Source organism: Streptomyces sp. NPDC001770, from assembly GCF_053596135.1.
In genome coordinates, this window is the sequence record NZ_JBSFFN010000007.1 from 173,014 (window position 1) to 221,068 (window position 48,055).

The window sequence follows — 48,055 nt, forward strand, 5'->3', positions numbered from 1 at the left end:
CGCCGGTGACCGGCACCACCTGGTGGCTCTCGGCGGAACCCGCCGTCGAGTCCGAGGAGGTGCGGAAGTCGAGCCGGGCGCCCTTGAGTACCTGTCCGGCGGGGGCCGCCGGAAGGTCGTACCTGAGGTAGCCCACGTACGCGGTGGTGCCGCGCGAGGCGAGCTGGCTGTCGTTGTAGTTCGTGTTCGGGGCGACGCCGTTGACGTAGGCGTCCTCCACGGGGGTGAGCGTGAACGTGGTGTCCGCACCGCCCCCGCCGCCGCCGGGCACGGGCGGGGCGTCCGCGAGGTCGTGGTGGGCGGCGACCTGCGCCGCCGTCAGGGCGGTCGGGTAGACCGCGGTCTCGTCCACCTGCCCCGCGAGGTAGGTGCTGGTCGGACGGTTCGGCCAGGCGTTGTTCATCGCGTCCCCGCCGACCCGCCAGTACCCGTCGTACGAACGGTTCCCGGTTGCCGCGTTGGTGCCGGCCACCGCGCCGTCCACGTACAGCACCATGCCCGCCGGGCCCTGCGTGGCGACCACGTGGTGCCAGGCGCCGTCGTTGAAGCCGGTGGTGGTGGTGATGGTCGGCCGGGTGCTGCTGTTGCCGGTCTGGACCCCGAAGGTGAGCCGTCCGTCGTCCGTCAGGTAGACGATCTTGTCGGAGATGGTGCTGGTGTGGCCGGTGTCGACGCCGATGTTGTTGCCGAAGCCGACGATCCGGCCCCCGGTCGTCGACGTCGTACGGAACCACGTCTCCACCGAGTACGGCGACGGCGAGGTGAAGTGGTGCAGCCGGTCGCTGTAGACGTACTCGTCCGTGCCGTTCAGGCCCAGCGCGGTCGAACCCGCCACCGCCCCGGCCGCCCGGTACGTCGGCGCGTTGACGTACACCCCGCCGTCGCGCCCGTCCGAGGCGTCCGCGGCGAACGCGCCGCCCGCCTCGTCGTACCGCCAGTACAGCTCGGCGCCGTCGGCCAGCACCTCTTCCTGGTACGGGGACGCGGCGGAGGCCGCGGTGACGGAGGCGGCGGCTGACTGGGCGCTGGTGTTGGTGCCGTCGCTCGCGCTGACCCGGTAGGAGTACGTCTGCCCGGCCACCACGTCCGTGTCCGTGAAGGTCAGCTGCGGACGGCTGAAGAAGAGCGAGGAACCCGTCGTGGTGTACACCGGGGCCGACGCGCCGTTGCGGTAGACCCGGTAGGTCAGCGAGGAGTCGTCGAGGTCGAGCGAGGAACGCCAGTCCACCCTCACCTGTCCCGCCCTGGGTGAGGAGACGCTCACCACCGGTACGGCGGGCGCACCCGTGTCCGGAGAGTCGGCGAACCGGGTCAGCCCCTGCTGGGACGAGCCGTTGACGGTGGTGAACTCGCCGCCCACCCAGAGGAAGTCGCGTCCGTCCCGGCTCGATACGGTCAGCGCACGCGGTCCGACCGGCTCACCGATGCCGTCATTGGTGTCCGGCAGCCACCCCAGCATCGCCGGACCGTCCACCGACTGGGCGGTGAGATGCTTGCGCACCTGGTTCGGGAACTCACCCATGGTGGAGCAGTCGTGCACATGGCTGCCCGCGTACAGCACGCCCCGGTGGACCCGGAGCGCCTGGGTGGCGCCCTGGCAGGTATCGCGCCAGCGCTGCCCGAACCCGTCCAGCTCCATGGCGATGCGCCCGTCGAAGGAGTTGCCCCCCATTCCCTCGCCCGCGACGTACCAGCCACCGGAAGCCTGGTCCGTGACGATGTCCTTGATGACCGCGGACGCCGGGACGAAACCGTTCGGGTAGGTGTGGACGAGCGCGCCGGAGGCCGCGTCCGTCACCGCGAGCGCGTGCGTCGCGGTGCCGCCCACCGTGGTGAAGTCGCCCCCGATCAGCACCGAGGCGCCGTCCGGGGTGACCTTGAGGGCCCGCCCGGGATCGTCAGCGTCCGGATTCCACGCGGTCAGCGCGCCCGCCGGGGTCACCGCCCCGAAGAAGCGCCGGGTGCTCCCGTTGACCGTCTGGAAATCGCCGCCCGCGTACACCGTGCCGTCCGCCGCCACGTCCAGTGCCCGCACCGTCGCGCCGAAGTTCGGCGCGAAGCCCGAACGCACCGTGCAGGTGGCGGTGTTGATCGCAACCAGCCCATTGGCGGCGGTGCCGCTGACCGCATTGAAGTAACCGCCCGCGTACAGCGTCGACTTGTCCGGTGAGAGCGCCAACGCCCGCACCGTGGCCGTGCCGCTGCTACGGGTGAAGGAGAGCGAGCAGCCGGCCGGAGCCCCGGTCGCCGCGTTGAACGCCGCGAAGTTCACCGCCGCCGCCGAACCCGCGCCGCCCGCCGCCACCCCGGCGGGCCGGATCTGGGCGAAGGTACCGCCCGCGTAGACGGCCCCGTTCGCCTCCGCCAGCGCCCATACGATGCCGTTGGTCTGGTAGGTGGACAGATTGTCGGCGGTGAACCCGACCGGCGCGGTCAGCGCGGCGGCCGGAGGAGTGCCCGCCGCCGAGGCGGAGAGCACCCCCGCCGCCAGTGCCAGGACCGACGCACCCACCCCGCCCCGCCACCACCGGGCGGTGGGGCGGCGTGGCGCACTCACCGGTCCACCCGCACGGCCGCCCCGCTGAGCTGCGCCTCCAGCAGCCGGATGTCGGCGTCGACCATGATGCGCGCCAGCTCCATGGACCGCACCTCCGGCTTCCAGCCGAGCAGCTCCTCCGCCTTGGAGGCGTCACCGATCAACGCGTCCACCTCGCTGGGGCGTTCGTACTTCGGGTCGTACCGCACGTGCTCGCGCCAGTCCAGACCGGCGTGGTCGAAGGAGTGCTCCAGGAACTGCCGGACGCTGACCCCCTCGCCGGTCGCCACCACGTAGTCGTCCGGGGTGTCGCGCTGGAGCATTCGCCACATCGCGTCCACGTACTCGGGGGCGTACCCCCAGTCGCGTACCGCGTCCAGGTTCCCCAGGTGCAGCCGGTCCTGGAGTCCGGCCTTGATGCGGGCCACCCCCCGGGTGATCTTGCGGGTCACGAAGGTCTCGCCCCGGCGCGGGGACTCGTGGTTGAACAGGATGCCGTTCACCGCGAACATTCCGTACGCCTCACGGTAGTTGACCGTGGCCCAGTACGCGTACACCTTGGCCACGCTGTACGGGCTGCGCGGGTGGAACGGTGTCCCCTCGTTCTGCGGGGGAGGGGTGGAGCCGAACATCTCGGACGAGGACGCCTGGTAGACGCGGGTGTCGATGCCGCTGGCACGCACCGCTTCCAGCAGCCGGATCGCGCCGAGTCCGGTGACGTCCCCGGTGTAGAGAGGCGCGTCGAAGGAGACCCGGACGTGCGACTGGGCACCGAGGTTGTAGACCTCGTCCGGCTGGATCTCGCGCAGCAGGTTCACCAGCGCCACACCGTCGGCGAGGTCCGCGTGGTGCAGCACGAAGGAGCGGTCGGCCTCCTCGGGCCCTTGGTAAATGTGGTCTATGCGCTCGGTGTTGAAGCTCGACGAGCGACGTATGAGCCCGTGCACCGTGTAGCCCTTGTCGAGCAACAGCTCGGACAGGTACGAGCCGTCCTGTCCGGTCACACCGGTGATGAGTGCGGTCTTGGCCATGACTCCCCCCTTCTGTGGTCGCCTGAACGGCGGTTGGAACCCGGAATTTCATACAGTGAGTGGTTTGCGGTGAAAAGGGCGCAGTGCCGGGCTCCTGCTGGCACAATCCGAGCCATGACGACTGATCTCCCCGGCCTTCCCCAGGAATCCGATCGCCCTCTACTGCGCCCCGGCGCACGCATATTCGTGGCCGGTCACCGTGGACTGGTCGGTTCGGCGGTGGTCCGCCGCCTGACCGCGGACGGCCATGAGGTCCTCACCCGCGGCCGCGACCTCCTCGACCTGCGCGACAGTGCGCGGACCGAGGCGTACCTGAAGGACGTCCGGCCGGACGCCGTCGTCCTGGCCGCCGCCAAGGTGGGCGGGATCATGGCGAACAGCACCTGGCCGGTGCAGTTCCTGGAGGACAACCTCCGCATCCAGCTGAGCGTGATCGCCGGCGCCCACGCGGCGGGCACCGAACGGCTTCTGTTCCTCGGCTCCTCCTGCATCTACCCCAAGCACGCCCCCCAGCCGATCAGCGAGGACGCGCTGCTCACCGGCCCCCTGGAGCCGACCAACGAGGCGTACGCGCTGGCCAAGATCGCCGGAATCGTGCAGACCCAGTCGTACCGGAGGCAGTACGGCGCCTCGTACATCAGCGCCATGCCGACCAATCTCTACGGCCCCGGGGACAACTTCGACCTGGCCACCTCGCACGTCCTGCCCGCCCTGATCCGCCGCTTCCACGAGGCGAAGCGGGACGGGGCGCCCTCCGTCACCCTGTGGGGCTCCGGCACCCCCCGCCGCGAGTTCCTGCACGTCGACGACCTGGCCGCGGCCTGCGCCCTCCTGCTCGCCTCGTACGACGGCGACGAGCCGGTGAACGTCGGCTGCGGCGACGACCTCACCATCCGCGAACTCGCCGAGACAGTCAAAGACGTGACGGAGTACCAGGGCGAGATCGCCTGGGACACCTCGAAGCCCGACGGTACCCCCCGCAAGCTGCTGGACGTGGAGCGCCTGACGTCCCTCGGCTTCGCGCCGAAGATCTCGCTGCGGGACGGCATCGCCGGGACCTACGCCTGGTGGCGCGACCGGGAAGCCGCTCTCGGGTGAGCCGGACAGTCCGGTGCCCTGCCGTGCGCGGGGCACCCGGACTGCGCGCATGGTCTCCACTCAGGCCTCTCAGTAGGCCCCGCGGCCGTCGGTGACGGCGCGCACCGTACGGGCCAGCAGGTTCACGTCGGTGGAGACCGACCAGTTGTCGACGTACCAGAGATCCAGCGAGACCGACTCCTGCCAGGAGAGGTCCGACCGGCCGCTGACCTGCCACAGGCCGGTCAGCCCGGGCTTCACCGCGAGCCGTCTCCGCTCGCGGTCGTCGTAGCCGGCCGCCTCCTCGGGAAGCGGAGGACGCGGTCCTACCAGGGACATGTCACCCCGCAACACGTTGAAGAGCTGCGGGAGTTCGTCGATCGAGGTGCGCCGCAGAGCCCGGCCGATCGCGGTCACCCGCGGGTCGCGGCGCATCTTGAACAGCGGTCCGTCCACCTCGTTGGCCCCGGTCAGCTCAGCCTTGCGGGACTCGGCGTCGACCACCATCGTGCGGAACTTCCACATGGTGAACGGCCGGTCGTGCCGCCCGTGCCGGATCTGCCGGTGGAAGACGGGACCGCGCGAGGAGAGCCGCACGCCCAGCGCCACCGCCAGCAGCAGGGGTGCCAGCAGCACCAGTCCGAACACCGCGCCCGACCGGTCCAGCACCGTCTTCAGCGCCGGCTGCGGCCCCCGCCGCAGCGGCGGAGTGACGTGCAGCAAGGTCATCCCGGCCACCGAGGCGGGGCGGACCCGGGCGGTGGTGACACCCGTCAGCGCGGAGAGCACGCAGAGCGCGATACCACCGTCGTGCAGCCCCCAGCCGAGCCGGCGCAGCCGGTCGCCGCAGAGCAGCGGACCGGGCGCCACGAGGACGAGGTCCACGTCGTACGCGTACGCCCCGGCGAGCACGGTGGAGACGTCGTCGTCCGTCCCGTCGGCGCCGAGCCGTCCGGTCAGCGGCAGCTCGTGCTCGGGCTCCGCCGCCCCCACGGCCACGGCCGCCACGACGGCGTAACCCTCCTTCTGCGTACGGGGGTCGAGGGCGCCCGCCACCGTGTCCACGCCGGACGCGTCGCCGACGACGAGGACCCGCAGGGCCGGACGGCGGTGCGTGGCGCGGGCGCGGCGCCGGACGGCCGAGGTCACCACGACCGCCACCGCCGCGCCGGGCACGGCGGCCACCAGGGCGGAAGTCGGGTCGACGGCGTCGCCGGCCACGGCCCAGGCGATGGCGAGCAGGCCGACGAAGACCAGCCAGTCCCCGAGGACCCCGGCCGTTCCGGTCCCGCCCCGCGCCGGTCCGGCGGTGTGGCGCCCGCGCACGGCCCGCACCCCGGCCCAGGCGAGCGCCGCGACCGCGGCGGTGGGCAGGGCCACCGGCTGCCCCCGCGTGGACAGGACGGCCCAGGCGGGAACGGCCATCCCCATGGTCTCGGTCAGGACCGTGAGGGGCGTACCCCAGCGGCCGGCACGCCGGCCGGGACGCTCTGCGTGACCGGTGGTCAGGTCGCGCTGTGCTGTCGGGGCCCTCCAGAGCTGTTCCAGGGCCGTCGTGCGGTTCCCGGGCGCCGTGGAGCGGGGGCGTGGCAGACGCCGCACTCCCACGGGCCCGGATATATCGGATTCGGGTGTTTCGACATGCCCCATGAACCCCCCAGTCACAGTTGCATCCCTCAAACGCGGCGCACCCGCCGATCCAGGGGACCGACGGATGCGCCATCGCTTGGTGCACGATATCCACACACGTGCTATTTCGCTGGAGTTCCCGTGAAGTTCAGACACAACGGAGGCTTCCACCGCGATCCCGGCCCATTGGTGATCTCTGGTTCCACGAGGCGCTGTTGGGCTGGATGTGCAGGGGTGCGCGATCCGGCCTCCGGACCGACCGGGCGCAACATGGACGAAGTGAACTGCCCTGTCCCGCACAGTATGTGTGGAGCTGAGTGATTCAAGTCCGCCGGAAAGCACAAAAGTTAGCCACGCCACACGGGGGCGCAGCGTGGTGACCCGTCGTGGACGGGGCGGGGCGCGTGATGCCCTGCGGTGCCGGTGGCCGGGGCGGGCGGGCCGGGGTGGCCCCGAGTCGTTCGGACGGATCCGCCTCCGCGCGGCGCGGCGTGGCGGTGCCGGGGCGTGGCGGGGGTGTGGCGGGCGTGCCCGCCTGGGGGATGTCCGTGTCCGGATTCCGGGGTGCGGGGTCGTCGAATCGCCTTGTTCGACGAGGATATCTCGAACGAAAATGTTTCGTTTGTGACGCGCCATTGTTTCGGCGGCAATACATGCCCCAGGATCTGTTCCAGCGCCGACGAACGGCTCAGCACGCAACCCCGTCGGGGTTATTTGTGCCTGAATGGTCAGGTACGTCCAGGCTGTTGTTCTCTCTCCCGAACCGGCGAGAGGGGCGGAGCACCACCTGTCTCTTGTCGAGAGAGTTTCGGAAGATCAGGGAGTCGGACCAGGGTCCTGGTCGGCGCGACGCACCCCGGTCCCACCCTTATGAGGAGTTGCACCATGCTGTCCAGACGACTCGCCCTCGCCATCGCCACCGGTGCCGTGGCCGCACTGACCCTCGGTACGGCCGCCCAGGCGGCCCCCGCCCGTCACGGTGGGCACGGGGCGACGCTGCGTACCCTCGCAGAGCGTCCGGACCTGCTCGTCGGAACGGCGGTCGACACCAGCGCACTGGCCACCGACGCCCCCTACCGGGCCGACGTGGCATCCGAGTTCAGCTCGGTGACCGCGGAGAACGTCATGAAGTGGGAGGTCGTCGAGCCGGCCCGCGGCACCTACGACTGGTCGCAGGCCGACAAGCTGGTCACGTTCGCGAAGAAGAACGGCCAGGAGGTGCGCGGCCACACGCTCGTCTGGCACAACCAGCTGCCGGCCTGGCTCACTTCGGGCGTCTCGGACGGTTCGATCGACACGAACGAGCTCCGCGCCATCCTGAAGAAGCACATCACCGACGAGGTCCGTCACTTCAAGGGCGAGATCTACCAGTGGGACGTCGTCAACGAGGTCTTCGACGAGGACGGCACCTACCGGGACTCCCTGTGGCTGCAGAAGCTCGGCCCGTCCTACATCGCCGACGCCTTCAAGTGGGCCCACGCGGCCGACCCCAAGGCGAAGCTCTTCATGAACGACTACAACGTCGAGGGCGTGAACGCCAAGTCCACCGCCTACTACGACCTGGCCAAGAAGCTCCGCGCCCAGGGCATCCCGGTCCAGGGCCTGGGAATCCAGGGCCACTTGGACATCCAGTACGGCTTCCCGGGTGACGTCGGCGACAACCTGGCCCGGTTCGACGCCCTCGGCCTGCAGACCGCCTTCACCGAGATCGACGTGCGGATGACCTTGCCGGTGGACGACACCAAGCAGGCGCGCCAGGCCCAGGACTACCGCAGGCTGCTCGACGCCTGCATCGCCGTCCGGGGCTGCAAGTCCTTCACCGTCTGGGGCTTCAGCGACAAGTACTCGTGGGTTCCGGACACGTTCTCCGGCCAGGGCTCCGCGAACATCATGGACGAGAACTTCGTGCGCAAGCCCGCGTACACCGCGCTCGCCGACGGCCTCCGCGCCGCCGCGCACCGCACCGGCCGGCACTGACCCGACGTACTCGGGCCGGTGCCGCCATGCCGTCGCACCGGCCCGCCCGGCCCGCGGCCCGTCGCGCGGGATACGCGCCCGGCGCCCCGGCCCGCCCTATGTTTGGCATGCGCATGGCGTGAACGCGCGTGCCCCCTGATCGTGGCCGTCCCCCGGCGGTCAGTTCCTCCCTGTCCGACCACGGAAGAGAGAAGCAGTCATGACCATCAACGTGTCCGACGCGGGCGGGCGACACCGCTCCCCGCTCCGCACCTTCGCCCGCAGGGCCCTCGCCCTCGGCGGAGCGGGCCTCGTCTCCGTCACCGGAGTCGTCGCGCTCTCCGGCAGCGCCCAGGCCGCCGGGAGCACCCTCGGCGCCGCGGCCGCCGGCTCGGGGCGCTACTTCGGTACGGCCGTCGCCGCCAACCACCTCGGTGAGTCGGGCTACGCGACCACGCTCGACACCGAGTTCAACGCGGTGACGCCGGAGAACGAGATGAAGTGGGATGCCGTGGAAGGCACCCGCAACACCTTCAACTTCTCCAACGCCGACTCGATCGTCAGCCACGCACAGAGCAAGAACATGAAGGTGCGGGGCCACACGCTCGTCTGGCACTCCCAGCTGCCGAGCTGGGTGAGCGGCCTCGCCGCCGCCGACCTGCGCACCGCCATGAACAACCACATCACCCAGGTGATGACCCACTACAAGGGCAAGATCTACGCCTGGGACGTGGTCAACGAGGCGTTCCAGGACGGCAGCAGCGGCGCGCGGCGCTCCTCGCCCTTCCAGGACAAGCTGGGCGACGGCTTCATCGAGGAGGCGTTCAAGACGGCCCGGAGCGTCGATCCCGCCGCGAAGCTCTGCTACAACGACTACAACACCGACGGCGTGAACGCGAAGTCCACCGCCGTCTACAACATGGTGAAGGACTTCAAGGCGCGGGGCGTCCCGATCGACTGCGTGGGCTTCCAGAGCCACTTCAACAGCAACTCGCCCGTCCCGTCCGACTACCAGGCCAACCTCCAGCGCTTCGCCGACCTCGGCGTCGACGTGCAGATCACCGAGCTGGACATCGAGGGCTCCGGCACCGCCCAGGCCACCAACTACGGCAACGTCGTCAAGGCCTGCCTCGCCGTGACCCGCTGCACCGGGATCACCGTCTGGGGCATCCCGGACAAGTACTCGTGGCGGGCCAGCGGCACCCCGCTGCTCTTCGACGACAACTACGGCAAGAAGGCCGCCTACACCGCGGTCCTGACGGCCCTCGGCGGCACCTCCGGCGGCGGCACCACCGACCCCGGTACGGGTGGCGGCGGCACGGACCCCGGCACCGGCACGAAGACCTGCACCGCCACCTACACGGCGACGCAGACCTGGCAGGGCGGCTTCAACGGCCAGGTGACCATCAAGGCGGGCTCCGCCGCGATCACCGGCTGGAGCGTCAAGGTCACCCTCGGCGCCAGCCAGACGACCACCGGAGTCTGGAACGGCACGACCGCCTGGGACAGCACCGGCAAGGTCATGACGGTCACGCCCAGCTACAACGGCAGCCTGGCGGCCGGGGCTTCGACCAGCTTCGGGTTCACCGTGCAGGCGAACGGCAACACCGCCGCCCCCACCGTGAGCGTCTGCACCGCGTCCTGACCACCACCGCACGCGCACGCCGAAGACGGCCGCAAGGCCCACGCACGGATGCCCGGTCGCCCGTTCCAGAGGGGGCGGCCGGGCATCTTCGCGTGGGCGGCCGGGTGATGTCCGGCCGTTGCCGGCCGGATGCCGCCCGGGGCTACGGACCGGCCGTCAGGCGGCGGGGGACGCGGCGGGCGGCCGGGAACGCCGGCCCGGCGTCGTGCGCGGTGTCGTCGAGCGCCCCGCCCCGCGGAGGGCCGCCCGGCCCCGGCGCTTCGGTGCCGTCGCCGCCGCTCGTACCGCTCGTACCGCTCGTACCGCTCGTACCGCTCGTACCGCTCGTACCGCTCGTACCGCTCAAGGCGGCCCCGGTTCACCGCCCCACCGCGCCTGCCCCGGACATGCCGGTGCCCGGCCACCCGTCGTACGGGCGGCCGGGCACCGGCGCAGAGGTGTTCAGGTGTTCAGCCGCACAGGGCCCGCTCGGGGCCGTCAGCGCTCCTTGAGCGTCTCCACCTGGAACTCGGCGTGCAGCCGGCGGGTGTGGTCCACCTTCCGTGCGGGGCCCGTGAGCGTCACCTCGGCGGTGAGGCGCGGGTCTGTGGTGGAGGCGCTGAGCCGCAGCTCCAGCGCGCCCGGCTCCACAACGCGTGCGCCGTCGCGGCCGGTGAACGAGGCGAGGTCGGCGGGGACGCCCACGCGCACCCTGGCGGCCTCGCCCGCGGCGAGCTCGACCCGTACGTAACCGGCCAGACGCTGTACCGGCTGGACGACCGAGGCGACCGGGTCGTGCAGGTAGAGCTGGACGACCTCGACGCCGTCGCGGTCACCCGTGTTCCGTACCGTGCACTCCAGTTCGGCCAGGCCGTCCGTGGGAATCCCGGTCGCAGCGACGGCGAGGTCGGACCACTCGAACGTCGTGTACGTGAGTCCGTGGCCGAAACCGAACGCGGGCGTCGGGTCGATGTTGGAGACCTCGTTCGCGTGCCCCAGACGGGCCGCGAGATAGGTGGACGGCTGCGCGTCCGGCTTCTTCGGCACGCTGACGGGAAGCCGCCCGGACGGGGCGACCCGCCCGCTCAGCACGGAGGCGAGGGCACGGGTGCCCTCCTCGCCCGGGAAGAAGGTCTGCACGACGGCCGCGGCCTCGTCCACCGCGCGGCCGAGCGCGTACGGACGGCCCGCCAGCAGGGTGACGACCACGGGGGTGCCGGTGTCCAGGAGCGCGTCGAGCAGCTGTGCCTGCACGCCCGGCAGGGTGAGGGAGCCCGCGTCGCAGCCCTCGCCGCTGGTGCCCCGGCCGAAGAGGCCGGCCCGGTCGCCGAGTGCGGTGATGACGACGTCCGCGTCGCGCGCGGCCGCCAGTGCCTGGCGGAATCCGCCGGTGCTGTCGTCGTCGATGCCGCAGCCGGCCACGGTGACGATCTCGCTGCCGGGGAACTCCGCCACCAACGCCTGGCGCAGGGTCGGCAGTTCGACGCCGGCGGGCAGGTTCGGGTGCTGGCTGCCGACGTGCACGGGGAAGGAGTAGCAGCCGAGCACGGCGGTGGGCAGGTCGGCGTTGGGGCCGATCAGTGCGATGCGCGCGGGGGCGTTCTCGCCCTTCAGCGGCAGGATGCCGTCGTTGCGGAGCAGCACGATGGCCTGCTCGGCGATGCGGCGGGCCAGGGCGCGGTTGGCGTCGCTGTCCAGGACCACCGTGCCGCGCAGCGTCGCCGGGGTGAGTTCGGCCCCGGCGAGCGCGTCGGGCACCGGGTTCCAGCCGGCGTCCAGCAGACCGAGCTGCGCCTTCTGCACGAGGACCCGGCGGGCGGCGCGGTCGATGTCGGCCTCTTCGACGAGCCCCTCGGCGACGGCGGCGCGGAGCGGCTCACCGAACGTCTTGACGGTCGGCAGCTCCACGTCGACGCCGGCGAGGAGCGCGGCGACGGCCGCTTCCCCGAAGGTTCCGACCACACCGTGAAGGGTCTTGAGGAAGGCGATGCCGAAGTAGTCGGCGACCACGGTGCCGTCGAAGCCCCAGGTGTCCCTGAGGAGTCCGGTCAGCAGTTCCTTGTCCGCGGCGGACGGGACGCCGTCGGTGTCGGTGTAGGCGTGCATCACCGAGCGGACACCGCTCTCGCGCACGGCCATCTCGAACGGCGGCAGGATGACGTCGGCGCGCTCGCGCGAGCCCATGCCGACCGGCGCCAGGTTGCGGCCCGCGCGGGAGGCGGAGTACCCGGCGAAGTGCTTCAGGGTGGCGACGATGCCGGCCTGCTCCAGGCCCTTGATGTAGGCCGTGGCGATCGTGCCGACAAGGTACGGGTCCTCGCCGATGGTCTCCTCCACGCGCCCCCAACGGGCGTCGCGCACCACGTCGAGCACCGGGGCGAGCCCCTGATGTACACCGACCGAGCGCATGTCGCGGCCGATCGCCCCCGCCATCTCGCCGATGAGCGCCGGGTCGAAGGTCGCGCCCCAGGAGAGCGGCACGGGGTACGCGGTCGCACCGTAGGCGGCGAATCCCGCGAGGCACTCCTCGTGGGCCACGGCCGGGATGCCGAAGCGGTTGGCGGCGGTGATCGCGCTCTGGGTGCGCAGCAGGGAGAGCGCGCCGAGGGCGGGGTCGACCGGGACCGTACCGAACGGCCGGGTGAGCTGGCCCAGTCCCTCGGGCAGCAGGTCGGCCAGCGGCGGCGGCTCCTCCATGTCGTGCTGGTGCGGGGCGACTTCGGCCCCTTCGTCGGAGGCGCCCACCCAGACTCCGAAGAGCTGGGCGATCTTCTCCTCCAGCGTCATCTCCTGGAGCAGGGCATCGGCGCGCTCGGCCGGGGTACGGGACGCGTCCCGCCACAGCGGGAGCGTCACCTCTTCGGCCGGTTCGGTCTGTACGGACACGTGGTCGGTCACTTTCCTCCGACTCCCATCAGCCCCTGGACCAGGGCTCGCCGGGCGAACAGATATACGAGCAGGATGGGGATCATGGAGATCACGACAGCCGCGAGCATCCCCGGCATGTCGACCCCGTGTTCGGTCTGGAAGTCGTAGAGCCCCATGGTGACGACCTTGGACTCGGCGGACTGCGTCAGGACGAGCGGGAAGAGGAAGCCGTTCCACGCCTGGAGGGCGGAGAAGACGACGATCGTGGAGATCCCGCTCTTGGAGAGCGGCAGCACCAGCTGGAAGAAGACGCGCCGGTGGGTCGCGCCGTCCATCGTCATGGCCTCGTAGAGCTCCGGGGTGATGTCGCGCATCACGCCGGTGAGGATGAGGGCGCACACCGGCATCGCGAAGGCGGCCGTCGGCAGGATGACGCCGATGAGGTTGTCGTAGAGCCCCGCCTCGCTGATCGCGAAGAACATGGGCACGATCACGGCCTGCGAGGGAATGGCGAGCCCAAGCAGGAAGAGCCGGAACACCAGGCTGGTCATCCGGCTGCGGCTGCGGACGATCGCGTACGACAGAGGCGCGACCAGCAGCACCACGATCGCCACCACGGAGAGCGTGACGATCACGGTGTTCAGGAAGTACTGCCCGAACCCGCTGTTGAAGTCGTTGACGTAGTTGTCGAACGTGAAGTGCTTGGGCAGCGCGAACGGCCCGTTGGACCCGTAGTCGGCGCGGCTCTGGAAGGTCGCGACGAGCATCACGTAGAGCGGGAGCCCCACGACGAGGAGCCAGACGGTGGAGCCGAAGCCGGCGAGGAAATTGGGACGGCGCCTGCTCACATGCCCTCCATGGTGCTGTTCATCTTGTCGTAGCCCGTGAGGCGCACCATCACCAGCGAGATGACCGTGGCGACCAGGACCAGCATCACGCCGATGGCCGAGGCCGTTCCGTAGTCGAAGGTCTTGAACGCCTTCTGGTACATGTAATAGGCGCTGATCGTGGTGTCCGTGCCCGGCCCGCCCTGGGTGAGGATGAGGACGGTGTCGAACGTCGTCAGACCGCCGACCACCATGAGGATCATCGAGGTGACCACGCTGTTGCGCAGCTGCGGCAGGGTGATGTGGAAGAACTGCCGGTACCGGCCCGCCCCGTCGATCTCCGCGGCCTGGTAGAGCACCCGGGGCACCGAACGGGCCGCGCCCTGGTAGATCAGCGTGTGCAGCGGGGTGAACTGCCAGGTGCCGACGAAGATCAGGACCCCGATCGCGGTGCTCTGGTTGCCGAACAGGTTTCCGTCGCCGAACAGCCACTTCGCGTGCGCGGGCATACCGAAGTTGGGGTCGAGCACCGCGCGCCACAGCACGGAGACGGCCGTGGCGGAGAGCAGCAGCGGGACGAAGTAGATCGCGGACAGCACGGCCCGGTTGCGCTGGTGTCCGGCGGCCCACACCCCCAGCAGGATGGAGAGCGGGGTCTGCACGACGACGCCGAGGAAGGTGAGCAGCAGGCTGAGCCAGAGACTCTTGATCATGATCGGGTCGTCGAACAACTTCTTCCAGTTGTCGAGACCGGCGAACTCCGGGTCGGAGAGCCCGTCCCAGCTCGCGAAGGAGAGGACGACGACCAGGAGGAGCGGGACGAGGGCGAAGAGGCCGAAGAAGACGGCGGCCGGAGCCGCCCAGGCAAAGCCGGGGCGGCCGGCGCCTTCATGGGAGCGGCCGGGTCGACGGCCGCTCCGCTGGACCCCTTTGCTGGCCGCGGAGACCGCGGTGGCAGTTGTGGTCATGAGAGGTGTTCCCAGTCGGATGATGGAGCGCGGTCAGGAGGTGGGCAGGCCCTGCATCGCCTTGATGAAGCCGTCCACGTCGATCCCGCCGTTGAAGAACTGCTGCACCGCGGTCGACAGGGCCGTGCCGGCGGTCTGCGGGTACGCCTGGTCCCAGGAGAGCTGGAAGGACGGCGCGTTCTTGACGAGGTCGTACTGGAAGTGCACGTAGTCGGGGTTGGCGGCGGTGTCCAGCTGCGCTTCGGTGTTGGTTGTCGTCGGCAGGTTGCCGATCGAGAGCTGCGCCTTCACGAACTGGTCCGAGTACATGAGCTTCAGGAACTCGGCGACCTCCTCCGGGTGCTTGGTCTTCTTCAGCACGGAGTAGAAGTTGTTGGTGTTGCCGACGATGTCGGTCGGTGCGCCCTTGCCGCCGTCGATGCTGGGGAAGGCGCTGTAGTCGAGGTCCGACTTGGCGAAGTCCGGCTGGGAGTCCTGCAGGGTCGAGTACTCCCACGAACCCATCAGCTCGAAGGCCGCCTTGCCGGTGGCGAGCAGCGTGGGCGAGCCGCCGTCGGTGAACTTCACGGAGTCGAAGTTGGTGCCGAAGGCACCGGCGTCGATGAGTTCCTTGAGCTTGGTGAGCGCGGCCTTGCCGTCGGCGCTCGCCCAGACGTCCTTGTCGCCCTTGAGCGCGCTCTGGACGAGCTCCGGGCCGGCGACGCGGTCGAAGAGGTACTCGAACCACATCAGCGTCGGCCACTTGTCACCGCCGCCGAGGGCGATCGGGGTGACGCCCTTCGACTTGAGGACCTTCACGGCGTTCAGCAGCTCGTCCCAGGTCTTGGGGGCCGCGAGTCCGTTCTCCTTGAGCACCTTGCTGTTGTTGAACATCAGCACCGGCTGCGTACCGCGCATCGGGACGCCGTAGGACTTGCCGTCCACCACGGTGCTGTTGAACACGGACGGCAGGAAGTTGTCCTTGAGTCCCGGGTCCTTCGCGATGAAGTCGTCCAGCGGGAGGAGCAGTCCGGCGTCCACGAAGGGCTTGATGCTGCCGCCGCCCCAGTTGAAGAAGACGTCCGGCGCCTGCTTGCTGTTGATGATCGTCTGCAGCTTGGCCTGGTAGTCGGCCCCCGGGATGGTGTCCAGGACCACCTTGACCTTCGACGTCTTGTTGAAGGTGGCGACGAGCTGCTTCTCCACCTTGTTCGTGGCGTCCCCGTAGACCAGCACGTGGATCTTGTCGCCGCCGGATGCGGAGTCGTTGCCTCCACACGCGGAGAGGGACAGGGCCATGGTCAGCGCCAGCCCGCCGACGGCAGCGATCCGTGGGAGCCGGTTGCGTCGCGTCATGGTCTCGCCTTTCGAAAATGTTTCGGCTTCATTACCGAAACTTCATGCGTCGGGACGCTAGGGCTCGACGGCTGGAGGGGTCAACCCTCGGGCCTCAAGTTGCTGATTTGTTATCTCTGTTGGCCAATTGTTCGTGCCCTATGCTTCTCACCATGCGCGATGACGAGAACGTGGGCCGCATCACCCTTGCCCAGGTGGCCCAGCAGGCCGGCGTCTCCATTTCGACAGTTTCGAAGGTGCTCAACGGCAGACAGGACGTCGCGGCACCGACCCGCGTCAAGGTGGAACGCCTGTTGGAGACGCACTCCTACCGGCGGACGACCCGGTCCGCCCGTGAGGCTCCGCTGATCGAGCTGGTCTTCCACGAGCTCGACAGCATCTGGGCGATGGAGCTGATCAGAGGGGTGGAGAACGTCGCCAAGCTCCATGGGGCGGGCGTGGTGCTCACCGAGAGCGGCACCCGCCACTCACCCAGCCCCGAGTGGATCGAGGGGGTGCTCCAGCGGCGTCCGCTCGGCGTGGTGCTGGTCTTCTCCGCACTGCCGGTGGAGTTCAAGCAGCAGCTGCGGTCCCGGTCGATCCCCTTCGTGATCATCGACCCGGCCGGCGATCCCGAACCGGACGTGCCCTCGGTGGGCTCGGCGAACTGGAGCGGCGGCCTCGCCGCGACGCGCCACCTCATCGAACTGGGCCACCGCCGGATCGGCATCATCACCGGCCCCGAGGACATGATCTGCTCCCTCGCCCGGCTGGACGGCTACCGCTCCGCGATGAGCATGGCAGGCCTGGAAGCCTCCTCCGACCTGGTGCTCTACGGCGACTTCCACGTCGAGGGCGGCTACGACCGGACCATGGAACTGCTCGCCCTGCCCGAACCGCCCACCGCGATCTTCGCCGGCAGCGATCTTCAGGCCCTCGGCGTGCTCGAAGCGGCACGGGTCAGCGGACTGCGCGTCCCGCACGACCTCTCCGTGGTCGGGTACGACGACGTGCCGATCGCCCGCTGGTCCAGCCCTGCCCTCACCACCGTCCACCAGCCGCTGCGGCAGATGGCCGAGGAGGCGGTCCAGATGCTGCTGCGGATGCGCGACGAAGCCCCGATGACCACGCGGATGGAGCTCGCCACCAGCCTGGTCGTACGCAACAGTACGGCCGCCCCTCGCGCTTGAGGGACGGCCGTACGGGGGAGCGGGGTCGCGGTCAGCGGGCGTCGGTGTAGGCGCGGACGTCCGCCACGCTCCACCAGTTGGCCGCGGAGGCGGTGAGCGTCATCCGGACGTACCGGACCGGGCGGTGCGGGAGTTCGACGGTGGTGAACTGCCCGGTGCCCGGGGCGTCGGTGACCACGTCGGTCCAGTGCGTCCCGTCGGTGCTCACGGACGCGGTCCAGCCGCGCGGGTAGTCGCCGGTGGAGGAGCCGGTGTCGAAGACCACCCGGTCCGCCTGCCGCTTCCCGCCCAGGTCGACCTGGAGGTACTGGCCCGGGGCCTGCGCCGCGCCCGAGGAGAAGCGGGTGGCGGCGTCGTCGTCGACGGCGTCCGTCGCCGTGCCCGCCGTGGAAGTGGTGGCGGTCCAGCCGGCCGGGTCCACCGCCTTCCCGGCCGTGCCCGAGGAACGGCCCGGCTTCCACACGAAGTCGGCGAGCGCGCCACCGGGCAGCGTGTACGTCAGATAGCGGTCGCCCTCACGGATCGCGAAGGTCTGCGGGTCGTCGCTCTCGTTGTGCGCGACCAGCACCGTGCTGCCGTCCGGGTTCCGGAAGGCGACGTCCTCGACCTGGCCGTTCCAGCCGGTGGTGCCGAAGGAGGTGCTGGCGATGCGCACGGCACCCTGGCCGACGAAGCGGGAGAGGCTGCCGAGGGTGTAGTACTCGGCGTTGCGGGTGACCGTCCCGTCGTCCGCCACCGTCAGCACACCGGTGCACCCGGTGCAGCCGCCCGCGTGCGGGCCGCCCTCCGGATCGAGCGCGACGTTCCAGTTGATGACCGTCTTCGCCCAGTTGCGCGTCGCGCCGATGACCAGGTTGCGGGTGTGCCACTTGAGCGTGTCCGAGAAGGTGCTCTCCGGGACGGACGACTGACTGCCCGAGCATTCGGTGAAGTAGATGTCCTTCGCGGGGAACCGGTCGTGCAGCGCGGTCATCGCGCTCGGGTCGCCGTAGTAGCAGTGGTAGGCGGTGCCCGAGACGTACCGCGCCGCCGACGAGCCCAGCAACTGCTGCGGGTAGGCGTCCGTGTCGGCCGCCTCGTCCGCCGGTGCGCCCACGGTGTCGTCCGGGTGCTCCGACCAGTTGTGGTCGAACGCGAGGATCTCCGTCTTCAGCTTGGCCTTCTTGAGCAGCGGGCCGAGCTGCTCGATGACCTTCGCCTCCTGCCAGGACGGCATGTCCGTACCGGGGTAGCCCTTCGGGTTCCGGTTCTGCGGCTCGTTCTGGACCGTGAGGGTGTCGATGTCGACGCCCTCCGCGCGGTAGGCCTGGACGAACTTCACCAGGTAGGCCGCGTAGGCGCGGTAGACGCGGGCGTCGTCGGTCAGCCGCCCGCCCTCCAGGGAACCGCCCGACTTCATCCACGCCGGCGGGCTCCACGGAGTCGCCACGATCTTGATGCCGGGGTTGATCCGCTCGGCCTGGCGCAGCAGCGGAAGGATCTGCTTCTTGTCGTGGGCGACGGAGAAGTGCGCGAGGCCGTAGTCCGTCCGGCCCGCCGGCATGTCGTCGTACGTGTACGCGGGGCCGTCGGTGAAGTCGGAGGCGCCGACGGGCTGACGCAGGTAGTTCAGGCCGTCCCCGGTACGGGAGTCGAAGAGCGATCGCATGGCGGCGTCGCGTGCCTCCGGGGCCAGGCCGGAGAGCACGGACGCCGAGGAGTCGGTGATCGATGCGCCGAAGCCCGCCATCGTCTGGTACGTCCGGCTGGGGTCGACCACCACGGTCGGGGCGCTGCTCGGCGTGGTGGTGAAGGCGACCGTACCGGCGTCGGCCAGCCGCTGCCTGCCGTCCGGCGTGGTGATCCACACCTGCGCGCCCGTGCCGGCGGCTCCGGCGGTCGGGCTGTGGCCGCTGGTGCCGTGGCCGGTGGCGTGGCTCGGGGCAGCGGCCGCGCCGGGACCGGCGAGTGCGGTGGCGACCAGGACACCGGTCGCGGCGAGGACGGCCTTGGAGATTCTGGGCATGGGGAAGGAACTCCGTGCGGGTTTCGGAGGGCGCCCGGTGAGATTTTCCGACCGGACGGGACGGGACCTTAGCCCAGCCTCCCCCTCGCAGGGAACAGCCCGGACACCCCCACTTTCACGCCGAAAGCGGCGCTGACCTGCACGAATGTGTCCAGTCGGCGGTTCCGTCCAGGGTGCTTCGGGACGCGGGCCACGCGCTAGACGGTGGTCAGCGCGAACCCGTGCCCGGCCGGATCTGCGTAGTACCGCGTGTCGTGGACCCCGCCGTTGTTCCTGGCCTCAACCGGAGTGGCGCCGAGGCCGATCGCCTCCCGCTCGGCCTCGTCCATGTCCTCGCGCTCGACCCGGATCAGCACATGGGCCTGCTGGGAGTCGTCCGGGCGGGGCCAGCTCGGCGGCGCGTACCCGAGATCCCGCCGGATCGCCAGATGCACCCCCGCCTCCCCGACGACCTCCACGTAATCGTTGCCCTGGCCCGGCCTGGACTCGGCGCCCAGCAGGGCGGCGTAGAACTCGGCCAGTTCCATCGGGTCGGCGCTGTCGAGCACGAGGACCAGGGATTTGCGCACAGCCATGCGAGGAACCCTTCTGCGGCGAACGGACACGAACGGACATGCGGGCGCCGGGGGCCGGCGCACGCTCCTCGACGGCCCTGCCGGCGGATCGCGTACCGCGCGCCACCGGCGGCCCGCACACCGTGTGCCCCCGCCCGGACCGGCCAATCCGCTTGCCGGGACGCGAGTTCGTCCACACCCTGGCCGACCTCGACGCGACTCCGGACGGAGCGCGACCCCACGAGGCCCCCGGCGTCACGGTCCCTGCCACCTCGCCCTGCGGACCGGCTCGGCACCCCGTGACCCCCTGCGGGTCTTCCGGTCCAACACCGCGTCTGGGAGCCCACGTTCGGGGCAGGATCCGTCCATGGCATCGAAGAGGCATGTGGCTCTGGCCCCCCGCGCGCTGCGGCAGTTGCGGCGGGTGCGCTCCGTCTACCTGGTGGGCGCCCTGCTGTCCCTGCTCGGGCTGCTCACCCAGGAGGAGGGCCCCGCGGCGACGGGGGGCAGGCCGGTGGCGATCGCGGCCGTGCTCCTGGGGGTGTTCACCGTGCTGCTCGCCGTGACGCTCGTACAACTGTGGCGCCACGCGCGTACGGCACACTGCGGCACCGCCCGGAAGCTGACAGGGGCCGCCTGAGGCCCGCCGGGCCCACAGCGCCGTCGGCGGGGCCGGACCGGCCCGCCGGGGCGCGGCTCCGCGCGCGCTCGCGCCCACCGGGCGGACCCGTGCGCGGAGCCGGCGAGCGGACGGGGATGCTGGACGGATGACGACCTCCGCCGCCCCCGCGATCCGCTTCCGCTTCGGACTCACCCCGCTGGACGAGTTGGCGCCCTGGGGCGAGGAGCGCCCCGTACGGCACTGGTTCGGACTGACCGACGGCTGGTACTGCGTCGATCTCGACGGCCACGAGGTGCTGCGCTACTCCGCCCGCACCGTCGCGGAGTTGAGGAAGGACGGAGTTCCACCGCATCCGTACGTGGACTACTACGTCGCCCGGCTCTGGGAGGACCTGCTCGCGATCGTCTCCGACGCGATGGAACCGGTGCCCGGCGACCTGGCCGGCATCGCCGCCGACCCCTCACCGGGGTGGGAGTGGGTCGACACGCCGGAGGCGGAGGCCGCGGTCGGCTGGCACGGTGCGGGCTACCTGTACACCGGCTATCTGCGTGTCGCCCCGGCCCTGCGTTTCTGCCGCACCGTCGCGGGCGGGGACGACGTGGTGATCGCCGCCTGGGAGCAGCGGGCGGACCCCGAGGGCGTGATCGGATTCGCGGTTCCGCGGACGGGCCGGGTGACCATGCGCACGAGCGAGTTCCTCGCGGCGGTGACCGAACTGGACCGGGCGCTGTTCGCCGTGATGGAGCAACGTGTGCGCGCGATATCGGAGTTCGCGTCGGGGCCGGCTGCTTCCGGGGCCATGGAGCAGCTGCGCCGTGAGCACGCGGACCGGGCGACCTGGCTGCGGCGCGCACGGGACCGGGAACCCGGCACCGACTGGGAGGCCGTACGGAGGGGTGTGCGCGCACTCCTCACCTCGCACCCCCACCTCGATGTCAGTGCCCCCTCCTAGGGTTGGAACGTCACTCGGGGAGCCACTCGGGGGCCGTCGAAGGGGGAGTGGAAGCGTGTCCGGAAACAGGATCCAGCACAAGGTGAACCACGTCGCGCTGGTCGTGGACTGCTCGGGTTCGATGCGCCCGCACCAGGGGCAGCTCGTCCGTGTCGTGGACGAGTTCGTGGCGGGGCTGAAGGCCGAATCGGACAGCCTCGGCCACGAGACCCGGATCAGCCTCTACTCCTTCGACCACCAGGTGGAGAACCTGGTCTGGGACATGGACGTGAAACATCTGCCGTCCATGCGGGGCCTGTACAAGGTCAACAACGGCGCCACCGCGCTCATCGAGGCGTCGCTGAAGTCCCTGGACGACCTCGGCCACATCTGGGAGGAGTACGGCGAGCACAGCTTCCTCCAGATCGTGGTGACGGACGGCGAGGAGAACGCCTCCGGCGGCGACCGGCGGCACGACGGCGACATGACCGTCCTCGGCCCCTGGCTCGACAGGATCTCGGCGAAGATGGGCGGACTTCCGGGGCACTGGACCTCCGCGATTCTCGTACCGAACTCCCTCGCCAAGCGGACGGCCCAGAACTACGGCTTCCCGGCCGGGAACATCGCCATCTGGGACGCCGACTCCAAGGAGGGTGTCGAAGAGGCGATTGGCACCGTGCGCGCCGCCGCCACCAGCTTCCTCCGGGGCCGCGAACAGGGCGTGCGGGGCACGAAGAACCTGTTCGCCGTGGGCCAGGACATATCGGTGGACCAGGTGCGGGCGAGTCTGGAGCCGATCGCGGCGGACAAGTACCGCCTCCTCAAGGTCGACCAGGAGATCGAGATCCGGTCCTTCGTCGACTCGCACCCGGGCGTTTCGTACCAACGCGGCGCCTGCTACTACCAGTTGGGTGCCCGGGTGCAGGTCCAGCCGGACAAGGAGGTCATCGTGGTCGAGAAGGACACCGACCGCGCGTACACGGGCGACGCCGCGCGCAGCATGCTGTTCGGGACCGGCATCCGCGGGACCGTCTCCGTGAAGGCGGGCACCAACCCCAAGCTGGAGGTGTACGTGCAGAGCCGCTCGGTGAACCGCAAGCTCAAGGCGGACACCCGTCTCCTCATCATGCTCTGATCCACTCCGCTCCGAATCGAATGGACGTTCCGCTCAGCAGGGGCGTACGTTCCCTCTGCCCGCCCGATGCGGGCCACCTTCTCTTTCATCCGTCCGGGGGGACCCTGTCGTGTCCGAATTCGTCGCACCAGCTCAGCAGCCGGCCTGGCCGGGCGCCCTGCCGCCTCAGCCGCCGCCCGCCCCGGAGGGCCTGCTGAAGGCCGTCGTCGCACTGCTGGGCCTGGTGGCGCTCACCGACCTCTTCGCCGTGTTCGCCGACCTGAGGGTGGCGAGCCTGGTCGGCGGCGACAGGAACTTCGCCGTCACCCCTGCCGAGGATTTCGACGCGGCGGACAGTCTCTACGGAGTCGCCGGCCTGCTCCAGGCCGTCGCGTACCTCGCCTGCGTGGTCGTCTTCATCACCTGGTTCTTCCGGATGCGCCGGTACGTCGGAGCCCTGGCGCAGGACGCGTTCGAACGGGGCCCCGGCTGGGCGATCGGCTCGTGGTTCATTCCGGTCGGGGCGCTGTGGATGCCCTTCCGCATCGCGCTCCAGATGTGGGACGCCCCCACCCGGACCCTGGGTTCCGAACCGGCCCGGTACCCGTCCTCCTGGCCGGTGCGGCTGTGGTGGAGCCTCTTCGTCCTCTCGGGCGTCGCCGGGCGGTTCGCGAGCGGCTACGACATCGACGCACCGCTCGCGGAGATCAGGAGCGCCGCCCTGCGGACGGCGGTGTCCGACGGCCTGGACATCGTCGCGGCCGCGGCCGCGGTGTACTTCGCCGTGCGTCTGACGGCTCTCCACCGCCGGCCGTCCCCGGAGTCCGTCCACGCCGCCCCGGTCCGGCCGGGCTCCCCGGCACTCTGACCACGGGTTGGCCGAGGTGCCTGCTCACGGGTCCTGGCTTCGGGTCCTGGCCTCGGGTCCTGGCTTCGGGTCCTGGCCTCCCTCGGGTCCTGGCCAAGGTGCCTGTTCAAGGGTCTCGGCCAAGGCTCTCGGCCAGGGCTGCCGTCAGTGGCCGGCGGCGGCCTTGACCAGGGCGACGGCCAGCCCGATCGCGGCGTCGAGCGCACCGGCCAGCAGGGCGACCGCGGTGCCGTTGCCGAGCCGGACTCCGCCGTACCAGCCCCAGCCGAACAGACCGGCCACGCTGACCCCGGCCGCCGCGAACAACGCGGTCTCCAGGTACATCACATCCAGAGCGGCGGCGCCGATCAGGATCAGCGGGCCGACGGCGGAGAGCAGCAGCGGGCTGCTGACCCACAGCATCCGGCGCAGCTCGGCACGCGTGGCGATGCGGCCGTGCACCGTGCGGTGGGCCTGCTCGTCGGCGACGAGCGTCGCCAGCCAGAGGCCGATGGCGGCGGCCGCCACACTGGCCGCCGCCCCGGTCGGGGAGGGGTGCTCGGCGGCCGACAGGCCGATCACCACGGAGATCATGGTGATGGTCGCGTACAGCCGTTCCTTGAGCCAGGTGAGCCGGTCGGCGGGCTGCTCCGCGCCCTTGCCCGCCGCGCCCCCTGCGGTGTCGGCCGGGCGCGGTCGGCGTCCCCCGGTGCTGTCGTGGGCCATGCGGCCAGCGTAGGTTTCGGGGCGCCCGATCCGGCGGCCCTTCGGGGCCGTGTCTTCGGTGGCCGGGCGGGGCGGGGCGGGGGGAGGCGTACGCGGGCCGGGCGGGGCGCGCGCGTACGCGGGCCGTGCGGGGCGGCGCGTCGCGGACCGTGGCGGCGGCGCGCCCCGCTTGCCGCCGGAGGGGCGCGGAAGGCAGGGTTCGTGGCTGTGGCCACCCTGCTGATCGTTCATCACACGCCGTCGCCGAACTGCCAGGCGCTCTTCGAGGCCGTCGTCTCCGGGGCGTCGGCCGACGGCATCGAGGACGTCCGCGTCGTACGGCGCGCGGCCCTCTCCGCGACCGCGTCCGACGTCCTCGCCGCCGATGGTGTCCTGCTCGGCACCCCGGCGAACCTCGGGTACATGTCCGGCGCCCTCAAGCACTTCTTCGACCAGATCTACTACCCGTGCCTGGACGCCACGCGCGGCCGGCCCTTCGGCTACTGGGTGCACGGCGGGAACGACGTCACCGGCGCCGTGCGCGGGATCGAGGCGATCACCACGGGCCTGGGGTGGCGGCGAGCGGCGGACGCCGTGACGGTCACCGGGGAGCCGGCCAAGGCCGACGTGGAAGCCTGCTGGGAACTGGGAGCGACCGTCGCCGCGGGCCTGATGCCCTGACGCCCCGGCCCCGCTCGCGACAGGGCCGGCCCACCAGTGAGGTGTACGTTCGTACGCTTCGGCGCTAGGGTCGTCCCATGACTGTCGACGACATACCTGTCCGCCTCCCCGCCGCAGACCGGCGGGCACGTGCGGCCGTCGCCGTGCTGTTCCTGACCAACGGGGCCCTCTTCGCCAACCTCCTGCCGAGGTATCCGCAGATCAAGGCCGAACTCGGCATGACCAACGCCGTCTACGGCCTCGCCGTGGCGGCGTTCCCGACCGGGGCCCTGGTGGCCGGTCCGGCGGCCGGAGCGCTCGTCCGCAGGTTCGGCTCGGCCCGCGTCGCGGTCGCCGGCACGCTGCTGACCGGCGCGGGCGTTCTTGCCGCCGGCCTCGCGGGGGCCGTACCGCTGTTCGCGGCGGCGCTCTTCCTGGCCGGAGCGATGGACGCGATCACGGACGTCGCGCAGAACGCGCACGGCCTGCGCGTACAGCGCCGGTACGGGCGGTCCATCATCAACTCCTTCCACGCGATCTGGTCGGTCGGAGCCGTCGCGGGTGGCCTCATGGCCGCCGGGGCCATGGCACTGGACCTGACGCGCGGGCAGCACCTGACCGTGTCGGGCCTCGTCTTCGCCGCCGCCGCTCTCCTCGCACTGCGCTACTGCCTGCCCGGCCCGGACAACGAACCCGCACACGACGATCTTCCGTCCGAGCCCGCCCGCCCGTCGTTCACCGCCCGGCGCTGCACCGCGTACGTACTGGCCGCCCTCGTCCTCATCGCGACCGCCGGCACACTCGTGGAGGACGCGGGCAACTCCTGGGCCGCCCTCTACCTCTCCGATTCCCTGCGCGCCTCGGCGACGCTCGCCGCGACCGGCTACATCGCTCTGGTCGGCGCCCAGTTCGTCGGCCGCATCTTCGGAGACCGGCTCGTGGACCGCTTCGGCCAGCGGGCGGTGGCCCGAACCGGCGGCCTGATCGCCGCGCTCGGCATGGGCCTCGCACTGGCCGTACCCACGCTGCCCGGAACCGTTCTCGGCTTCGCCGCCGCGGGATTCGGGGTGGCGACCCTGGTCCCCGCCGCCATGCACGAGGCGGACAGCCTCCCCGGCCTCAAGCCGGGGTCCGGGCTGACGATCGTCTCCTGGCTCATGCGCCTGGGCTTCCTGGTCTCCCCGCCGGTCGTCGGCCTGGTCGCCGACGCCACGAGTCTCCGGATCGGCCTGCTGGTGGTCCCGCTGGCCGGGGTGGTCACCGTCCTCCTCTCCGGAGTGCTCCAGCCCCGTCGAGCCGCCGCGGCGGAGGCCGCCGTGTGAAGCCGGCGCGCCGCTCGTGGTCGAGAGCCGCGGTGCCGGTGATCCACGGGCGGCCCCGCGACCCGTTCCGGTGATCCACGGGCGGCCCCGCGACCCGTTCCGGTGATCCACGGGCGGCCCTGCGACCGGTTCCGGTGTTCCACGGGTGGCCCGTCCGCGAACAGGTGCGCGCTCGGGTCGTCCGGACTCCTTCAGGGGACGATGCCGAGCTCCGCGGCGACGAGTTCGGAGCGGGTGAGCTCCAGCAGCCGGCCCATCCAGTTCCGTCCTTCGAGCCCGCGTTCTCCCCAGAAGGGCGATCCGGCCTCGGTGTAGATCAACCGGGTGGCGCCCGTGGCCGTCAGCGTCCGCGCGAACTCCGGGTGTTGCTGGAACTTCGCGCGCAGCAGGCCCGCCATGACGGCGACCCGTACCAGGGGCCAGTCGTCCCGCAGGGTGGAATCCTCGGCGATCCTCTGCGCGTCGTACGGCCTTTCCGCGTCGAGGATCTCGGCCCGACGGCCTTCGTCGGCGACCGCCAGCGCCCAGTAGGCGTGCGCGACCGTGGGGTAGGTCAGGTCGCCCATGACGAGCGGTGCGGGGAACTCGTTGCGCAGCACGAGGTTGCCCGGGTTCTCGGGCCAACCGTGCGGGAAAACCGCCTGGTCGAGATGAACGCTGCTCCCGACCGGTTCGGCCGGGCCGTCGGCGGGTGACTTCGCCTCGTACTGCCTTCGCAGTTGCTCGCGTTCCGCGAAGTACTCCAGGGCGGAGGCGTGCATCTCCTCCGTGACGTCGACGGTGTCGCCGTTCCACAGATCGAAACCGTTCTCCGGGCCGGTCGCGATCACCCGGAGGGGGAAGTCCTTGCGGTCCATGTCGCCCAGGGCGTATCGCCGCAGGTGTTCCGGGATGGCTTCGTAGGCCTCGCGAACGGCGGCCCGGTTGGCCTCGGTCGGCTGCTCCCGGAAGAGCTCGACGGCGGCGAGGCAGCGGCCGGTGGAGTTCGGGCGGCCGTTGAGGCCGTCGATGTCGTCGCGGACCTCGCCGAGCAGCATCTCGGGGGTCAGCCAGGTCTTCGGCTCGGCGAACGTCCACGAGGCGAGGTGATGTGCCGATACCCGGGCGCCTTCGGGCAGTTCGGTGGCGATCCAGCCGGAGGCGAGCTTGCCGGCGAAGCCCTCCAGGGTCTCCAGGCCCCAGCAGTCGACCATTCCGTCGGCGTAGATCAGCAGGTCGGTAAGGAAGTAGGTGCGGCCGTTGCGGACGAAGGCGTGCCGCCAAGTGCCCTCGATGCGTTCGCCGTCCACGTTCCGCCACGTCCGCCGTCGTATCGCCATGCGCGACAGAGTAGCTCTCCGCGCGCCCACGGGATCGGGGGAGCAGACCGTACGAAGGGGCAGTGTCGCAGTACCGACGGACGTTTGCCCGGCGATCGGCTTGCGCTCTTCCACGTCGCTCGAACACCATCCACATCGGGAGTTTCAGGCGGCCTTCGCCTCTCGGGCAGATCGAGCGACGAAGCGCGGTTGCCCCCTGCGGAAGCAGACCTGGCGGCGAGTCCCGGAGTGATGTCCCGCCAGGAATCGCGGGACAACCCTCAGGGCACCCGCGCGGCCCGGAAGCCGAGTAATGAGCCACAGAGCCGGAGCCTTGCACTGAAGGAAGGCTTCTTGACTGTGAGTGCACACCCGCTCGAAAGGATCACCATGTCGGACAGGCGCGGTGGAATACTCCCCTTACTTGCGCACCGCAGGTAAATGAACAGCTTGCACCATCCCAACAACCTTGACAGTGGGCCTCCGAGCAGATTTCGGGACCGCGGATTCTCACGCCTCCGTCCGGAGTGCGTCATCCCGTATTGACGACAGAATGGCCATGCCATTCCGTGCGTCGACCGCGGTCTCGCAATTCCCGCGCAGGACTCATTGTTCAGCGGAGATGCAGTCACGCATGAAACCTTCTGGCTGGTCCCTTCGCGGCAAGATCACCGCACTGCTGCTCCTGCCGCTCTTGTCCCTCTCTGCCCTGTGGACCTACGCCGCGTATCTGTCACTGAACAACGCGCTCACGCTGGTTCATGTCGATACGGTCGGCGATCACTTGGCCCGGCCACTCGCCCAGGTTTTCATCGACGTCCAGACGGAGCGGCGCGCGAGCCTGGTCACGCTTGCCTCCCGGGAAAGCGCGAGCCGTACGGGAAAACAGGTCTCCCAGGACGACAGCGGCGATCCCGCGCTCACCGGCGCGCGTGCGAAGACCGACGACTCCGTGGCCGAGTTCCTGGCGCAGGCGGACACCGACGAGGTGCGCGACAGCGCGAGCGCCGAGGTGAACCGCAGAGTCGATGCCGCCCGAAAGGCGCTGGAGACGGTGGGTGACGTGCGCCACCGCGTCGACGACCGGCGTCTCGACACCCTGCGGGCTCTGGACGCGTACACCAACGTCAACACCACCATCTCGGACGCCTTCGAAGCCATGACCGTGCTGCCCGACGAGAAGGCGCAGCGCTTCGGGCACAGCCAGTACACCAACGCTCTCGGCAGCGACTTCCTGGCGCAGGAGGACGCGCTGATCTCGGCCGCCGGGGCGGCGAAGCGGCTGACGCCCGACGCCTACGGCCTGATCGTGCAGGACATCGGCTCCTCACGCCGTCTGACCGAACTCGCCCTGCGGGGTCTGCCCGAGGCCAAGCGCCGGCCCTTCGAGGAACTCGCCCGGGAGGGCGGCCCCATGGAGAAGGTCATGGTCATGGAGGAGCAGCTCCTCCAGGCCGGACCCGGTACGGGCCGACTGCCCTTCGCCGTGTCGGACTGGCGCAAGGCGTACGACGCCCAGTGGGTCGTGACGAACAAGCTGGCTCTCGACGACATCGACGGCGTGTTCGAGCTGACGGGGCCGCCGGCACAACGTGCCCTGTGGGCACTGGGAGTGGCCGGCGCGTTGGGGCTGGTCGCTCTGATTCTCTCGCTGGTCCTGTCCGTACGCATCGGGCGCTCCCTGGTCGGCGACGTCTCACGCCTTCGCGATTCGGCCCGCAACCTCACGGAGGACAGTCTCCGTGACGTCGTCGGCCGCCTCCGCCGGGGTGAGAAGGTCGATGTCGCGGCGGACATGACCAGGCCGCGCTTCGTCCACCGCGAGCTGGCCGCGCTCGGTGACGCCTTCTTCGCCCTGCAGACGACCGCCGTCGACCTGGCCGACGAAGACGTGCGGCTGCACCAGCGCGTCAGCGAGGTGTTCGTGAACCTCGCCCGCCGCAGTCAGGCCCTGGTGCACCGGCAGCTCGGGCTGCTGGAGTCGATGGAGCACCGGGAGGAGGATCCCCACCGGCTGGCGGAGTTGTACAACCTCGACCAGATGGCCATGCACCTCCGTCGGCACGCCGAGAGTCTGATCATCGTCGCGGGGGCCTCCACCGGCCGCCCCTGGCGGTACCCGGTTCCGATCATCGACGTACTCCGCGGCGCCACGGCCGAGACCGAAGGCTACGCCCGCGTGTCGGTCCTGCCGGTACCACCGTTCCGCATCGTCGGACGGGCCGTCACGGACGTGGTGCACCTCCTCGCCGAGCTCATCGAGAACGCCCAGCACTTCTCTCCGGCGGACACCCAGGTGCGGGTGGGCGTCAGCCGCAGCACCAACGGCCTCGTCGTGGAGATCGACGACCGCGGTCTCGGTATGAAGCCGGCGGACATCGACGCGGCGAACACGCGCATCAAGGAACAGGTCGACCTCAGTGATCTCGACAGCTCCCGCCTCGGCCTCATCACGGTCGGGCGCCTCGCCCAGCGTCACGGCATCGCCGTCTCCCTGCGCCAGTCGCCCTACGGGGGCGTGACCGCCGTCGTGCTCCTTCCGCTCACCTTGCTCGATCATTCGGACGCGGGGACCGAGAGCTCCGACGCCGACCGAGTCCTCGACCCGGCCGACAGCGCGTCCACCGCTCCGTGGCAGATCGCGCAGGCCCCGTACAGCCCGGGCGAACAGCCCGAGCTGTCCGAAGCGACCCTGTCGCGACGCGCCGGGCCGGACGAGCAGGCCCACCGTTCCACGGCGGGTCACGCCTCCTACCCGCCCGGAACCGGCCCCGAGCCGGTCGAACATCAGCGGCTCGGTTTTCAGAACTCCGTACCGGCGCCCCCGGACGACAGCCGGCCCGGGGCCCGGACCGCTGAGAGGGCCCCGGCTCAGGACGACTTCACGCCGGTGGAGGAGGGCGGCCATCAGCAGCACACCGAGTACATCGACGGACTGCCCCAGCGCGTCCGGCAGGCCAGCCTCGCGCCCCAGTTGCAGCACCCCACCGCACCCTCCTCGGGCGGGCTCTTCGACTGGACCGACGTGCCTCGCGCCCCGTACGGCCCGTCGGACGGTGGTCCCACGGTCTCCACGGACCCTCCGGGCGCTCCGGCACCGGACCTGGGAGCCCACGGGGCCCCCTCCGACCCGGTCTCGGCGCGTCCGGCCCAGGTGCGCACCCTCATGTCCGCGCTCCAAGCCGGCAGCGCGCGGGGGCGTCTCGCCCGGCAGGACTCCGGGCAGATCCGGTTCGACCACGGCACTCACCTCTGAAGGCCGCCGCGCACGTGCTGGTGGGCGTACGACCACCACGTTCCAGGGATTGCGGGACAGCCCTCAGCAGTCACCGCTCGAAAGCGATTACACGAGAAATGGGTACGGGCCGATGACACTGCCAGTCTCCGCGGAAACAACGACTCAGCTCTGCTGGCTGCTCGATGACCTCGTGCAGCGAGTGCCGGACGCGGGCCACGCGATCACGCTCTCCTCGGACGGCCTCCTGCTGGCCAACTCCGGAACGCTTCCTCAGGACGAGGCCCAGCGCCTTTCCGCGGTCGCGAGCGGATTCCACAGCCTCGCCAAGGGAACCGGGCAGCACTTCGGTGGTGGGGCGGTGAGGCAAACGGTGGTCGAGATGGAGAAGGGGTATCTCTTCGTCTGCGCCGCCGGAGACAACGCGTGCCTGGCGGTGCTGTCGCCGGAGAGCGCCGACATCGGCATCGTGGCGTACGAGATGGCCCGGCTGGTGACCCGCGTCGGACAGCATCTCTCCGTCGAGTACCGGGATGCCACGGGACGTTCCGGCGAGCGACCACGCATATGACCGAAGACACTTGGGCGGGCGACGGAACTGTCGCGCTGGTGCGGCCCTACACCATGGTGCGGGGCCGTACCCATGTCCACCACCACGTCTTCGACCTGGTCACGTTCGTCAAGAGCCTCACCACCTCCGTCCAGGAGTGGCACGGTACGGAGCCGGAACACGAAACGCTTCTGGAACTGTGCCGCATCCCCATATCCGTCAGCGAGATCATCTCCCACACGCGCCTTCCGCTCGGCGTGGTGCGGGTCCTCCTGGGGGACCTGCTGGATCTGAGGACGATACAGGTGAGCAAGCCGTACCAAGAAGACGGACGGCCGAGCGTCAGCCTCATCAGGGAAGTACTCACCGGCCTTCAGGCCCTGTGATCCGAAGAGGGCGCACGATCGGACGGCCGTGACCGCAACAACATGAGACATGTATCCGAAGAATACGGACCTGGCATGATGAGGGATAAGTCGATCCGCGCAATGAATTCAGTAACGGAAGGCGAGCTCCCGCAAGGTGTGAAAATACTCGTTGCCGGTGGGTTCGGCACTGGTAAGACCACTCTCGTATCCGCGATCAGTGAGATCACGCCGTTCCACACCGAAGAGCAGATGACTCAGTCGAGTGTCGGTGTCGACGACATCTCCGGAATCCAATCGAAGACCCTCACGACTGTGGCCATGGACTTCGGCCGCATAACCCTGCACGACCGGCTGAGCATATTTCTGTTCGGGACGCCCGGCCAGGACCGCTTCTGGTTCATGTGGGACGAACTGGCCGCGGGGGCTCTTTGTGCCGTGGTGCTGGCCGACACCCGTCGGCTCGACACCTCGTTCGCCGCCATCGACTACTTCGAACGGTACGAGATCCCGTTCATCGTCGCGGTCAACACCTTCGACGGGGCACGGCCCTACCGACCACAGGCCATTCGGCAGGCGCTGGCTCTCGACCTCGAGGTGCCCGTGGTCACGTGCGACGCGCGCCGGCGCGAGTCGGTCAAGCAGGTCCTGGTCACCGCCGTCACCCACGCGTTGACGCGGCGGGAGGCCGTCGCGAGCCTGCGGCCCTGAACGCGGCACCGGCCGGCGGGTGGTGTCCGGCGCATCGCGGCCGTGGGTGCGGAGCGATCCGCCGGACGCCAGCGGATCGCGCCCCCGACCGGCCGGGTTCACCCGACGGTCCGGGGCGCCCTTCCCCGGCTGATGCGGGCCCGGGCCGATCGCGCGAGTGCCGTCTCCAGGAGGATGCCCTCCTCGACCGTGAGCGAGCTCCGCAGTTTCTCGTTCTTGCACCAGCCGTTCAGAAGGGCGTGTGAACTCCCCAGCTTCAGGGAGTAGGACCACATGCTCTCGCCGGTGCACGTGTCCGCCGCCCATCCCGCAGCCCATCGGAGCAGGTGGGCGACTTTCTGCTGGTGGCTGTAGCGTGAAGAATGCATCACGTGAATCCCCTTGGTCAATTCCTGCATTCCGGGCGGCGGGTGACCTCCCCGATTGCCGAACGCCGCAATCGGGGGACGCGCCTGCTCCGGGACGGTTCTTTCATCACAGGGTGGCGGGCACCGGGTTCCATGCCTTTCGGGGCGAGTCCGCGACATCGGCACCGAACGGTCGACGCCGGTTTCTCTTCGGAGGGCCCGGCTCTCCAAGCCTGAATGTGAAAAGCCGCGCCGCTCTTGCACATCCGCAGATTAGCCACTCGGCAAAGGCGGCAGAAAGGCGGATACGGGCGGTTCAGCCCCGACGGACACGGGCGCCACCCCCAGGGGCATCGCGCGCGCGGAGGCGAACACCCCGGACGGGGCGGTCAGAAGACGGAGAGCCCGGTGAGGGTCGTGAACCGGTCGAGAGCCGCGACTCCGGCAACGGAGTTGCCGTGCGTGTCCAGGCCCGGGCTCCACACGCACAGGGTGCAGCGACCGGGAACGACCGCGATGATGCCGCCGCCGACGCCGCTCTTGCCCGGCAGCCCGACGCGGTAGGCGAAGTCCCCTGCCGCGTCATAGGTGCCGCAGGTCAGCATGACGGCGTTGATCTGCTTGGCCTGGCTGCGGCTGAGCAGCCGGGTGCCGTCGGCGCGGATGCCGTGGCGCGCCAGGAAGCCGGTGGCGAGGGCGAGATCGGCACAGGACGCGGTGATCGAACACTGTCTGAAGTACTGGTCCAACAGGTCCGGGACGGCGTTCTCGATGTTGCCGTAGGAGGCCATGAAGTGCGCCAGGGCGGCATTGCGGTCGCCGTGCTCCTTCTCGGAGCCGGCCACCTCATGGTCGAACGCGACGCCCGGATTTCCGCTCTCGCCGCGGAGGAAGGACAGGAGCTCGCCCGCCGCGTCGCCACTGGACGCGTGCAGCCGGTCGGTGACGACGAGGGCACCGGCATTGATGAACGGGTTCCTGGGGATTCCGTTCTCGTACTCCAGCTGGACGAGCGAGTTGAAAGGGTTTCCCGAGGGCTCGCGGCCCACGTGCTCCCACAGTTGATCGCCTTCACGCGCCAGGTTCAGGGCCAGGGTGAAGACCTTGGTGATCGACTGGGTGGAGAAGGGTTCCTGCCAGTCGCCCACGCCGTACACGGTGCCGTCCAGCTCGGCGACGGCCATGCCGAAGCGGCGCGGGTCGCGTCCGGCGAGGGCCGGAATGTAGTCGGCGGGACGGCCCGCGTCCGGCCTCCGCCCGATGTCTGCCGCTATGCGCTCGAGGACCGGCGCGAAGGTCAACGCTGTGCTCATTCCCGCCGTTCCGCCGGTTCTGGGGTGCGTCATGACGAGGGACCGCAGGACCGGGGCGCGCAGCGGCGATGCCCGGGCGCGCCCGCGCGGGCGCCCTGCCGAAGGGACGCTCCTGCGCACCGTGCACGGATCCGGGTGTGCGGGGTACGAGGGGGAGGCCACTCCGCGGTCACCGTCTCCCCGCTGTCACCTTCGCTCCATTGTCCCTGGCTGAAACCGCCGTATCCGCACGGGCGATGACTGAGATCCTCACGCGGAGCCGGAACCGGATGACGTAGCTCCGGCCCGCCGTGGATCTCAGTCGGGCTATCAGTCGAACCGGACGAGGACAGCCTTGACCGGCCCGCTGCGTGACTCGAAGCATGGAGGCCGGAGCCGGCGCGGCCACGCGGCGGTGTCCGGCGGATCCAAGGGCTGTCACCACCCGATGAAGAGGACTCATGACGCATCTCGAACGGGCACCACGCTCGCGCGACATTTCGAAGCGCGCGACCGCCCTGGTGGCGCTTCCGGTGCTGGGTGCGCTCTGCTGCCCGAGCCCCGCTCTCGCGGACACCGTTTCCCCGACCGGGACCGCCACCTCGCTTCCCGTGGTGGTGTCCACGCTGGACCAGGGCGCACCGTGCCGCCCGGCCTCGGACCAGCAGGCCCGTACACCGCCCTGGACACAGGACATGCTCGGTCTGTCCAGCGCCTGGCAGCTGTCCCGCGGTGCCGGGGTCCTGGTCGGGGTCGTGGACACCGGAGTCGGCACGGACGTACCCGCCCTGGCCGGGCGGGTCTCCGCGGCGGGGGAGGCCGGGCGGGACTGTGTCGGGCACGGCAGTTTCGTGGCCGGTCTCGCGGCGGCGGCGCCCCAGCCCGACACCGGCTTCACCGGAGTCGCCCCGCAGGCGAGGATCCTGGCCGTACGGGGCACCGACGGACGGGGCACCGCCACCCCCGACAGCGTGGCCCGCGGCATCCGGGAGGCCGTGGACGGGGGATCCTCGGTGATCACTGTCTCCCTGGCGCTCACCACGAGTTCCGAGGCGCTGGCCTCCGCCGTCCGCTACGCCCGGACCCGGGACGTGCTGGTGCTGGCCGCTGCGGCACCGGACCGGTCGCCGGACGGCGCCGGGTCCTCCGCGCCCGAGGCCTACTGGCCGGCGGCGGAACCGGGTGTGGTGGCGGTGGCGGCCTTCGGCTCGGGCGGGGACACGGGCCCGGTCCCGGTCCCGCGGGCCGACCTCGCGGCCCCCGGTGTGGGAGTGGTCAGCGTGGGGCCGAGCGGATCCGGGGCCTTCACGGGCAGCGGATGCTCGTTCGCGGCCGGCGTCGTGGCGGGCACGGCGGCCCTGGTGCGCTCCTACCGGCCGGAACTGTCGGAGGAACAGGTCGCGCGGCGCCTGCTGGGAACGGCCTACCCGGCGCAGGTCCCCCGGGTGGACCCGTACGCCGCCGTCTCCGGTGCGGTTCCCGGCACCGCGTCCGGGGCACGGCGCTCCGCCGACCCGGCCGTGATCCCGGCAGCTCCCTCGGACGGCGGTGCCGCCGTCCGAGGGAGCTGGGTGGCCGCCGGCAGCGCACTGCTCGTCCTGGCACTGATCGTGGGCGCGTGGATCTTCCCGCAGGGCCGGGCCAGGGGCTGGCGGGCCGGCTGAGCCCCCTCCGGTGGGCGGTACCGGGTGTGCCGCCCACCGGCCGGACTCACTCGGCCGCCGTGCCCTCCGCCAGCGCGGTCTGGATGAGCGTCGCCTTGCGGCGTGCGATCCGGACGGCCCGGCCCGGCGGCAGCAGCTTGGGCTTGGTGTTGCCGATGAACGCGCCCTCCGACGGAGGACAGGACAGCATCAGCGCGGTGCTGTTGACCTCCAGGATCCGGCGTATCAGCGGGTCCGCGGTACCGCGCATGGCGTTGGAGGACGACCTGGCGACCACGAAGTGCATGCCGACCTCGTAGCCGAGGGGCATGTGCGGCAGCAGCGGGTCGAACGGGTTCTCGTGTCCTCCGGCGACCATCTCGTGGTCGTCGACGAGGACGAACAGCCGGGGCCCCGACCACCAGTCGGCCAGCCGCATCCGGGACGGAGGCATGTCCTCTCCCGGTACCCGCTCGGCGAACGCGTGCGCCGCACCGGACACCAGCTCCCGCAGCGCGTTCACCGACACGGCGTGGCCCAGCCGGTGCTCCGCGGGCACCGCCTCGACCAGGGTGCGCCGGTAGTCCACCACCAGGATGCGGGCCTCGTCGGGGGTGAAGCGCTCGACGATGGACTTGGCGATCAGCCGCAGCAGGTTGGTCTTGCCGCTCTCCGTGTCGCCGAAGGCGACCAGGTGCGGGCTTTCCATGAAGTCGTGCCAGATCGGCTGGAGTTCGTTCTCCTCCAGGCCCAGCGGAAGCCGGGTGCCGGCCGGAGCGGGCAGCGTGGAGACGGGCAGCAGGGTGGGCAGCATCCGTACCGCCGGAGCCCCCGGGCGGCCGCCCCAGCCCTCCGTGACGGCCGCGACCATGCCTTCCACGCCGGAAGCCAGGTCGTCCGCCGACTCCGCCCCGTCGATCCGCGGCAGCGCCGCCAGGTAGTGCAGCTTGGTCTGCGCGGTGAGGCCGCGCCCCGGCGTGCCCCGGGGCACCGCGTGGGCCTTGCGGATGTCGATGTCCGAATCCGAGGGATCACCCATCCGCAGCTCCAGCCGGGTGCCCGCCTGGTCCCGGATGGCCGCCGACAGCTCCATCCAGCGGGCGGTGGCGGTGATCAGGTGGATGCCGAAGTTCAGCCCGCGCTGGGCGAGCTTGTTGAACTCGTCGACCAGGTGGTCGAAGTCCTGGCGCACGGTCGACCAGCCGTCGACCACCAGGAAGACGTCGCCGTACGGCTCGTCGGGGAACTCCCCGGCGGCACGCCGCCGCCGGTAGGTGGCCATGGTGTCGATGCCCTGGTCGAGGAAGAAGCGCTCCCGCCGGGCGAGCAGCGAGGTGACCTCGCTCACCGTGCGGCCCACCCGGTCCTCGTCGAGCCGCCCGGTGACCCCGCCCACATGGGGCAGTCCGGCGATGCTGGAGAGCGTTCCGCCGCCGAAGTCCAGGCAGTAGAACTGCACTTCACGCGGGGTATGGGTGAGCGCCAGGGAAGTGATCAGCGTCCGGATCAGGGTGCTCTTGCCGCTCTGCGGGCCACCGGCGATCGCGACGTGGCCGCCCGCACCGGAGACGTCCACCCACAACAGGTCCCGCAACTGCTCGAAGGGCCGGTCGACGATGCCCACCGGCACGGTGAGCCGGCCGGTGTCCGGGCCGGCCACGAGCCCGCGCTGCGGGTGCGGCTCCAGCGGGGGCAGCAACTGGTCCAGGCTGGGCGGCAGATCGAGCGGCGGCAGCCACACCTGGTGCGCGGGCGCCCCGGAGTCCTGCAGCTTCTCCACCGCCAGGGCCAGCAGGGTCTCGACGGACTCCTCCTCCTGGACCTCGTGCTCCGGTGCCTGCCGGGGCACGACCCATCCGGTCGCCCAGGGCATGATCTGGCTCGCCGTCTGCGTGGCCGAGGCGGCCCGGCCGCGGTGCCGGTACGTCCCCGACACGTACGCGGCCCGGAACCGGGTCAGCTCCTCGACGCCGCTCTTGAGGTAGCCGTTGCCGGGCTCGGGCGGCAGCTGGTAGGCGTCCGGGACGCCCAGGACTCCGCGACTCTCCATCGCGGAGAAGGTCCGCAGGCCGACCCGGTACGACAGGTGGCTCTCCAGCTGGTGCACCCGGCCCTCGTCCAGCCGCTGCGAGGCCAGCAGCAGATGGACCCCGAGGCTGCGGCCCAGCCGCCCGATCATCACGAACAGGTCCATGAAGTCGCGGTGCGTGGCCAGGAGTTCGCTGAACTCGTCGACCACGACCACCAGGCTGGGCAGGGGGTCCAGCGCAGCTCCGGCGGCGCGGGCGCGCTCGTACTCCAACGCCGAGACGTAGTTGCCGGCCTGCCGCAACAGCTCCTGACGTCGCATCAGCTCACCGTGCAGGGCGTCCTGCATCCGGTCGACGAGGGACGCCTGGTCGGCCAGGTTGGTGATCACGGCCGACACGTGGGGGAGGAGGTCGAGCCCGAGGAAGGTCGCACCGCCCTTGAAGTCGACCAGCACGAAGTTCAGCCGGTCCGAGGGATGCGTCAGCGCCAGCGCCAGCACCAGCGTCCGCAGCAGCTCGCTCTTGCCGGAGCCGGTGGCGCCGATAAGCATGCCGTGCGGACCCATGCCCCCCTGCGCCGACTCCTTGAGGTCCAGCTCCACCGGCGCCCCGCTGGCCGACAGCCCGATCGGTACCCGCAGATGCTGATGTGCGCTGCGCCGCTGCCACAGCGGGGCGGGGTCGTACCGGTACAGGTCGTTGATCCCCAGCAGGCCGGTGAGCTGGATGTCGGTGGTGAGCGGCTCGGACGAGTCGCCTCCGACCGTACTGCGGAACGGCGCGAGCACCCGCGCCAGCGCCTCGGCGCCCGCGGGGCCGAGCCGGTCCGCGCGGCCGAGCGGGGTCGTCTGCTCCCGCCGGTTGCGGTCCGTACGGACCAGCTCCACGTCGCCGTTCTCGACCTGGAGCCGCAGCGTGGTGCGTCCGGGGCGCCAGCGCAACGCTCCCGACAGGTCGACGACCAGGGCGTTGCGGAAGCCGGTGCCCTCGAAACGATGACCGGAGGGCACCGTGCCGCCGTCGACGAGCACGACGACCAGCGGCTCCTCCCGGCCCGGCGCCGCTGTCGGATCGAAGGCCGGCCGCTCGGTGAACTCGGCCCCGATGACGTCCTCCAGCTCGCCCAGCGCGCCGGCGACCATCCTGGCCGGTCCGGCACCGTCGTTGGACTGCGGATGGAGGCAGTGCGGCAGCCACTTGGCCCAGTCCCACTCGTGCTGGGCCTCCTCGGACACGCAGAGCGCGATCCACAGGTCGTCCGGGCTGTGCAGGGTGGTGAGCTGGCCCACCACGGCCCGCGCCAACTCCCGCACCTGCGCCCGGTCGCCGCGGACCAGCACCCGCGACCACGCCCGCAGATAGACGGCGATGGGCTGGTCGGGGACGGTGGTGTAGGCCCGGATGAAGCTGCGCAGGGCATGCGCCGACAGCGGCTCCAGGTCCTCCACCGGGCGCGTGGACACCGGAGCCAGGCGCAGCCCCAGGTTCTGCTCCCCGACGGCGATCCGCACCTCGCCGAAGTCCTCGTCGGTGGTGCGCCGTTCCCACAGCCGGCTGGTGCGCACCAGCGACGAGAGCGCGGCCGGGTGCGGATGCCGCCAGGTCAGCGCCTCCCGCTGGGCCTCGACGGCCCTGCGGGTACGGCGCCGCACCTGGGACAGGTAGCGCAGGTAGTCACGCCGCTGGCCGTTCATCTGGGTCTTGCGGTCACCACGCCGCTGCATCACCTGCCCCACGAGCATCATCACGGCGGAACCGCCCATCATGCCCATGGCGACATAGGACATCGTCCCGCTGCCCGGCCTCATGAACGTCAGCATCATGGACATCGACATCATGCCCATCGGCATGAACGTCCAGATGGCGGCCGAGTTGGGGGTCGCCTCCGCCATCGCGGGCGGTTCCTGGAGGCTGATCTCCCCCTCGGGCATGTCCGGACCGCGCCGGCGGACAGGACGGCGGAAGAGCACGACACTCAACGGACGGTCTCCTAGCGGTGGGACATCGGGCACCGGTGCGAGGACGACGGTGCGGGCGACGCGGGCAGGAAGGGCACTGCCCCGGATCCCCGGTCGGGCCGGTGCGCCGCGACTCACCAGCATGGGTGCCCACCTGTCGTAGCGGCCGGATTCCCCGCGGAATTACGTCATTTCTACGAAAGGGCCGGACGTCTGCGACAACTAGGGTGAGCGCACATCCCCAACCCCACTCACCCGGTCCCTTTTCCCGTTCCCACTTCCCGAGAGGCTCATCTCCCGATGACCGAGGGCGCATTGGCGGGACTGTGCCGCCTGACCGTCAGGCTCCAGGACCGCGCCATCGACCTGGCCGTCCCGGCGGACATACCCGTGGCGGACCTCCTGCCCGCGGTGCTCCAGTTCGCCGGTACGGAGGTCGAGGAGAGCGGCATCGAGCACGGAGGGTGGATCCTGCAGCAGCTCGGCCGTCCCCCGCTCGACGAGGAGGCCACGCTGGGCTCCGTCGAACTCCGCGACGGCGAGGTCCTGCACCTGAGACCCCGCGCCGAGGCGATGCCCGAAGCGCACTTCGACGACCTCATCGACGGAATCGCCACCGCCATGGAACGGCAGAGCGGCCAGTGGACCGAAGCGGCCACCCGCCGTTTCCTCCGCGGTCTGACCGGTGGAGTGCTCGCCGTCGTCCTGGTCGCGCTCATGCTGCCCGGCTGGACGGCCCTCGAACGCACCGTCGCCGCCGTGGTCTGCGCCGCGCTGCTGCTCCCGGTCGCCGCCGCGGCGAGCCGAGGACTGGGCGACTCCGCCTCCGCCGCGTTGCTGGGGTGTTCGGCCGTACCGTTCCTGGCGCTCGCCGGCTGGATGGTGCCGGGCGGCCCGACCAGCGGGCCGCTCGCCCTGGAGGCCGACGGAATACGGCTGTTGTCGGCGGGCGCCGCCGCCACCGGCGGTGCCGTACTGGCACTCGCCGTGATCGGCACCTTCCAGGAACTGTTCGCCGGCGCCGCCGTCTGCTGCGCCTTCGCGACGGTGGCCGGTGCGCTGGCCACCGGTTACGAGCTGCCGGTGGCGCACGTCGCCGCACTGATCGCCCTGCTGGCCGTCACCCTGGGCGCCTTCGTCCCGGTCATCGCCTTCCGGGTGTCCGGCATGCAGATGCGGCCGCTGCCGACCAGCCCGCAGCAGCTGCAGGAAGGCATCGAACCGTATCCGAGCGCGGAGATCACCACCCGGTCGGCCACCGCCACCACCTGGATGACCGCCCTCTACGGCGCGGTCGGCGCGGTCTGCACGGTCTGCCTGGCCCTGCTGGCGCGGGAGGCGTCGCTCTCCGGGACGATCACCGGCGCCGTGCTCTCCCTGCTGCTCCTGCTGCACGGGAGGAACCTGGGCAGCACCCTGCAGCGGCTGGCCGTCCTGCTGCCGGGCGTCTGCGGGGCGGCCCTGCTCGCGCTCGGCTGGGCCACCGTCCAGCCGGGCGCCCGGATCGCCGTCTTCGTCGCGCTGGTCGTGGTGACCGGCGCGCTCGCCTTCGCCATCTGGCTGGTACCCGGCCGGCGGATGGTGCCCTACTGGGGCCGCGCCGCGGAACTGCTCCACTCGGCGGCGGCGATCGCCCTGCTGCCGCTCGTGCTGTGGGTGCTGGAGGTCTACTCCCGGCTGCGGAACATGACCGGCTGACCCGGGGCCTCTCGTTCGGATCATGCCGGACCAGGCCTGATCCGAAGGAAAGCACCCCGTACCCGACGACCCAGGATCGGAACGAACCGTGCAGTCCAAGCGTGACCAGGTCCAGGCCCACCTCTTCCTGATGAACCGCCTGAGTTCGGGCCTGCTGCGGGCCAACCCGGACGACCCCGAGAGCCCCGGCGGACGCACCCACCGGGGGCTGTTCTACGGAGTGCTGGGCGCCCTGGTGGGGTGCCTGATCGCCGCGCTCTGGGGCGCGGTGTCGCCGGGGACGAAGACCTCCTGGCAGGAGGAGGGGACCCTGGTCCTGGAGAAGGACACGGGGAGCCGCTACCTCTACGTCGAGGGCCGCCTGCGACCGGTCCTGAACTACGCGTCGGCCCGGCTGCTGCTCGGCGCCGACCTGAAGACGGCCTCGGTGAGCAGCAGGTCCACCGAGAACACCCCGCACGGCAGGCCGGTCGGGATACCCGGCGCGCCGGACGGCCTGCCGGGCCCCGAGCAGCTCTCCGACGGCCCGTGGCAGGTCTGTTCCAGCCTGCGGGTACAGGTCTCCGGGCAGACGACGGTCGGCACCCGGCTGGCGGTCGGCACGCCCCTGGCCGGAAAGCCGCTGCGGAACGCGGAGGCGCTGCTCGTCGAGACGCCGGCCCACACCCGCTATCTGGTGTGGCACGGCACCCGGCTCCGGCTCGACCCGGACAACGGCGCCGCCGAATCCCTCGGATACGGCTCCGTCCGGGCCCGGCCGGTCTCCGAGGCGTTCGTCGACGCGCTGCCGGCCGGCCCCGACCTGGCGGCCCCCGCCGTGCCGGGACGCGGGGAGCCGGGCCCGGAACTCGCGGGCCGGCCGACCCGGATCGGCCAGCTCTTCACCCTCCGGCCGCCCGGCTCCGCTCCCCAGTACCACCTGCTGCTCAAGGAGGGGCTGGTCCCGCTGGGCGCCACCGGGACGGCCCTCGTGCAGGGCGACCCGCGCACACGTGCGGACGCGTACGGAGGGAAGGACCCGCAGCCGCGACCGCTGACCGGCGACGAGGCCCGGGGCCACCTCGCCACCGGCGCGGCCCCGTCCGGGCTGCCGGACGTCGCACCGCACGCCGTCGACGTGGGGGACGGGTCGGAGGCGTGCGTCCAGGTGACACCCGGCGACGGCAAGGACCTGAAGGTGAACGTGGCCGTGGTGTCGGGGGAGCTTCCCGCGGAGGACGTGGCGCAGCCCCCGGCGGAACATGTCGCCGCAGCGTGCCTGCCCGCCGACGTCATCGCCGTACGCCCCGGGAAGGGGGCTCTGATCCGCGCGCTGAGCAGCGCCGGAACCCAGATGGGCGACACCACCTACCTGGTGACGGACACCGGGGTGAAGTACCCCGTCGCCTCCCAGGACGCCCTGGAAAGCCTCGGCTACACGGTCGCCGAGGAGCGGGGGCTCCCGACGGCGGTGCTCCAGCTTCTGCCGACGGGCCCCGTACTCGACCCGGAGGCCGCGGCCGGCGCCGCGGCGGTCACCGTCCCGGACCTCTGCGGGACCGGCGCGGCCACCAACTCCCAGTGAAAGACCGTCACCTGACGTATGGATCGGCGCGCCGAAAAAAAGAATCGTTGATTCCAGGAACCGCGCGTGCAGTGGACAAGGGAGATGAACATGGCAGGCAAACTGAGGGGCGATTTCCTCCAGGACGCCAGGGTCCAGCAGGGAATGCTGGAAGCGGCGAACGACATCAAGCGCATCGAGAGCCAGGGCGCGCAGACCGCGGAGCAGCTGAGCGCCGCCTACAAGGGCGCCGACGGTACGGCCTACCACAACCTCGTCCAGGGGTGGCTGGGCTACATCAACAAGATCGTCAACGGTATGAACACGATGGCGGAGACTTCGAAGGCGGGCAGCAAGACGACCGCCGGCCTGCAGGAGGGCGCGGTCGACGCGATCCGCTCCGCGGGCGCCTCGCGCGCCTACGGCACGCTCTCCGGCAACTGAGCCGCCCCCACCCGGGCCGAACGGCCCCGCCCCAGGTCACCGCATCACGCCCGTAACCAAGGAGTTCATCATGGCCGACGACGGCATCGTCTATGTCGACTACGCCGGTACCAGCGACGTCGCCGACACCCTGATCGCGTACAGCAAGGCGATCAACGGAGTCCTCGAGAATCTGGAGGGCCAGGTCAAGAGCTGGCTGCCCGCGTCCGAGGGTGAGGCGGTCACCGCCTTCACGCAGAAGATCAACGAGTGGCAGGAGTACGTCAGCCAGGCGATCCAGTACGTCACCCACGACGCCAAGCTGCTCGCCGAGATCACCTCGGGCTGGAACACCACCGACAACAAGCTCGGCAACCAGTGGCAGAACACCAGCCCGCTCGGCTGATCCCGGTTCCCCAGGAGACGACATGGCGACCGACGCCCAACTCACCACGCTCGATTCGGCGGCGCTCCAGAAGTTCATCGAGGGACCGCTGACCGAGTTCATCAACGACCTGGTCAAGGTGAGGAGCGACGACGGCAACACGCTCGCCGTGCGTTCGGTCGCCAACGGCTACACGCAGCCGGACACCTTCTACCTGACCAAGCCCCTGGCGCTCGGGTACATGGGGGCCGACGACACGGTGCACGGCAGCGCCTTCAACAGCAAGTCGCTGAGCTTCGCCCAGGCACTGGACGGCATTCTGCAGGCCCAGAGCGACAGCGTGCTCCCGCACGTCAAGGAGGGCCTGCAGAAGGTGATCGCGGAGTTCATGAAGCAGCAGGGCGCGAACCTGGAGTCCATCAAGGCCAGCGACTTCCTGGAGTACGTGAAGGTCGACAGCGCGACCACCCTCGACCCGAGCAAGCTCCCCACGACCACCTGACGTCACCGGCCGGGCGCTCCGCGGAACAGGACCGCGGAGCGCCCGACCGCGAGGCCGACCGGCAACACCCTTCGCACCACCCGACGCAGCACGTCACGAAGCATGGAGCCGAAGCGCGATGGCCGACGACGACTGGGGCCGCTCCGTACGGCTCCTGACGGGATACGAGGTGCCCGACCGGGCGACCCTCTTCGACGAGCTGAAGGGCAGCGACGGCAAGACGCCCCTTCTCAACGTCAAGATCGAGAACGTCGGTCTGAACGTCTCGCTCCACGACCTCGGCGGGCAGGTCGGCGCCAACGCCGACGGCCACGCGTTCGTGCTTCCGTACTACACGCCCCAGGGCAGCGGGCTCAACCTGCACAAGATCTCGATCGACTTCCTGTGGAACCCCGGGGAACGGCCGTCCCAGGGTCCGGGCATGCCGCTGGACAACTTCATCTTCGGCTCGCAGGTGATGCTGGAAGCGCTCGCCGGCCCGCCCTTCTCGACGGAGAAGCTGGGGTTCGGCGGCCTGTCCGTACCGGACAACGGCGCCGTCGTCCTCAAGACCTTCTCGGACATCGCCGGCGCGTTCGACCGGACCGCGGAGTTCTTCACGCAGCACGAGGCCGCCCTCAAGGAGTGGCTCGACAGCTTCGGCAAGGACGACGCCAGCTGGAAGGGGAACGCGGCCGGCGCCTTCCACGACGTCCTGGCCACGCTGCACCGGAACTACGGCGACTACAAGGAGCAGTTGGTCCCGCCCGGATTCTCGCCCACGAACTTCGCGCTGTACCCGGTGCAGGGCAAGGGTGCCTCCAGCACCAAGCAGGGCGACACGCTCGTCGGCGCGGCCAACGAGATCCACCAGGCGTCCTGGGAGCTGTCCCAGGCCTGGCACCAGTGGGCCGCCGATCCGGACTCCAACGCCATGGGCATCGCGGCACGGCTGATCAACGAGGTCGCCCAGTGGGTCCAGGACACCAACCTGTCCAGGACGGGGCTGCACAACCAGCCTTCGGGCGGCATGTGGAGCGGACCCAACGTGCCTCCCACCACGGTGGTGGCCATGCCCGGCTTCACCGCGGGCCACCCGGTCTGGGGCGACCTCTCGAACCTCGACGCCTGGGCGAACATCGGCACCCACTCCGTCTGGCAGTGGAACCAGAAGGTCCAGGGGCTGCTGGGCGATCCGGCGCGCACCCAGGTCAGCAACGTCAACAACGCTCTCATCCAGGCGTCCGAGGTGGTCGGCCAGGGGTTCAAGACCCTGAACACCACGTCGATCAGCACCTACCAGGGAAGCCAGGGCAGCGAGGGCGGGAACGGCGGCCTGGACGACATCACCAAGGACCTCAACGACAGCCTGGGCAACTTCTCCAACAACCTGAACGACAGTCTGGGCAATGCCTCGGACAATCTCGGTTCCGGGCTCGGCAGCTTCTCGGACAACCTCAACGACAGCCTCGGGAACGCCACCGACAACCTGGGCAGCGGGCTGGGGAGTTTCTCGGACAACCTGAACGACAGCCTCGGGAGCGCCTCCGACAACCTGGGCAGCGGGCTGGGGAGTTTCTCGGACAACCTGAACGACAGCCTCGGGAACGTCTCCGACAACCTCGGCAGTGTCACGGACAACCTGGGCAGTGCGACCGACAACCTCGGCAGCGCGACGGACAACCTCGGTTCCGGGCTCGGCGGCTTCTCGGACAACCTGAACGACAGCCTCGGGAACGTCACCGACAACCTCGGCAACGTCACGGACACCCTGGGCAACGCGACGGACAACCTCGGTTCCGGCCTCGGCAGTTTCACGGACAACCTCGACGACAGCCTCGGGAACGTCACCGACAACCTCGGCAGTTTCACGGACAACCTGGGCAACGCGACGGACAACCTCGGCAACGGCCTCGGCTCCCTCACCGACAACCTCGGCAACGGGCTGGGGAACCTGGACGGCCTGACGGCGAACCCGCAGGACCCGACGGGCACCGGCGGCCTCGGTTCTCCGATCGTACCGACGCTGCCGAACTACGGGTCCGGCGCCGGACTCGGCGCGGGCACCACCACCGTGAAGAACCCGGACGGCAGCAGCACGACCACCTACCCGGACGGCCTGGTCACCACCACCGCTCCGGACGGGACTGTGTCGGTGCGCACCCCCGACGGGGCGACGATCGCCCTCAACCCCGACGGGACCCCGACGCAACTGCCCGACGGGACCACGGTCAGCCTGGGGTCCGACGGATCGCTGGTGACGCAGAACCCCGACGGTACGACGGTCACGCACAAGCCCGACGGGTCGCTGATCACCCAGAACGCCGACGGTTCGGTGGTCACCACCAACCCCGACGGCTCGCAGTCCTTCGCCTCGCCCAACGGGTCCGTCACCACCTTCGGCACGGACGGTTCGGAGACCGTCGTCTCGCCCGACGGCACCGTCTCCTACACCAGCCCGGACGGGATCACCACGATCACCGCACCGGACGGCGCCATCACGACCTTCGGACCCGACGGTTCCGCCAGTACCGTCCACCCCAACGGCATCACCACCACGGTCGGCAGCGACGGCCTCACGACCGCCACCGGGCCGAACGGCGAGACGATCACCGGCAACACGGTCCCGGTCATCAGCCAGGGCGACACCGGCGGTTCGGTGCTCGACACCATGAACTCCCTCGGGTCCCTCGGGACGAACCCGGTCGCCGGCGCCGCGCAGAACATCCAGGCGCCCGTCTACGAGGAGGCCGGCTACGACACCTCCACCGACTTCCCCTCGTACGGGTCCGATACCGGGCTGGGCCTCGACGGCGGTTACGGCGGCTCCTACGGAGCCGACCCGTCCGCCGCATCGGCCGCCGCCCACATGGCGGGCATGGGAGGCCTCGGCGGACTCGGCGGCATGGGCGGAGTCAACGGAGCCCTCGGCGCGGACCGCATGCGCGAGGCCATGGGAGACACGGGCACGACCACCGCCGCCCGGCCCGCCCAGGCGGCGACCGGCCAGAGCGGCAGCGGAAGCACACCGCCGTACATGCCGCCGGCCTCCGGCCAGGGCGGCCAGAACACCGAGAGCAAGGACCGCGAGCGGGCCAACTGGATGGCCGAGGAAGAGGACGTCTGGGGCACCGAGGATTCCGGCAATCCGGCCGTCATCGGCCGGCAGGAACAGGTGGAGAACACCCAGCGCAACCAGTTCATGAGTGGAGACCAGAGATGACATCGATGGAGGACCGGGTCGCCCAGGCGTGGGCGGACCTGGAGAAGGCCCAGGCGGCGACCTCGGACGTCCAGGAGAAGCTGGCCAAGTCGACGGCCACCGCCACCTCACGGGATCGCGCCGTGGAGGTCACGATCGGGGCGCAGGGGCAGCTCAGCGGAGTGCGCTTCCTGGAGAACCGCTTCCAGTCCATGGCAGGGCCCCAGTTGGCAGCCTCGATCCTCGAGGCCTCCGAAAAGGCCCGGGCGGACATGGCGGGCCGGGTGATGGACGCCTTCCTGCCGCTGACCGAGCTGTCCTCGGGGTACTCCGACGTCCCCGGCGCGGCCACCGACTGGGAGGCCATCTTCGGCCAGGTACTGGGCGACGTCACCGGCAAGAACCGGCCTGTGACCGCCGACGACCAGCGCCTGCGCGACGAGATCGACGAGGACGACGAGCGGGCCGCCGACTGACTTCGCCCGGCCTCCGGCACCGGGGTGCCGGTCGGGCGTGAGGGAGTCCGGGCGTCGTCCGGCGTGAGGGAGTACAGCGTCGTCCGGCGTGAGGAAGTACGGAGCGGGAGTCGATGCCTGAGCACGTCGCGGGTGGTTCGCAGGGCGGGGGTGAGGGGGGTGGGGGCCTTCACGTCAGCAAGGCGGCCTCCGATCTGATGTTTCTCCTGACCGGTGAGAAGTTTCCGACCGGTCGGGAGCTTCACGCGTTGGCGGCGTCTCGGGCGTTGGTGAGGGTTGCTGAGGGTGTCGATGAGTTGGTGGCTTTCATCGATCAGTCGGTGAGGCGGACGGCGCCGAATTTTCCGGAGCAGGTGCGGGATCAGTTCGTGCGGTCGATGACGGTGTTCACGGGGACGGGTGGTGGTGCGCAGCGGTATCTGGTGGATTTCAGTGGTCAGTTGCGGCAGGTGTCGGGGGGTGTGCGGAAGACTGCTTCGGACATTCTGGAGACGAAGTGGGAGTTGATCGCTGAGCTGGTTCGGTTGTTGATCGAGCTGGCGGTGCTGGCTGCGTTGGAGTTCTTTTTTCCGGGGACGGCGACGGCGGCGAAGGCTGCGTTGATGGCGCAGGCGCGGTTGCGGATGCTGGCTCGGTTG

At 70.5% G+C, this 48,055-nt stretch carries 38 protein-coding genes (1 of these 38 cut by a window edge); 23 read left to right on the forward strand and 15 right to left on the reverse strand.

The window, feature by feature from the left end; all coding sequences use genetic code 11:
• Both ACWCSV_RS09365 and gmd read right to left on the reverse strand, forming a co-directional pair.
• Positions 1-2,557, reverse strand: the 5' portion of a protein-coding gene (locus ACWCSV_RS09365) for a DNRLRE domain-containing protein (protein ID WP_451140137.1). Its footprint begins 257 nt before the window's first position; the window shows 2,557 of its 2,814 coding nt (coding positions 1-2,557); its start codon is at positions 2,555-2,557; its stop codon lies off the left edge, out of view.
• Positions 2,554-3,567, reverse strand: coding sequence for a GDP-mannose 4,6-dehydratase (gene gmd / locus ACWCSV_RS09370; protein ID WP_451140139.1), 1,014 nt, complete (start codon positions 3,565-3,567; stop codon positions 2,554-2,556). Before gmd ends, ACWCSV_RS09365 begins: the two co-directional genes overlap by 4 nt.
• A 114-nt stretch (positions 3,568-3,681) precedes the next feature.
• Between gmd and ACWCSV_RS09375 the strand changes: the two genes are divergently transcribed.
• Positions 3,682-4,665 carry a GDP-L-fucose synthase family protein gene (locus ACWCSV_RS09375; RefSeq protein ID WP_451140141.1) on the forward strand — a complete coding sequence of 328 codons (984 nt, stop codon included), beginning with the start codon at positions 3,682-3,684 and terminating at the stop codon, positions 4,663-4,665.
• A 69-nt stretch (positions 4,666-4,734) separates the two neighbouring features.
• On the opposite strand, the gene ACWCSV_RS09380 is transcribed toward ACWCSV_RS09375, so the two are convergent.
• Complete coding sequence (locus tag ACWCSV_RS09380) at positions 4,735-6,294, reverse strand: exopolysaccharide biosynthesis polyprenyl glycosylphosphotransferase (protein ID WP_451140143.1); 1,560 nt, start codon at positions 6,292-6,294, stop codon at positions 4,735-4,737.
• A gap of 864 nt (positions 6,295-7,158) precedes the next feature.
• Between ACWCSV_RS09380 and ACWCSV_RS09385 the strand changes: the two genes are divergently transcribed.
• Positions 7,159-8,250: an endo-1,4-beta-xylanase gene (locus tag ACWCSV_RS09385; protein WP_451140145.1), complete on the forward strand. Its 1,092-nt coding sequence runs from the start codon at positions 7,159-7,161 to the stop codon at positions 8,248-8,250.
• 199 nt (positions 8,251-8,449) lie between these two features.
• Positions 8,450-9,874 (forward strand): endo-1,4-beta-xylanase, encoded by a 1,425-nt coding sequence (locus ACWCSV_RS09390; RefSeq protein WP_451140147.1) that lies wholly within the window; start codon positions 8,450-8,452, stop codon positions 9,872-9,874.
• A 142-nt stretch (positions 9,875-10,016) separates the two neighbouring features.
• On the opposite strand, the gene ACWCSV_RS09395 is transcribed toward ACWCSV_RS09390, so the two are convergent.
• The 5 genes from ACWCSV_RS09395 to ACWCSV_RS09415 all read right to left on the reverse strand — a co-directional run bounded on the left by ACWCSV_RS09395 (position 10,017) and on the right by ACWCSV_RS09415 (position 15,851).
• The gene (locus ACWCSV_RS09395; protein ID WP_451140149.1) at positions 10,017-10,220 is read right to left on the reverse strand and encodes a hypothetical protein; all 204 of its coding nucleotides are present in this window, start codon (positions 10,218-10,220) and stop codon (positions 10,017-10,019) included.
• Between the two features lie 131 nt (positions 10,221-10,351).
• Positions 10,352-12,751 (reverse strand): beta-xylosidase/alpha-l-arabinosidase, encoded by a 2,400-nt coding sequence (locus ACWCSV_RS09400; protein ID WP_451140151.1) that lies wholly within the window; start codon positions 12,749-12,751, stop codon positions 10,352-10,354.
• Positions 12,748-13,569 carry a carbohydrate ABC transporter permease gene (locus tag ACWCSV_RS09405; protein ID WP_451140153.1) on the reverse strand — a complete coding sequence of 274 codons (822 nt, stop codon included), beginning with the start codon at positions 13,567-13,569 and terminating at the stop codon, positions 12,748-12,750. Before ACWCSV_RS09405 ends, ACWCSV_RS09400 begins: the two co-directional genes overlap by 4 nt.
• Positions 13,566-14,516, reverse strand: coding sequence for a carbohydrate ABC transporter permease (locus ACWCSV_RS09410; RefSeq protein ID WP_451140155.1), 951 nt, complete (start codon positions 14,514-14,516; stop codon positions 13,566-13,568). The genes ACWCSV_RS09405 and ACWCSV_RS09410 overlap by 4 nt, the downstream gene beginning before the upstream one ends.
• Positions 14,517-14,549: 33 nt before the next feature.
• Positions 14,550-15,851, reverse strand: coding sequence for an ABC transporter substrate-binding protein (locus tag ACWCSV_RS09415; RefSeq protein ID WP_451140157.1), 1,302 nt, complete (start codon positions 15,849-15,851; stop codon positions 14,550-14,552).
• A gap of 140 nt (positions 15,852-15,991) precedes the next feature.
• Between ACWCSV_RS09415 and ACWCSV_RS09420 the strand changes: the two genes are divergently transcribed.
• Complete coding sequence (locus tag ACWCSV_RS09420) at positions 15,992-17,020, forward strand: LacI family DNA-binding transcriptional regulator (protein ID WP_451140159.1); 1,029 nt, start codon at positions 15,992-15,994, stop codon at positions 17,018-17,020.
• Positions 17,021-17,051: 31 nt separating this feature from the next.
• On the opposite strand, the gene ACWCSV_RS09425 is transcribed toward ACWCSV_RS09420, so the two are convergent.
• Complete coding sequence (locus tag ACWCSV_RS09425) at positions 17,052-19,025, reverse strand: discoidin domain-containing protein (protein WP_451140161.1); 1,974 nt, start codon at positions 19,023-19,025, stop codon at positions 17,052-17,054.
• Positions 19,026-19,222: 197 nt separating this feature from the next.
• The gene (locus ACWCSV_RS09430) at positions 19,223-19,600 is read right to left on the reverse strand and encodes a VOC family protein (protein WP_451140163.1); all 378 of its coding nucleotides are present in this window, start codon (positions 19,598-19,600) and stop codon (positions 19,223-19,225) included.
• A 346-nt stretch (positions 19,601-19,946) separates the two neighbouring features.
• On the opposite strand from ACWCSV_RS09430, the gene ACWCSV_RS09435 reads away from it, so the two are divergent.
• From ACWCSV_RS09435 to ACWCSV_RS09450, 4 genes are all read left to right on the forward strand, one after another.
• Positions 19,947-20,219, forward strand: coding sequence for a hypothetical protein (locus ACWCSV_RS09435; RefSeq protein WP_451140165.1), 273 nt, complete (start codon positions 19,947-19,949; stop codon positions 20,217-20,219).
• Positions 20,220-20,346: 127 nt separating this feature from the next.
• The gene (locus tag ACWCSV_RS09440; protein ID WP_451140167.1) at positions 20,347-21,153 is read left to right on the forward strand and encodes a DUF5984 family protein; all 807 of its coding nucleotides are present in this window, start codon (positions 20,347-20,349) and stop codon (positions 21,151-21,153) included.
• Positions 21,154-21,208: 55 nt separating this feature from the next.
• On the forward strand, positions 21,209-22,267 hold the full coding sequence (locus ACWCSV_RS09445) for a VWA domain-containing protein (RefSeq protein ID WP_451140169.1): 1,059 nt from the start codon (positions 21,209-21,211) through the stop codon (positions 22,265-22,267).
• Positions 22,268-22,376: 109 nt separating this feature from the next.
• Positions 22,377-23,114 carry a DUF4328 domain-containing protein gene (locus tag ACWCSV_RS09450; RefSeq protein ID WP_451140171.1) on the forward strand — a complete coding sequence of 246 codons (738 nt, stop codon included), beginning with the start codon at positions 22,377-22,379 and terminating at the stop codon, positions 23,112-23,114.
• A 144-nt stretch (positions 23,115-23,258) separates the two neighbouring features.
• Here ACWCSV_RS09450 and ACWCSV_RS09455 read toward each other — a convergent pair whose 3' ends face one another.
• Positions 23,259-23,819: a hypothetical protein gene (locus tag ACWCSV_RS09455; protein ID WP_451140173.1), complete on the reverse strand. Its 561-nt coding sequence runs from the start codon at positions 23,817-23,819 to the stop codon at positions 23,259-23,261.
• Between the two features lie 207 nt (positions 23,820-24,026).
• On the opposite strand from ACWCSV_RS09455, the gene ACWCSV_RS09460 reads away from it, so the two are divergent.
• Positions 24,027-24,479, forward strand: a complete 453-nt coding sequence (locus ACWCSV_RS09460) for a flavodoxin family protein (protein ID WP_451140217.1) — start codon at positions 24,027-24,029, stop codon at positions 24,477-24,479.
• A gap of 77 nt (positions 24,480-24,556) precedes the next feature.
• Positions 24,557-25,780: an MFS transporter gene (locus tag ACWCSV_RS09465; protein ID WP_451140175.1), complete on the forward strand. Its 1,224-nt coding sequence runs from the start codon at positions 24,557-24,559 to the stop codon at positions 25,778-25,780.
• Positions 25,781-25,971: 191 nt separating this feature from the next.
• Here the strand turns inward: ACWCSV_RS09465 and ACWCSV_RS09470 are convergent, their stop codons facing one another.
• Entirely contained in the window at positions 25,972-27,099 is a 1,128-nt protein-coding gene (locus ACWCSV_RS09470; RefSeq protein ID WP_451140177.1) for an NADAR family protein, read from the reverse strand.
• Between the two features lie 613 nt (positions 27,100-27,712).
• Here ACWCSV_RS09470 and ACWCSV_RS09475 point away from each other — a divergent pair.
• From ACWCSV_RS09475 to ACWCSV_RS09490, 4 genes are all read left to right on the forward strand, one after another.
• The gene (locus ACWCSV_RS09475; protein ID WP_451140179.1) at positions 27,713-30,334 is read left to right on the forward strand and encodes a nitrate- and nitrite sensing domain-containing protein; all 2,622 of its coding nucleotides are present in this window, start codon (positions 27,713-27,715) and stop codon (positions 30,332-30,334) included.
• Between the two features lie 112 nt (positions 30,335-30,446).
• The gene (locus tag ACWCSV_RS09480; protein ID WP_451140181.1) at positions 30,447-30,884 is read left to right on the forward strand and encodes a roadblock/LC7 domain-containing protein; all 438 of its coding nucleotides are present in this window, start codon (positions 30,447-30,449) and stop codon (positions 30,882-30,884) included.
• Positions 30,881-31,249, forward strand: a complete 369-nt coding sequence (locus ACWCSV_RS09485; RefSeq protein WP_451140183.1) for a DUF742 domain-containing protein — start codon at positions 30,881-30,883, stop codon at positions 31,247-31,249. Before ACWCSV_RS09480 ends, ACWCSV_RS09485 begins: the two co-directional genes overlap by 4 nt.
• Before the next feature lie 102 nt (positions 31,250-31,351).
• Positions 31,352-31,939, forward strand: coding sequence for a GTP-binding protein (locus ACWCSV_RS09490; RefSeq protein WP_451140219.1), 588 nt, complete (start codon positions 31,352-31,354; stop codon positions 31,937-31,939).
• A 98-nt stretch (positions 31,940-32,037) separates the two neighbouring features.
• On the opposite strand, the gene ACWCSV_RS09495 is transcribed toward ACWCSV_RS09490, so the two are convergent.
• On the reverse strand, positions 32,038-32,307 hold the full coding sequence (locus ACWCSV_RS09495) for a hypothetical protein (protein WP_451140185.1): 270 nt from the start codon (positions 32,305-32,307) through the stop codon (positions 32,038-32,040).
• Between the two features lie 368 nt (positions 32,308-32,675).
• A complete protein-coding gene (locus tag ACWCSV_RS09500; protein ID WP_451140187.1) occupies positions 32,676-33,599 on the reverse strand; it encodes a glutaminase in 924 nt (307 codons plus the stop codon).
• A gap of 440 nt (positions 33,600-34,039) precedes the next feature.
• On the opposite strand from ACWCSV_RS09500, the gene ACWCSV_RS09505 reads away from it, so the two are divergent.
• A complete protein-coding gene (locus tag ACWCSV_RS09505) occupies positions 34,040-35,242 on the forward strand; it encodes a S8 family serine peptidase (protein ID WP_451140189.1) in 1,203 nt (400 codons plus the stop codon).
• 46 nt (positions 35,243-35,288) lie between these two features.
• On the opposite strand, the gene eccCa is transcribed toward ACWCSV_RS09505, so the two are convergent.
• Positions 35,289-39,230, reverse strand: a complete 3,942-nt coding sequence (eccCa, locus tag ACWCSV_RS09510) for a type VII secretion protein EccCa (protein WP_451140191.1) — start codon at positions 39,228-39,230, stop codon at positions 35,289-35,291.
• Positions 39,231-39,509: 279 nt separating this feature from the next.
• On the opposite strand from eccCa, the gene eccD reads away from it, so the two are divergent.
• The 8 genes from eccD to ACWCSV_RS09550 all read left to right on the forward strand — a co-directional run.
• Entirely contained in the window at positions 39,510-40,907 is a 1,398-nt protein-coding gene (gene eccD / locus ACWCSV_RS09515; RefSeq protein WP_451140193.1) for a type VII secretion integral membrane protein EccD, read from the forward strand.
• A gap of 88 nt (positions 40,908-40,995) precedes the next feature.
• Positions 40,996-42,471 carry a type VII secretion protein EccB gene (eccB, locus tag ACWCSV_RS09520; protein ID WP_451140195.1) on the forward strand — a complete coding sequence of 492 codons (1,476 nt, stop codon included), beginning with the start codon at positions 40,996-40,998 and terminating at the stop codon, positions 42,469-42,471.
• Between the two features lie 90 nt (positions 42,472-42,561).
• A complete protein-coding gene (locus tag ACWCSV_RS09525) occupies positions 42,562-42,894 on the forward strand; it encodes a hypothetical protein (protein ID WP_451140197.1) in 333 nt (110 codons plus the stop codon).
• 70 nt (positions 42,895-42,964) lie between these two features.
• Positions 42,965-43,279, forward strand: a complete 315-nt coding sequence (locus ACWCSV_RS09530; protein WP_451013216.1) for a WXG100 family type VII secretion target — start codon at positions 42,965-42,967, stop codon at positions 43,277-43,279.
• Between the two features lie 22 nt (positions 43,280-43,301).
• Positions 43,302-43,760, forward strand: coding sequence for a type VII secretion system-associated protein (locus tag ACWCSV_RS09535; protein WP_451140199.1), 459 nt, complete (start codon positions 43,302-43,304; stop codon positions 43,758-43,760).
• 118 nt (positions 43,761-43,878) lie between these two features.
• A complete protein-coding gene (locus ACWCSV_RS09540; RefSeq protein ID WP_451140201.1) occupies positions 43,879-46,962 on the forward strand; it encodes an AAWKG family protein in 3,084 nt (1,027 codons plus the stop codon).
• A complete protein-coding gene (locus ACWCSV_RS09545; protein ID WP_451013212.1) occupies positions 46,959-47,417 on the forward strand; it encodes a YbaB/EbfC family nucleoid-associated protein in 459 nt (152 codons plus the stop codon). Before ACWCSV_RS09540 ends, ACWCSV_RS09545 begins: the two co-directional genes overlap by 4 nt.
• A gap of 113 nt (positions 47,418-47,530) precedes the next feature.
• Positions 47,531-48,055 (forward strand): WXG100-like domain-containing protein (locus ACWCSV_RS09550; RefSeq protein WP_451140203.1); only part of this gene is annotated, 525 nt, incomplete at its 3' end.

What these genes read in the sequence shown, in the direction of transcription:
- gmd (WP_451140139.1), bottom strand. Translation starts at nt 3,567, where the DNA reads ATGGCCAAGACCGCACTCATCACCGGTGTGACCGGACAGGACGGCTCG.
- ACWCSV_RS09375 (WP_451140141.1), top strand. Translation starts at nt 3,682, where the DNA reads ATGACGACTGATCTCCCCGGCCTTCCCCAGGAATCCGATCGCCCTCTA.
- ACWCSV_RS09380 (WP_451140143.1), bottom strand. Translation starts at nt 6,294, where the DNA reads ATGGGGCATGTCGAAACACCCGAATCCGATATATCCGGGCCCGTGGGA.
- ACWCSV_RS09385 (WP_451140145.1), top strand. Translation starts at nt 7,159, where the DNA reads ATGCTGTCCAGACGACTCGCCCTCGCCATCGCCACCGGTGCCGTGGCC.
- ACWCSV_RS09390 (WP_451140147.1), top strand. Translation starts at nt 8,450, where the DNA reads ATGACCATCAACGTGTCCGACGCGGGCGGGCGACACCGCTCCCCGCTC.
- ACWCSV_RS09410 (WP_451140155.1), bottom strand. Translation starts at nt 14,516, where the DNA reads ATGACCACAACTGCCACCGCGGTCTCCGCGGCCAGCAAAGGGGTCCAG.
- ACWCSV_RS09415 (WP_451140157.1), bottom strand. Translation starts at nt 15,851, where the DNA reads ATGACGCGACGCAACCGGCTCCCACGGATCGCTGCCGTCGGCGGGCTG.
- ACWCSV_RS09420 (WP_451140159.1), top strand. Translation starts at nt 15,992, where the DNA reads ATGCTTCTCACCATGCGCGATGACGAGAACGTGGGCCGCATCACCCTT.
- ACWCSV_RS09425 (WP_451140161.1), bottom strand. Translation starts at nt 19,025, where the DNA reads ATGCCCAGAATCTCCAAGGCCGTCCTCGCCGCGACCGGTGTCCTGGTC.
- ACWCSV_RS09430 (WP_451140163.1), bottom strand. Translation starts at nt 19,600, where the DNA reads ATGGCTGTGCGCAAATCCCTGGTCCTCGTGCTCGACAGCGCCGACCCG.
- ACWCSV_RS09435 (WP_451140165.1), top strand. Translation starts at nt 19,947, where the DNA reads ATGGCATCGAAGAGGCATGTGGCTCTGGCCCCCCGCGCGCTGCGGCAG.
- ACWCSV_RS09440 (WP_451140167.1), top strand. Translation starts at nt 20,347, where the DNA reads ATGACGACCTCCGCCGCCCCCGCGATCCGCTTCCGCTTCGGACTCACC.
- ACWCSV_RS09455 (WP_451140173.1), bottom strand. Translation starts at nt 23,819, where the DNA reads ATGGCCCACGACAGCACCGGGGGACGCCGACCGCGCCCGGCCGACACC.
- ACWCSV_RS09465 (WP_451140175.1), top strand. Translation starts at nt 24,557, where the DNA reads ATGACTGTCGACGACATACCTGTCCGCCTCCCCGCCGCAGACCGGCGG.
- ACWCSV_RS09470 (WP_451140177.1), bottom strand. Translation starts at nt 27,099, where the DNA reads ATGGCGATACGACGGCGGACGTGGCGGAACGTGGACGGCGAACGCATC.
- ACWCSV_RS09475 (WP_451140179.1), top strand. Translation starts at nt 27,713, where the DNA reads ATGAAACCTTCTGGCTGGTCCCTTCGCGGCAAGATCACCGCACTGCTG.
- ACWCSV_RS09480 (WP_451140181.1), top strand. Translation starts at nt 30,447, where the DNA reads ATGACACTGCCAGTCTCCGCGGAAACAACGACTCAGCTCTGCTGGCTG.
- ACWCSV_RS09485 (WP_451140183.1), top strand. Translation starts at nt 30,881, where the DNA reads ATGACCGAAGACACTTGGGCGGGCGACGGAACTGTCGCGCTGGTGCGG.
- ACWCSV_RS09490 (WP_451140219.1), top strand. Translation starts at nt 31,352, where the DNA reads ATGAATTCAGTAACGGAAGGCGAGCTCCCGCAAGGTGTGAAAATACTC.
- ACWCSV_RS09495 (WP_451140185.1), bottom strand. Translation starts at nt 32,307, where the DNA reads ATGCATTCTTCACGCTACAGCCACCAGCAGAAAGTCGCCCACCTGCTC.
- ACWCSV_RS09500 (WP_451140187.1), bottom strand. Translation starts at nt 33,599, where the DNA reads ATGAGCACAGCGTTGACCTTCGCGCCGGTCCTCGAGCGCATAGCGGCA.
- ACWCSV_RS09505 (WP_451140189.1), top strand. Translation starts at nt 34,040, where the DNA reads ATGACGCATCTCGAACGGGCACCACGCTCGCGCGACATTTCGAAGCGC.
- eccD (WP_451140193.1), top strand. Translation starts at nt 39,510, where the DNA reads ATGACCGAGGGCGCATTGGCGGGACTGTGCCGCCTGACCGTCAGGCTC.
- ACWCSV_RS09525 (WP_451140197.1), top strand. Translation starts at nt 42,562, where the DNA reads ATGGCAGGCAAACTGAGGGGCGATTTCCTCCAGGACGCCAGGGTCCAG.
- ACWCSV_RS09530 (WP_451013216.1), top strand. Translation starts at nt 42,965, where the DNA reads ATGGCCGACGACGGCATCGTCTATGTCGACTACGCCGGTACCAGCGAC.
- ACWCSV_RS09535 (WP_451140199.1), top strand. Translation starts at nt 43,302, where the DNA reads ATGGCGACCGACGCCCAACTCACCACGCTCGATTCGGCGGCGCTCCAG.
- ACWCSV_RS09540 (WP_451140201.1), top strand. Translation starts at nt 43,879, where the DNA reads ATGGCCGACGACGACTGGGGCCGCTCCGTACGGCTCCTGACGGGATAC.
- ACWCSV_RS09545 (WP_451013212.1), top strand. Translation starts at nt 46,959, where the DNA reads ATGACATCGATGGAGGACCGGGTCGCCCAGGCGTGGGCGGACCTGGAG.